This window comes from Streptomyces rishiriensis (genome assembly GCF_030815485.1).
GTDB lineage: Bacteria > Actinomycetota > Actinomycetes > Streptomycetales > Streptomycetaceae > Streptomyces > Streptomyces rishiriensis_A.
In genome coordinates this window covers 7227660-7284514 of sequence record NZ_JAUSWV010000002.1, presented here as the reverse complement: position 1 = coordinate 7284514, position 56855 = coordinate 7227660, and the positions used below count along the sequence as shown (strand labels likewise).

48 protein-coding genes, 1 tRNA gene and 1 riboswitch (2 of these 50 cut by a window edge) are annotated in these 56855 nt (G+C 72.8%); of the genes, 13 read left to right on the top strand and 36 right to left on the bottom strand.

Annotated features, from left to right (window positions below; translation table 11 throughout):
• From QF030_RS34775 to QF030_RS34725, 12 genes are all read right to left on the bottom strand, one after another.
• On the bottom strand, positions 1 to 193 hold the 5' end (the start) of the coding sequence (locus QF030_RS34775) for an LLM class flavin-dependent oxidoreductase (protein ID WP_307166520.1). The gene continues 914 nt to the left of window position 1, outside the view; only the first 193 of its 1107 coding nucleotides appear in the window; its start codon is at positions 191 to 193; the stop codon falls past the left edge of the window.
• Complete coding sequence (locus QF030_RS34770) at positions 190 to 1566, bottom strand: NtaA/DmoA family FMN-dependent monooxygenase (RefSeq protein WP_307166519.1); 1377 nt, start codon at positions 1564 to 1566, stop codon at positions 190 to 192. The genes QF030_RS34775 and QF030_RS34770 overlap by 4 nt, the downstream gene beginning before the upstream one ends.
• A gap of 19 nt (positions 1567 to 1585) precedes the next feature.
• Entirely contained in the window at positions 1586 to 2785 is a 1200-nt protein-coding gene (locus QF030_RS34765) for an LLM class flavin-dependent oxidoreductase (protein WP_307166518.1), read from the bottom strand.
• A 118-nt stretch (positions 2786 to 2903) separates the two neighbouring features.
• Positions 2904 to 2990 carry a putative leader peptide gene (locus QF030_RS40690; RefSeq protein ID WP_373428937.1) on the bottom strand — a complete coding sequence of 29 codons (87 nt, stop codon included), beginning with the start codon at positions 2988 to 2990 and terminating at the stop codon, positions 2904 to 2906.
• A gap of 176 nt (positions 2991 to 3166) precedes the next feature.
• Entirely contained in the window at positions 3167 to 4192 is a 1026-nt protein-coding gene (locus QF030_RS34760; protein ID WP_307166517.1) for an ABC transporter substrate-binding protein, read from the bottom strand.
• Between the two features lie 67 nt (positions 4193 to 4259).
• Entirely contained in the window at positions 4260 to 5063 is an 804-nt protein-coding gene (locus QF030_RS34755) for an amino acid ABC transporter ATP-binding protein (protein ID WP_307166516.1), read from the bottom strand.
• Positions 5060 to 6040, bottom strand: a complete 981-nt coding sequence (locus QF030_RS34750; RefSeq protein ID WP_307166515.1) for an amino acid ABC transporter permease — start codon at positions 6038 to 6040, stop codon at positions 5060 to 5062. Before QF030_RS34750 ends, QF030_RS34755 begins: the two co-directional genes overlap by 4 nt.
• Positions 6041 to 6250: 210 nt before the next feature.
• Positions 6251 to 6400: a hypothetical protein gene (locus tag QF030_RS34745; RefSeq protein ID WP_307166514.1), complete on the bottom strand. Its 150-nt coding sequence runs from the start codon at positions 6398 to 6400 to the stop codon at positions 6251 to 6253.
• Between the two features lie 33 nt (positions 6401 to 6433).
• A riboswitch (SAM riboswitch) is annotated at positions 6434 to 6552 on the bottom strand.
• Positions 6553 to 6619: 67 nt separating this feature from the next.
• A complete protein-coding gene (locus QF030_RS34740; RefSeq protein WP_307166513.1) occupies positions 6620 to 7513 on the bottom strand; it encodes a glutathione S-transferase C-terminal domain-containing protein in 894 nt (297 codons plus the stop codon).
• A 558-nt stretch (positions 7514 to 8071) separates the two neighbouring features.
• Entirely contained in the window at positions 8072 to 8572 is a 501-nt protein-coding gene (locus QF030_RS34735; protein ID WP_307166512.1) for a DoxX family protein, read from the bottom strand.
• Positions 8573 to 8814: 242 nt separating this feature from the next.
• Positions 8815 to 9744, bottom strand: coding sequence for a carbohydrate kinase family protein (locus QF030_RS34730; RefSeq protein ID WP_307166511.1), 930 nt, complete (start codon positions 9742 to 9744; stop codon positions 8815 to 8817).
• A 40-nt stretch (positions 9745 to 9784) separates the two neighbouring features.
• Positions 9785 to 10471, bottom strand: coding sequence for a class II aldolase/adducin family protein (locus tag QF030_RS34725; RefSeq protein WP_307166510.1), 687 nt, complete (start codon positions 10469 to 10471; stop codon positions 9785 to 9787).
• A gap of 58 nt (positions 10472 to 10529) precedes the next feature.
• Here QF030_RS34725 and QF030_RS34720 point away from each other — a divergent pair, with 58 nt between their 5' ends.
• A complete protein-coding gene (locus tag QF030_RS34720) occupies positions 10530 to 11186 on the top strand; it encodes a TetR/AcrR family transcriptional regulator (protein ID WP_307166509.1) in 657 nt (218 codons plus the stop codon).
• 125 nt (positions 11187 to 11311) lie between these two features.
• The gene (locus tag QF030_RS34715) at positions 11312 to 11671 is read left to right on the top strand and encodes a hypothetical protein (protein ID WP_307166508.1); all 360 of its coding nucleotides are present in this window, start codon (positions 11312 to 11314) and stop codon (positions 11669 to 11671) included.
• Between the two features lie 75 nt (positions 11672 to 11746).
• Here QF030_RS34715 and QF030_RS34710 read toward each other — a convergent pair whose 3' ends face one another.
• Together QF030_RS34710 and QF030_RS34705 are read right to left on the bottom strand one after the other, a co-directional pair.
• Positions 11747 to 13342, bottom strand: coding sequence for a GMC oxidoreductase (locus QF030_RS34710; protein ID WP_307166507.1), 1596 nt, complete (start codon positions 13340 to 13342; stop codon positions 11747 to 11749).
• Positions 13343 to 13518: 176 nt separating this feature from the next.
• Positions 13519 to 14451: a cyclase family protein gene (locus QF030_RS34705; RefSeq protein ID WP_307166506.1), complete on the bottom strand. Its 933-nt coding sequence runs from the start codon at positions 14449 to 14451 to the stop codon at positions 13519 to 13521.
• A 210-nt stretch (positions 14452 to 14661) separates the two neighbouring features.
• Between QF030_RS34705 and QF030_RS34700 the strand changes: the two genes are divergently transcribed.
• Positions 14662 to 15096 (top strand): DUF6325 family protein, encoded by a 435-nt coding sequence (locus tag QF030_RS34700; RefSeq protein ID WP_307167798.1) that lies wholly within the window; start codon positions 14662 to 14664, stop codon positions 15094 to 15096.
• Between the two features lie 13 nt (positions 15097 to 15109).
• A complete protein-coding gene (locus QF030_RS34695) occupies positions 15110 to 16858 on the top strand; it encodes a cation:proton antiporter (protein ID WP_307166505.1) in 1749 nt (582 codons plus the stop codon).
• 3 nt (positions 16859 to 16861) lie between these two features.
• Here the strand turns inward: QF030_RS34695 and QF030_RS34690 are convergent, their stop codons facing one another.
• From QF030_RS34690 to QF030_RS34670, 5 genes are all read right to left on the bottom strand, one after another.
• Positions 16862 to 17425, bottom strand: coding sequence for a gluconokinase (locus QF030_RS34690; RefSeq protein WP_307166504.1), 564 nt, complete (start codon positions 17423 to 17425; stop codon positions 16862 to 16864).
• Positions 17422 to 18471: a cytochrome d ubiquinol oxidase subunit II gene (locus QF030_RS34685; protein ID WP_307166503.1), complete on the bottom strand. Its 1050-nt coding sequence runs from the start codon at positions 18469 to 18471 to the stop codon at positions 17422 to 17424. The genes QF030_RS34690 and QF030_RS34685 overlap by 4 nt, the downstream gene beginning before the upstream one ends.
• Positions 18468 to 19922 (bottom strand): cytochrome ubiquinol oxidase subunit I, encoded by a 1455-nt coding sequence (locus QF030_RS34680; protein WP_373428848.1) that lies wholly within the window; start codon positions 19920 to 19922, stop codon positions 18468 to 18470. The genes QF030_RS34685 and QF030_RS34680 overlap by 4 nt, the downstream gene beginning before the upstream one ends.
• Before the next feature lie 46 nt (positions 19923 to 19968).
• Positions 19969 to 20808: an SDR family oxidoreductase gene (locus QF030_RS34675; RefSeq protein ID WP_307166502.1), complete on the bottom strand. Its 840-nt coding sequence runs from the start codon at positions 20806 to 20808 to the stop codon at positions 19969 to 19971.
• Between the two features lie 355 nt (positions 20809 to 21163).
• Complete coding sequence (locus QF030_RS34670; protein ID WP_307166501.1) at positions 21164 to 21595, bottom strand: DUF7144 family membrane protein; 432 nt, start codon at positions 21593 to 21595, stop codon at positions 21164 to 21166.
• Positions 21596 to 21840: 245 nt separating this feature from the next.
• Here QF030_RS34670 and QF030_RS34665 point away from each other — a divergent pair, with 245 nt between their 5' ends.
• Positions 21841 to 22122, top strand: coding sequence for an SHOCT domain-containing protein (locus QF030_RS34665; RefSeq protein WP_307166500.1), 282 nt, complete (start codon positions 21841 to 21843; stop codon positions 22120 to 22122).
• Between the two features lie 61 nt (positions 22123 to 22183).
• Here QF030_RS34665 and QF030_RS34660 read toward each other — a convergent pair.
• Positions 22184 to 22257: transfer RNA gene (locus QF030_RS34660), tRNA-Pro, on the bottom strand.
• 44 nt (positions 22258 to 22301) lie between these two features.
• Positions 22302 to 23732: an MFS transporter gene (locus QF030_RS34655; RefSeq protein ID WP_307166499.1), complete on the bottom strand. Its 1431-nt coding sequence runs from the start codon at positions 23730 to 23732 to the stop codon at positions 22302 to 22304.
• 123 nt (positions 23733 to 23855) lie between these two features.
• Here QF030_RS34655 and QF030_RS34650 point away from each other — a divergent pair, with 123 nt between their 5' ends.
• On the top strand, positions 23856 to 24434 hold the full coding sequence (locus QF030_RS34650) for a TetR/AcrR family transcriptional regulator (RefSeq protein WP_307166498.1): 579 nt from the start codon (positions 23856 to 23858) through the stop codon (positions 24432 to 24434).
• A 9-nt stretch (positions 24435 to 24443) separates the two neighbouring features.
• Here QF030_RS34650 and QF030_RS34645 read toward each other — a convergent pair whose 3' ends face one another.
• Positions 24444 to 25637 carry a serine hydrolase domain-containing protein gene (locus tag QF030_RS34645; RefSeq protein WP_307166497.1) on the bottom strand — a complete coding sequence of 398 codons (1194 nt, stop codon included), beginning with the start codon at positions 25635 to 25637 and terminating at the stop codon, positions 24444 to 24446.
• Positions 25638 to 26304: 667 nt separating this feature from the next.
• On the opposite strand from QF030_RS34645, the gene QF030_RS34640 reads away from it, so the two are divergent.
• Genes QF030_RS34640 through QF030_RS34615 form a run of 6 tightly spaced genes read left to right on the top strand, consistent with a single transcriptional unit; the run spans position 26305 to position 41204 of the window.
• A complete protein-coding gene (locus QF030_RS34640; protein WP_307166496.1) occupies positions 26305 to 33297 on the top strand; it encodes an SDR family oxidoreductase in 6993 nt (2330 codons plus the stop codon).
• Positions 33298 to 33341: 44 nt separating this feature from the next.
• Positions 33342 to 37826 carry a beta-ketoacyl synthase N-terminal-like domain-containing protein gene (locus QF030_RS34635; protein WP_373428936.1) on the top strand — a complete coding sequence of 1495 codons (4485 nt, stop codon included), beginning with the start codon at positions 33342 to 33344 and terminating at the stop codon, positions 37824 to 37826.
• Positions 37823 to 38149 (top strand): acyl carrier protein, encoded by a 327-nt coding sequence (locus QF030_RS34630; protein ID WP_307166494.1) that lies wholly within the window; start codon positions 37823 to 37825, stop codon positions 38147 to 38149. Before QF030_RS34635 ends, QF030_RS34630 begins: the two co-directional genes overlap by 4 nt.
• A gap of 3 nt (positions 38150 to 38152) precedes the next feature.
• Entirely contained in the window at positions 38153 to 38968 is an 816-nt protein-coding gene (locus QF030_RS34625) for an alpha/beta fold hydrolase (RefSeq protein WP_307166493.1), read from the top strand.
• A complete protein-coding gene (locus QF030_RS34620) occupies positions 38965 to 40140 on the top strand; it encodes a glycosyltransferase (protein ID WP_307166492.1) in 1176 nt (391 codons plus the stop codon). Before QF030_RS34625 ends, QF030_RS34620 begins: the two co-directional genes overlap by 4 nt.
• Positions 40137 to 41204, top strand: a complete 1068-nt coding sequence (locus tag QF030_RS34615) for a class I SAM-dependent methyltransferase (RefSeq protein ID WP_307166491.1) — start codon at positions 40137 to 40139, stop codon at positions 41202 to 41204. The genes QF030_RS34620 and QF030_RS34615 overlap by 4 nt, the downstream gene beginning before the upstream one ends.
• Positions 41205 to 41387: 183 nt before the next feature.
• Here the strand turns inward: QF030_RS34615 and QF030_RS34610 are convergent, their stop codons facing one another.
• The 5 genes from QF030_RS34610 to QF030_RS34590 form a co-directional block, all read right to left on the bottom strand.
• Positions 41388 to 42458 carry an Ldh family oxidoreductase gene (locus QF030_RS34610; protein WP_307166490.1) on the bottom strand — a complete coding sequence of 357 codons (1071 nt, stop codon included), beginning with the start codon at positions 42456 to 42458 and terminating at the stop codon, positions 41388 to 41390.
• A 19-nt stretch (positions 42459 to 42477) separates the two neighbouring features.
• Positions 42478 to 44196 (bottom strand): thiamine pyrophosphate-dependent enzyme, encoded by a 1719-nt coding sequence (locus QF030_RS34605; RefSeq protein ID WP_307166489.1) that lies wholly within the window; start codon positions 44194 to 44196, stop codon positions 42478 to 42480.
• A 13-nt stretch (positions 44197 to 44209) separates the two neighbouring features.
• Positions 44210 to 45070: an amidohydrolase family protein gene (locus QF030_RS34600; protein WP_307166488.1), complete on the bottom strand. Its 861-nt coding sequence runs from the start codon at positions 45068 to 45070 to the stop codon at positions 44210 to 44212.
• 571 nt (positions 45071 to 45641) lie between these two features.
• Positions 45642 to 46853: an L-2-hydroxyglutarate oxidase gene (gene lhgO, locus QF030_RS34595; RefSeq protein WP_307166487.1), complete on the bottom strand. Its 1212-nt coding sequence runs from the start codon at positions 46851 to 46853 to the stop codon at positions 45642 to 45644.
• Positions 46854 to 46892: 39 nt separating this feature from the next.
• Positions 46893 to 48341 (bottom strand): aldehyde dehydrogenase family protein, encoded by a 1449-nt coding sequence (locus tag QF030_RS34590; RefSeq protein ID WP_307166486.1) that lies wholly within the window; start codon positions 48339 to 48341, stop codon positions 46893 to 46895.
• Positions 48342 to 48576: 235 nt separating this feature from the next.
• On the opposite strand from QF030_RS34590, the gene QF030_RS34585 reads away from it, so the two are divergent.
• A complete protein-coding gene (locus tag QF030_RS34585) occupies positions 48577 to 48864 on the top strand; it encodes a putative quinol monooxygenase (RefSeq protein WP_307166485.1) in 288 nt (95 codons plus the stop codon).
• 81 nt (positions 48865 to 48945) lie between these two features.
• Here the strand turns inward: QF030_RS34585 and QF030_RS34580 are convergent, their stop codons facing one another.
• The 9 genes from QF030_RS34580 to QF030_RS34540 all read right to left on the bottom strand — a co-directional run.
• Positions 48946 to 49974, bottom strand: a complete 1029-nt coding sequence (locus QF030_RS34580) for a methionine synthase II (cobalamin-independent)-like protein (protein WP_307166484.1) — start codon at positions 49972 to 49974, stop codon at positions 48946 to 48948.
• Positions 49975 to 49977: 3 nt separating this feature from the next.
• Positions 49978 to 50445 (bottom strand): GlcG/HbpS family heme-binding protein, encoded by a 468-nt coding sequence (locus QF030_RS34575; protein WP_307166483.1) that lies wholly within the window; start codon positions 50443 to 50445, stop codon positions 49978 to 49980.
• On the bottom strand, positions 50442 to 51227 hold the full coding sequence (locus tag QF030_RS34570; protein ID WP_307166482.1) for an alpha/beta fold hydrolase: 786 nt from the start codon (positions 51225 to 51227) through the stop codon (positions 50442 to 50444). The genes QF030_RS34575 and QF030_RS34570 overlap by 4 nt, the downstream gene beginning before the upstream one ends.
• A gap of 26 nt (positions 51228 to 51253) precedes the next feature.
• Positions 51254 to 51625 carry a VOC family protein gene (locus tag QF030_RS34565; protein WP_307166481.1) on the bottom strand — a complete coding sequence of 124 codons (372 nt, stop codon included), beginning with the start codon at positions 51623 to 51625 and terminating at the stop codon, positions 51254 to 51256.
• On the bottom strand, positions 51622 to 52413 hold the full coding sequence (locus QF030_RS34560) for a fumarylacetoacetate hydrolase family protein (RefSeq protein WP_307166480.1): 792 nt from the start codon (positions 52411 to 52413) through the stop codon (positions 51622 to 51624). The genes QF030_RS34565 and QF030_RS34560 overlap by 4 nt, the downstream gene beginning before the upstream one ends.
• Positions 52410 to 53858 (bottom strand): NAD-dependent succinate-semialdehyde dehydrogenase, encoded by a 1449-nt coding sequence (locus QF030_RS34555; protein ID WP_307166479.1) that lies wholly within the window; start codon positions 53856 to 53858, stop codon positions 52410 to 52412. Before QF030_RS34555 ends, QF030_RS34560 begins: the two co-directional genes overlap by 4 nt.
• A 46-nt stretch (positions 53859 to 53904) precedes the next feature.
• The gene (locus QF030_RS34550) at positions 53905 to 54825 is read right to left on the bottom strand and encodes a VOC family protein (protein WP_307166478.1); all 921 of its coding nucleotides are present in this window, start codon (positions 54823 to 54825) and stop codon (positions 53905 to 53907) included.
• A 107-nt stretch (positions 54826 to 54932) separates the two neighbouring features.
• A complete protein-coding gene (locus QF030_RS34545) occupies positions 54933 to 55841 on the bottom strand; it encodes a LysR family transcriptional regulator (protein WP_307166477.1) in 909 nt (302 codons plus the stop codon).
• Positions 55842 to 55944: 103 nt separating this feature from the next.
• Positions 55945 to 56855, bottom strand: the 3' portion of a protein-coding gene (locus tag QF030_RS34540) for a sugar ABC transporter substrate-binding protein (protein ID WP_307166476.1). The gene runs 37 nt beyond the window's last position; only the last 911 of its 948 coding nucleotides appear in the window; the start codon falls outside the window, past its right edge; its stop codon occupies positions 55945 to 55947.

Genomic DNA, 56855 nt, shown 5'->3' with positions numbered 1-56855 from the left:
TCAGCACCACCGGCGGGGAGGAGGAGATGAACGGCCGTTCGTGCCGCTCCCCCACGCCGAAGCCGTCGAAGCCGAGCTCCTCGGCGAGCAGGGCGTTGTCGAGCACCTCGCGGAAGCGGTCCTGGGTCGGCTTGCGGACGCCGGTGACCGGGTCCGGACGGTGCACGATCAGGGTGATGGCGAGGAACTTCACGAGGCCACCCGTTCGGTGCGGCCCGCCTCGTCCGGGTGGGCGAGGCCGAGGTGGTCCCTGAGCGTGGTGCCCTCGTACTCGGTGCGGAAGACGCCCTGCTCCTGCAGGAGCGGGACGACCTTGTCGGCGAAGGCGTCGAGGCCGCTCGGGGTGATGTGCGGGACGAGGATGAAGCCGTCGGCGGCGTCGGCCTGCACGTACTCGTTGATCGTCCTGGCGACGGTCTCCGGGGAGCCGACGAAGTTCTGCCGGCTGCCGGTCTCGATGACCAGGTCGCGGATCGACCAGTTGTTGGCCTCCGCGAGCGCACGCCACTCGCGGGCCGTGGCCAGCGGGTCGCGGTACATCCGGACCTGGGCGCGGCCGCGCGCGATGTGGTGCTCCCCGAGGTCCGGGTCGATGTCCGGGAGGGGGCCTTCCGGGTCGTAACCGGACAGGTCCCGGTTCCAGACGAACTCCAGGTGCTTGAGGGCGGTGGCGCCGCTGACCTGCTGGCGGCGCACGTCCTTGGCGATCTCCTCGGCCTCGGCGTCGGTGTCGCCCAGGACGAAGCTCGCGGCGGGCAGGATCAGCAGCTGGTCGGCGCGTCGGCCGTACTTGGCGAGGCGGGACTTGACGTCGGTGTAGAAGGCCTGGCCGGCGTCGAGGGCCGCGTACCGGCTGAAGATCGCGTCGGCGGACGAGGCGGCGAACTCGCGGCCTTCGTCGGAGTCCCCGGCCTGGAAGATCACCGGACGGCCCTGGGGGCTGCGCGGGACGTTGAACCGGCCCTGGATGTCGAACTGCCGGCCCTCGTGGACGAAGGCGCCGGCCTTGGCGTCCCGGAGGAAGATGCCGGTGCTCTGGTCGGCGACGATCTCGTCGCCCTGCCAGGAGTCGAAGAGCTCGCCCGTGGTGGCGAGGAACTCCTTGGCGCGGGCGTAGCGTTCGTCCTGCGGGAGGTAGCCGCCGCGACGGAAGTTCTCGCCGGTGAAGGCGTCCCAGGAGGTGACGACGTTCCACGCGGAGCGGCCGTCGGAGAGGTGGTCGAGGCTGGCGAACTGGCGGGCCACCTCGTAGGGCTCGTTGAAGGTGGAGTTGATGGTGCCGGTCAGGCCGAGGCGCTCGGTGACCGCGGCGAGCGCGGCGAGGATCGTGAAGGTGTCGGGGCGGCCGACCACGTCCAGGTCGTAGATCTTGCCGCCCTGTTCGCGCAGGCGCAGCCCTTCGGCGAGGAAGAGGAAGTCGAACTTGGCGCGTTCGGCGGTCCGCGCGAAGTGGGCGAAGGAGCTGAACTCGATGTGGCTGCCGGCCCGCGGATCGCTCCACACGGTGGTGTTGTTGACGCCGGGGAAGTGCGCGGCGAGATGGATCTGCTTCTGGGGCTTGCTCATGGTGGGGTCTCCCTCCCGCTCAGACGGCGGCGTAGCGGTTGGCGGGGCGGGGCAGGCCCAGCAGCCCGCGCAGGGTGTCGGCCTCGTAGGCGCGCCGGAAGGCGCCGCGGCGCTGGAGTTCGGGGACGAGTCCCCGGGTGATGGCGGGGAGGTCGTGGCCGGCGACGGCGGGGCGCAGCCGGAACCCGGTCAGTCCGGCCGCCTGGAAGTCCTGCAGCAGATCGGCGAGTTGGGCGGGCGAGCCGGCGAATATGCGGGCGTCGCTGCGGTACTCCTCGCCGGCGAGGGTGTCGAGTCGGTCGCGCCGGGCGGCGGCCTCGGCCGGGTCGTCGTCCAGGAACACCACCAGGTCCGCGAAGACGTGCAGCGGCTCGGCCGTCCGCCCGGCCCGCTCCTGTTCGGCGCGGATCTCGGCGATGATCGCCCTGGCCTGGCCGGTGTCGTGCGGGGTGACGTACCCGACGTCGGTGGAGCGGGCCACCAGCCGGTAGGGGACCGTGTCGTGCGCGAGGGCGGTGACCAGGGGCTGGCCCTGTGGCGGGCGGGGGGTGATGGAGGGTCCCTTGACGCTGAAGCGGCGGCCCTCGAAGTCGATGTAGTGCAGTTTGTCGCGGTCGACGAAACGGCCCGTCGCCACGTCCCGGATCTCCGCGTCGTCCTCCCAGCTGTCCCAGAGGCGGCGCAGGACCTCGACGTAGTCGGCGGCCTCGTCGAACAGGTCGGTGACCAGCTCCTGGGTGGCGGGGTCGTCGTAGGCCCCGATCCGGGGGATCGTGCGCCGGCCGAAGTGGGCGGCCTCGGTGGGGCGGGCGGTGATCTGCACGCGCAGGCCGGCCCGGCCGGTGCTGACGTAGTCGAGGGTGGCGATCGCCTTGGAGAGGTGGAACGGCTCGGTGTGCGTGGCCACCACGGTCGGCACGAGGCCTATGTGATGGGTGAGCGGGGCGACGCGGGAGGCGACGAGCACCGCGTCGAGGCGGCCGCGGACCTGGTCGACGCGGTCGTCCGGGTCGAGGAAGTGGGAGGACTGCGGGCCGAGGCCGTCCTCGATCGTCACGAAGTCGAGCAGTCCGCGCTCGGCCTCGGCGACCAGGTCTGCCCAGTATCCGGCGGTGAACAGCTCACGGGGTCGGGCGACGGGCTCGCGCCAGGAGGCGGGGTGCCAGCCGGTGCCGTCCAGAGCGACGGCGAGATGCAGCGAGGAGGGGGTCGAGGACACGAGAGTGCCTTCCTGGAGGTCCGTACGGATGCGCCGGCCCGCGCGCGGGGCCTGCGCGGGTACACGGCGGGGTGCGAGCGCGGCGGAGCGGGGTCCCCTGCCTGAGGCAGACGGAGGGTCAGGAGCGACAGAGCGCGCCGGCCACGCGCTGGAGGTCGATGTGGGGCCGGGAATGGAGGTGGACGGCACGGCGTATGTGGGTCACGTCCGCGTCTCCCTCCTGCCGGGCGCCGAGCGGCGCGCCTCTCACATCTCGTCGTCAAGGGAACGCCTGGAGATCGCCGGATGTTCCCGGGGGCCGGTCCGACACGACGGGGCCGGCGATCTCCACGGCGTCACGGACGCTCGGTCCGCTTGCGCTCAGGGCCTCATGACCGTGCGTCAGGAGTTGTCGAGGGGCAGTCCGGGCGGGTTGATCTCGGACTTGGCGACGGCTTCGTTGGAGAGGTTGTAGGCCGCCAGCCACTTGGCGTACTGCCCGGTCTCGATGAGGTGGTTGATGGCGTCCGCGACCGGCTTGGCGAGGCCGCTGTCCTTCTTGGCGGTGGCGGCGATCAGGCCCTGGAGCGTCTCGCCGGCGCCGGAGAAGGTGCCGGCGTTGCGCGTGGCGCTGGCCGTGCCCGCGGTCTGGGAGACGTTGTAGGCGATGCCGGGGTTGGGGCCGAAGTACGCGTCGATCTTGCCGCCGGCCAGCGCCAGGTAGATGCCGTTGCGGTCCGGGTAGTACTTGACGGTGAGCTTCTTGCCCTCGGACTCCAGCTTCTTCTTCCACTCCAGGAGGATCTTCTCCTGGTTGGTGCCGGAGCTGACCGTGACGGTCAGTCCGGCGAGATTCTCGTAGTCGCCGTCGAAGTTCCACTTGCTGGACTTCTTGACCTCCCAGCCGAGGTTGTCCTGGCGGTAGGAGGCGAACTCGTACTTCTTCTTGCGCTCCTCGGTGTCGGTGATGTTCGAGAAGCCGACGTCGACCTTGCCGCTGTCGATGCCGACGAAGAGGTTCTCCCAGGTGAAGTTCTTCGTCTCGGGCTTCAGGCCGAGGACCGCGGCCACCAGGCGGCCGAGATCGGGCTCGGCGCCGGTGAGGGTCTTCTGGTCGTCGCCCACGTACGCCAGCGGGGCGAAGCCGGAGGGCAGGGCGCCGATGCCGATGTTCAGCTTGCCGCTCTTCTTGATCGCGTCGGGCAGTTCGGCGCTGATGGACTTGACCTCCGAGACCTTCAGGGCGGTCTCCTTCGCGGCGCCGTTGGACACCCGGCCGATGGTCACGCTTCCGGCGGCGGCGCTGTCGGTGGTGGCGGCGGCCTCGCTGTCACCACCGCAGGCGGCGAGCCCGGTGGCGAGGGTGGCGACCGCGGTCGCCGCGGTGATGCCGCGGATCAGGCTGCGTCGGGTGAAGTGGGCAGACATGGCAGTCCTTCGTGACTCGGAGGGTGGTGAGGTGGGGCGTGGGGGGAGGTCGTGGGGCGTGTCGGTGTCAGAGCACCTTGCTGAGGAAGTCGCGCGTCCGCTCGTGCCGCGGCCTGTCGAGGACCTCGCCGGGCGGCCCCTGCTCGACGATCTTCCCTTCGTCGATGAAGACCACCCGGTCGGCGACCTCACGGGCGAAGCCGACCTCGTGGGTGACGATGACGAGCGTGGTGCCGCTGGTCGCCAGGTCCTTGATGACGGCGAGCACCTCGCCGACGAGCTCGGGGTCGAGGGCGGAGGTGGGCTCGTCGAAGAGGATGACGCCGGGGCGCAGCGCGAGGGCGCGGGCGATGGCGACGCGCTGCTGCTGGCCGCCGGACAGCTGCCGGGGGTAGGCGCCGGCCTTGTCGGCGAGGCCCACCCGGTCCAGGAGTTCGCGGGCCAGTTCCAGGGCGGCGGGCTTGGGAAGTCTGCGGGTGGCGACCGGCGCGGCGGCGACGTTGTCCAGCACGGTCAGGTGCGGGAAGAGGTTGAAGTTCTGGAAGACGAAGCCGATCCGGGCGCGTTGGGTCAGGATGGTCCGTTCGCTCAGCTCGCGCAGCCGGTCGCCGTGCCGGCGGACGCCGATCGGCTCGCCGTTGATGCTGACATGGCCGACCTCGGGCTTCTCCAGGTGGTTGATGACCCGCAGCAGGGTGGACTTGCCGGAGCCGGACGGGCCGAGGATCACGGTCACCTCGCCGGGCCGCACGGTCAGACTCACCCCGTCCAGGACCCGGTGGGCGCCGTACCACTTGTGCACGTCGTGCACCTCGACGGCGGCGGGCACGATCCCGGCGGTGTCGGCGCCGAGCACGGTCTTGGCGGTCATACGGCGGCCTCCCGGCGGATGCGGGCCCGCAGGTCGGTGAGAGCGGTCCGCAGTTTTTGCAGTGGCGTCGGCGGCAGGGAACGCGTGGCGCCCCGGGCGTAGTACCGCTCGACGTAGAACTGGATGACCGAGACGACGCTGGTCAGGACCAGGTACCAGACGGTGACGACCAGCAGCAGCGGCACGATGTCACCGGGGTAGGTGGCCCCCATGGTCTGCACGGTGCCGAACAGGTCGAGCAGCGACACGTAGAAGACCAGCGAGGTGGCCTTCACCAGTCCGATCAGCTGGTTGACGTAGTTCGGCGTGATGGACCGCAGGGCCTGCGGGAAGACGATCCTCCAGAACTGGTAGCGCCTGGGCAGGCCCAGCGCGGCGGCCGCCTCGTGCTGGCCCTGGTCGACGGAGAGGATGCCGCCGCGGACCACTTCGGCGGCGTAGGCCGCCTCGTTGAGGCTGAGGCCGACGACGGCGATCACCATGTCGGTGGCCAGCCGGGACTCGTCGAAGCGGAAGAACGCCGGACCGAACGGAACGCCCACGCTGAGGGTTTGGTACAGCGCGCTGAAGTTGTAGAGGAAGAGCAGCACCACGATCAGCGGTATGGAACGCAGCGCCCATACGTAGGTCCAGCTCACCGCGCGCAGCACCGGGCTCTTCGAGAGCCGGGCGAGGGCCAGCAGGATGCCGCCCAGGAGGCCCAGTACCGCGCTCCAGGCGGCGACTTCCAGGGTGATCAGCAGTCCGTCGAGGATCACCGGCCGCAGGAACCAGTAGCCGAAGCGGTCCCACTGGTAGAAGGGGTTGGAGATCAGTCCGTGCGTGAACTGCGCCACCAGGACCAGGGCCACGGCGGTGGCGATCCACCGGCCGGGCTTGCGCAACGGCTGGACGCGCTGGGCGGTGAGCTTCTCGGACGGGACGTCGATGGCGGGCGCGGCCTCGGCGAGGGTCACGGCGCCTGGGGGTTCACTCATGAGGGGCTCCGGCGGAGTCGGACACCCCGAGTCACCGCGGACGTGCGTGGCCGGACGCGCTTTTGCGGGGCGGCGGGAACCGCTCCGCGGGCGCGAACGGGGCATGGCGCACGGATGCGTACAGGAGACCGGGGTGGGGCGGACAACGGCACACCGCTCGGGCGGTGTTCGTCAGGAACGCGGCGGCTGTGCTGCGGGGGAGGGGTTCGTTCAGCCCCGACAGCGGGCGCGGCCCGGTGCGGTACACAGTGCGCTGTTCACACGCAGGAGGTCGACGGCGCGGTTGGCGACGAGGATGTCGAGGTACGGCCGTACGCAGCCCGCGGGGCGGCGGGACGCCGTCCGAAGAGCTGCGTACATGTCCGTCACCGTCACTGTTCCGGCCCCGGGGGGCCCTCGCGCTTACCGATACGTCATTCCGAAACGTCGGTCCGGTCGTCACCTGGGGCACCTCACCGCGGAGCGAGGGTTGCCGGTCAGCCAGCCAGGGCTTGTCGCTGACGCTCTTGACCGTTCTGGGCCGTAAGTAAGGCAGTTGCCCGAACGAATGTCAACGCCTGTCCGGTGGATGGACCGGGGTCAGGGCCGGTTGACCTGCGATCGGGCAGCCGTACCGTCCGCGGCGTGGCTCTCCCAGTCCAGGATCTGGACAGCGGCGCCGGCGGCCTCCAGGCCCTGACAACGGGCGTGGTGGCGACGGGCGATGGCGTCCAGGTCGAGGTGGGCGCCGAAGGCCGGGTGGGCGGCCAGCCGGCGGGCGTAGGCCCACAGGGCGGGGTGACCGGCGATGCGGTGCACGGCGGCCGCGTCCAGGTGATGGCGGTGCACGGTGTCGAGCTGTACGAGGGCGACCCACAACTCGACGTCGGCCGCCGTGATCTGATCACTGATCAGGTGCTCGTGAGCGCCGAGCCCCCGCTCCAGCACGCCGAGCGTGGTGAGCAGCGTGTCGAGGGCGGCGGCGCGCTCCGCCGCCTCGGCGTCGGCCGCTCCGGCGCGCTGGGCCGCCTCCTCGATGCCCTGGGCGCACATCCGCTCGACGGCCTCGATCTCCGACTCCGCGCCGCAGGGGTACAGCGCGGGCCGGCCGCCGCCGAAGTGCCGGGCGAGGTCGCGGGCGATGTCGGGGCCGTGGCTGCTGACGATGCGTCCCGACCAGTCGTCGCTGAGCACCGGCGCGAGGGCGGGCCCGGTGTACCGGTGCGCGCTGGCGTCGTACAGCGGGCGCAGCGCCGAGTGGCCTCCGTCGGGGCAGTCCGGGACGGCGGACAGGAAGGTGACCGGGCAGGCCCTTTCCAGGCCGAGGAGGCTGTGGGTGACGGCGATGCGCAGACAGTCGGGGTCGGCCGTCGCCAGGTGGAGGCGGTAGCGGCGCGGCACAGCGTAGTGGCCGCTGCGCGCGTCCCGCCCGATCCGGCCCCGGAAGGCGGCGGGTCGGGCGGACAGGTGGGCGGCCAGTGGTGTGACGGACATGACTCTCCCCGGAGGCGGGACGCACGGGACGTGCGCGCGGCGGATGCGACGTCGAAGAGGGAGGCGCGGACCACGTCCGCGCGTGCCGGGTGCGTCCGCGGGACGCCGCCGGTGCGGTTCGGCGCGGGGCAGGCCCGGCTCAGTCCTGTGACCTGATGGCGCTGCACACACGCTTCAGGTCGATGTGACGGCGTGAGGTGAGAAGGGGCGACGACCACGCCGTGCGGCTCGCTCGGCCGGTGGTCGGCTCCTGTCGCCCCATCGTTTCCCTACCCGTTCACTAGGATTCCCGGATCGAGTGTCGATCCGCCCCGAGCCTCCGTCAAGGGGGCGTCCACCAGGTGAGTACCGCCGGCTCCCGGGGGCGTGCCGGGTGGGTGTGCGGCTCGGGGGCGCTCGGCCGGCGGCGGGCAGCGCCCCGAGTGCGGCGAAGGGCCGGCGCGGCGGGCCGTCCGGCCCGGTGGAGCGTCTCGGAGCCGTTTCGTGGAGCCGGCGGGCCGAGGGCGTCCCCCGGGCCACCGGCCGCACGGACGGCACCGCCGCGCAGGGGGCGCCTCCTCAGCTCTCCTTCCGGGGGCGCCAGAACACGGCCAGCAGACCGGCCGTCGCGGCGACGCCCACCCCGAGCACCACACCGGCGCCCGTCCATCCGGTCACACCGATGTCCGCGGCCTCGTCCACCGCGTACTCCCCCGGCCCCCACACACCCAGCGCCACCGCGAGGACGCCCAGGACGAGGACGTACTCGTAGCCCTCCTTGAACACGAAGAAGCCGTTGCGGCGGTGGGCGAGCAGACCCGCCACCAGCATCACGGACAGCACCGCCGCGCAGGCCAGTGAGGTGAGGAAGCCGGCCAACAGCAGGACGCCCGCGCCGAGTTCGGTCAGGACGCTGAGCCACGCCTGGAGTCTCGGGCGGGTGAGTCCGAGCCCGCCGAACCAGCCGGCGGTACCGGATATGCCGCCTCCGCCGCGCCAGTGGTTCCAGCCGTGCGCCAGCATCACCACGCCGAGCACGCCCCGTACGAGCAGCAGTGCGGTGTCCGAAGCCTCACTCATCGCCATGTCCCCTTCTCCGTCGGCGGCGCCCCTGCACCCGGGCGCCGCTCAACGAGAAAGGGCGAGCGGCGTGCGGGTGGGGCGAGAGCGGTACGGCGGACGCCGGTGTCGTGCCCCGGGCCCACCTGCTCGTGGCGTACCACCCCTGGGGCCCCGGCGAACATGGTGCGGGCGGGGCCGCCCGGTCGGAAGCCCGGGCGCGGCTCGCACGACTGCGCCGCGCCGGTCCCCCGGGCCTGCGCTCAGGTGCGGGACTTGGCGGTCGCGGCGAAGGCGTCGGCGGCCGCGAGGTCGAAGTCGCCGTGGTCGCTGCCGAGCCCCTGCGCCACGAGGGCGGCGGCGGCGCTGCCGAGCACGGCGGCGTCGCTCGGCGTACGGCCCAGGCTCACGCCCCGCAGATAGCCGGCCGAGAAGGCGTCGCCGCAGCCGGTGGTGTCGACCACGTCGACCACGAAGGCGGGCACCGGTTCCGCGCCGTCCGCGGTCACCACGAGCGCGCCGTCGCCGCCGCGCGTGACGGCGACGACGCCCGCACCGGCGGCCAGGAGCTTGCGCGCACCCGTCAGCAGGTCGCTCTCGCCGGTGAAGCCGAGGACCTGGTCCTCGTTGGGCAGCAGATGGTCGATGTGGGGCAGCGCCGCCTCGATCTGCTCGAAACTGCCGAGGACACCGGGGGCGAGCAGGTCCACGGAGGTGACGACGCCGTGTTCCCTGGCGAACGACAGGATGCGCGTGGCGACCTCGACGCCGATCAACTCCGGTCCGCCCAGGTGCAGATGGTCGGCCTCGGCGAGGGCGTCCCAGGGGACGTCGTCGAGGCCGTAGGTGATGTTGGCGCCGAGCAGGTGCAGCGAGGGACGGTCGCCGTTGGGCCGGATCGGCAGCACGCTCGCCGAGGTGGCGGTGTCCGTGCGGCGGACGAGATGCTCGGTGTCGACGCCGGCCCGGTCCAGCAACCGCACCAGCAGATCGCCGGTCGGGTCCGAGCCGATGGCGCCGGCACCGCGCACCCGCGCGCCCAGTTTGGCGAGGGTGAGCGCGGTGCCGCCGGCGGTCCCGGCGGCGGTCATCCGGATGTCGTCGACCAGGGTCGCGCCCTGGCCCTCGGGTATCTCCCGCACCGGCCGCACCAGTACGTCCAGGACGTGCACGCCCATGGTGAAGACCTTCATCGGCTTTCCCCCTTCGTCGGCCGGGCCTGCCTCGCCGGCTTCATCGGCTCTGTTCCTGCGCGGGTGCTGCGGGGTGGGTGGTGCCGTAGTCGCGGGCGATCGCGGCCTCGATCACCGCGAGTTGCTGCTGTTCGTCGAGGAAGCGGGGCCGGCCCATGGCGGCCGCGCGCTGGTAGACGCCGCAGGCCCATTCGAGGAGCAGGGCGTTCTCGACGGCCTTGTCGAGGGTCGTCCCATGGGTGACCGCGCCGTGGTTCGCGAGCAGGGCGGCACTGCGGCCGTCGAGCGCGGTGAGTACGGACTCGGCGAGTTCGGGGGTGCCGAAGGTGGCGTGGGGCGCGACTCGCACCGTGCCGCCGAGCGCGAGCAACTGATAGTGGATGCACGGCAGTTCGTCGAGCACGCAGGAGACCGCGGTGGCCATCGGAGCGTGCGTGTGGACGACGGCGCCGGTTCCGTAGCGGCGGTAGACCCCGAGGTGCAGCTCCAGCTCCGAGGTCGGGCGCAGGCTTCCGGCCACGATCTCGCCGTCGAGGTCGACCACGGTCACCTGGTCCGGGGTGAGTTCGGCGAGGACCGCTCCGGTCGCGGTGATCGCGACCCGGTCCCCGACGCGTACGCTCACGTTGCCGGCCGTGCCGATGAGGAGGCCTTCGGCCCCCAGACGCCGGCAGGCGTCCGCGACGGCGGCCCGTTCCTGACTCAGCGCCGAGCTTGAGGCGGTCATGGGCGCGAAGGTAGCGTAAACCTGAAACAAAGTCACGTTCATGTTAGGAGGCAGTTCCTTGGTCCAGGCGACCACGGGTCCCGACGGCGGCACTCCCCTGCGCCGCACGCCGCGGCAGGCGCGCAGCAGGGCGCGGCTGGCCCTGATGCTGGAGGCCGCCGAGCGCATCCTGGTCGGCGACGGCGTCGAGGCGCTCACCACGACGCGGGTGGCGGCCGAGGCGAAGGTGTCGGTCGGCTCGCTGTACCAGTACCTCCCCGACCGTGACGCGATCATCGACGCCCTCGCCGCGGGCTACTTCGCCCGCCTCGAAGAGGTCATGGACGATCTGGTCCGCACCGCGGCGCGTGAGCCGTGGGACGATCCCGTGGGCGTGCTCATCGACACGTTCGCCCACGTCTACCGCACCGAACACGGTTTCCGCGCCCTGTGGTTCGGCAGCGGACTGACCGAGCGGACGCGGGCCGCGGACCGTGAGCACAAGCGGCGGATGGCCGACGGGGTCCGCCGGGTGCTGCTCGCGCTGGGAGTCGCCCCCGACGACGAGACGCTCTCGCGGGCCTGCCACGCCGCGATCCTCGCCGCCGACGCCCTCGCCCAGGAGGCCTTCCGTCGCGACCCGGGTGGTGACACGGACCTCCTCGACGAGGCGAAGGCGATGCTGCGCTGCTATCTCACCGAGGTCGTCGCGCGCCCCACGCGGCGGCAGCCGTGACGGACGTCGGCGCGGCGGTGCCGACGGGGGCCCGAAAGTCCGTGGCGGCCGGGACGGACCGGCCGATACCGTCGGGGCCCGCGACCGACCGCACCGGCGGTCGCCCACACCCGGAGAGCGGTTCCATGACCAGCCGGCACCCCCGAGCCACCACGACCCTCTGGCGTCCCACCGGGCCCAGAGAGCTGGAACTGGTGCGCGAGCTCGGCTGGCGGGCCTGGCCGCCCCGGCTGCCCGAGCAGCCGATCTTCTACCCGGTCCTCGACGAGGACTACGCCATCAGGATCGCGCGGGACTGGAACGTCAAGCACGACGGCGCCGGCTATGTCACCCGGTTCCAGGTCGACTCCGCGTTCCTGAGCAGGTATCCGGTACGGCAGGCCGGCGGCCGGACGATCCTGGAACTATGGGTACCCGCCGAGGAGTTGGACGAGTTCAACGCCCATGTCGTGGGCTTGATCGAGGTGGTGCACGTGTTCCCGTGAGACCCGCTGCGAGGTCCGCGTGAAGTCCCGGCGGGCCTTCACCGGTGGCCGTCGGACGGGCCGGCCCGGCGTGCGTCAGGCCAACCGCTCCGCGAGGTGGTCGCCGACGCGCAGGGCGTTGGCGATGACCGTCAACGAGGGGTTGACCGCCCCGATGCTCGGGAAGAAGCTCGTATCGACGACGTAGAGGTTGTCCAGGTCGTGGGCCTTGCAGTGGACGTCGAGAGCGGAACCGGCGGGGTCGTCGCCGAAGCGGACCGTGCCCGCCTGGTGCGCGGTGGCGCCGATGGGCATGCCCTTGTGCAGATAGAGGCTGTGCGACAGGAGATGGTGTTCGTCCATGCCCAGGTGACCGAGCATGCCCTGGAGTCTGTGGCGCAGGCGGTCCAGTCCGGCGGTGTTGTTCTTCTCGTCGAGGGCCAGGTGGATGCCGCCGTCCCGGTCGAGGGTGACGCGGTTTCCGGCGGCGGGCAGATCCTCTCCGCACAGCCAGAAGTCGACCGCGTGGTGGGCGAGCACCTCGAAGGGCATGTCGGGGGCCACCGCCCCGGCCCAGCGGGGCGCTTCGCCGTGGATCTGCTCGGAGTCGGACTTGCCGAGCATCTGGATGCCCCCGAGGGGATAGTCCCAGTCGTCGGATCCCAGGTACCAGTCGTGCAGCGCCAGGGTCTTCTGGAACCTGGTGTCGTTCGGTTCCCTGGAAACGGCCATCAGGGCCAGGTTGTTGTGCCGCATGTAGTGCCGGCCCACCACGTCCGAGCTGTTGGCCAGTCCCCGCGGATGCCGGTCGTCGGCCGAACGCAGCAGCAGCGCCGCCGAGTTGACGGCACCGCAGGCGACCACCACGATGTCGCCGCGGAACTCCACGGTGGAGGCGTCCGGGTCTCCCGGCTCTCCGACTCTGGCGACGACCGAGGTGACGCTGCGGCCGGTCGCGTCCGTTTCCAGCCGCCGCACCTGCGCATGGGTGACCATCTCGACGTTGGGGTGTTCGAGGGCCGGGTCGACGCAGATGACCTGTGCGTCGGACTTCGCGCCGACCAGGCAGGGGAATCCGTCGACCCGGTCGCAGCGGATACAGGCGCTGTCGCGGGTGGCCCGGCCCCCGTCGTCCTGGGTGAGGTTCACCCCGATCGGGAGGTGGAAGGGATGCAGCCCCTGCTTCTCCAGGTCGTCGCTGAGGCGCTGGATGCGCGGCTCGTGCCGGACCGGCGGGTAAGCGTACTGGGCGCCGGCGGGTCCCTCGGTGGGGTCCTCGCCGTGCCGGCCGTGGACGAGGTAGAGATGTTCGGCCTGCGTGTAGTAGGGCTCGAGTTCCTCGTAGCTCAGTGGCCAGGCGGGGGACAGGCCGTCGTGGTGGCGGAGTTCACCGAAGTCCTCGGGGCGCAGCCGGAAGAGCGCGGCGCCGTAGAACTTGGTGTTGCCTCCCACGTAGTAGTTGACCTCGGGCGGGAACTGTCTCCCGTCCTTGTCGTACCAGAACTCCGGGGCACGGTACTTCCCCTTGACGAAGACCGCGGTGGAGTCCCAGTTGTCCCGTTCGCGGGGCAGATAGCCCCCGCGTTCGAGAAGGAGAACCCGTTTGCCGGTGGGGGCCAGCCGATGGGCGAGGGTGCCACCGCCCGCACCCGTCCCGATGATGATGACGTCGTAGTGCTGCGTCTCGGTCATGCCGGCCACCGTCCTCGGAGCATGCGCCGGACCCGCCGGGGAAGGGGCCGTCCGGCCCGGTCACCAAGGTATCTCCGGGCGATGTCCCCGGCGAGTCGGGCCGGTCGGGTGAGCCGGGACGGCGGGACGGCACGCCGCCTCGTGCGTGAACGTGAACGTGAACGGAACGACCGGCGTCACAGGATCGCGAGGGGGTTGACGGGAGAACCGGTGGCCGCGGGCAGCCGGAGCGGGGCGATGACGCAGAGGAACGACCAGCGGCCCTCCCGCGCGCAGAGGGGCGCGAGGTCCTCGAAGCGCAGATAGTCCAGCAGGTGCAGTCCCATGGCGTGGATGCCCAGCACGTGGACCGGGAACGCGACCCCGTGGACCGCGCTGGGCGCGCTGTCGTTGTTGCCGTCGCCGCCGAGCACGGCCGCCTCCCGCTCGGCCAGGAACTCCATGGCCGTCGGATGGAGTCCGGCACGGGCGCCGGCCACGTCCCAGGGGCCGAGCTCCTCGCGGCGCAGGCGGTGTCCTACCCGTACGAGCAGGATGTCGCCGCGGCCGACCCGGACCCCCTGCCGTTCTTCGGCGGCGGCGAGGTCCTCGGCCGCCACCTGCGCTCCTGGCTCGAGCCAGGGGACGCCGTGCAGCCGGGGGATGTCGAGGAGCACCCCGCGTCCGACGATGCCGTCGCGGGCGAGGTCGACGGACAGGGCGCTCGCTCCCTTCGGCGACAGCACGTCCCCCGCCGGCACCCCGCCGTGCAGAGTGCCGTCGTAGACGACGTGGCACAGGGCGTCGAGGTGGCTGTCCACGTCGCCGTGGACGTTCATGGCGAAGCGGTCGCGGGCGAACTCCAGGCCGCTCCCCCGGGGGCGGCCACCCACCGGAGAGGTGAGGCGGTGTTCGGCCGGTTCGGGGTCGTCGGGTGCGGTACGGGTGTTCACGGGAGAGGCGAGCGACACCGTGCGCCCCGACCGCACCTCGCGCACGGCGGCCCGAACGTGTTCCCCGGTGATCGTGTCCAGGGCGCCCCGGCGGGCGGCGCCGCCGGGGGAGGTGTCGCGCAGGCGCCGGTACAGACGCCGGAAGTCCGCCTCGCTCAGCTCGCCGGTCGTCCGCATGTCCTCACCCTCCGGCAGCTTCCGGGTCCCCGCACGCCGGATCGCTCGGGCCCGGCGACCCGGCGCGTCAACGAGTGGGCCGGCGGTGCGGGCGGGCACCGAGGTGCGGCCGCCTCCGTCCGATGCTGCAATGAAGTGCCAGGACAGGGCAACGCCGAACGCCATGACCACCCACCCAGGGGTGAAGCCGTGACCGAAGAACTCGTCGAAATGGGACCGATCGACTACGTCGTGGTCGAGTTCCCCGGAAACCGCATGACCGGTGAGGGCTTTCCGCTGCTGGTCGATCTGGTGGACCGCGGCCTCATCCGGATCCTCGATCTGCTGTTCGTCCGCAAGGACGAGGACGGATCCGTGGTCGGCCTGGAGATCGCCGACCTCACCGGCGACGGCGCTCTGGACCTGGCCGTCTTCGAGGGCGCCTCCTCGGGTCTGCTGGGCCAGGACGACATCGAGGAGGCCGGCGGCGCGCTGAGCCCCGGCAACTCCGCGGCGATCCTGGTGTACGAGAACCTGTGGGCCGCGCCCTTCGCCACCGCCCTGCGACGCGGTGGCGCGCAGCTGGTCGCCTCCGGACGGATCCCGGTACCGGCCGTACTGGCCGCGCTGGACGAGACGGACGACGCCCGGCCGCCGACACCGTAGGACACCGGCCGCGGTGACAGAAGACGAGGTGTTCCTCGGCCTCGGCCTGATCGTCGTGCTGGCCGTCGGCTCCCAGGTGCTGGCGAACCGTCTGCGTGTCCCCGCGCTGATCGTTCTGCTGCCCGTCGGCTTCACCGCGGGCGCGCTGACCGACGACGTCGACCCCGAGCGGCTTCTGGGCAGCACCTTCTCCCCGCTGGTCTCGCTGGCCGTCGCGGTGATCCTCTACGACGCCGGACTCGGCCTGGACCTGGGCGGGTTCAGGGGCCACACCCGCCGGGTCGTGGTGCGGCTGATCTGGTTCGGCGCGCTGGTCACCGGCGCTGCGGCGGCCCTCGTGGCCATGCCGCTGCTCGGGATGTCACAGGGCGCGGCGGTGATGCTCGGAGCGATCCTCGTGGTGTCCGGACCGACGGTCGTCGGCCCGTTGCTCGCCTTCGTCCGCCCCACGGAACGACTGCGGCGGATCCTCGTCTGGGAGGGGTCGCTGATCGATCCCGTGGGCGGCATCCTGGGGGCGCTGGTCTTCCACGCCGTCACGGCCGGCGGCCCCGGCGGCTTCGGCAGCCGGGTCGGTTCCTTCGCCGTCAGCACGGCGGTGGGGGTGGCCGGAGGCATCGTCGGAGCGGCTGTCCTGACGGTGGCGCTGCGCGGGTTCCGGCTCGGGGAGGTACTCGCCACCACGGTGCAGCTCGCCGCGGTGATCGGCGTGGCGGCCGCCTGTGACATCGTCCGGGACGACACAGGGCTCATCGCCGCCGTCCTGATGGGGCTGGCGGTGGCGAATCTGCCCGGCGGGGGCGCCACCGCCCGGCGGCCGTTCTTCGAGACCCTCGTGAATCTGGTCATCGGACTGCTGTTCATCTCCATCTCGGCCACCGTCAGCCCCCAGTCCCTGCGGCACGTGCTGCTGCCGACGCTGGGGCTCGTGGCGGTCCTGGTGTTCGCGGCCCGCCCCCTGGTCGCGGCCGTGTCGGCATGGCGAACCGATCTGACGGCCGGGGAACGGGGTTTCCTCGGGTGGATGGCCCCGCGCGGAATCGTGGCCGCGGCCACCGCCTCGACGTTCTCGGCGACGCTGGTCGACCGGGGCGTCGGTGGCGCCGCGAAGATCCTGCCGGCCACGTTCGTGGTGATCGTCGCCACCGTCACCCTGTACGGGCTGAGCGCGGCGCCGGTGGCCGGGCGGCTGGGTGTGGTGCGCCCGGCGCGTTCGCGGCCGCTGCTCGTGGGCGGCGATCCCTGGGTGGTCGATCTGGGACGGGCCCTGCGGTCGGCCGGGCTGGACGTGGTGATGTGGGCCGGGCGGGAGGCGGAACGGGACAGCATCCGGGGCGCCGGCATCGAACTCGCCCCGGGAGAGCTGTTCGCCGCGGCCACGGGCGAGGGCGCCGAACTCGAGGGCCTCACCGGAGTCCTGCTCCTGACCGGCGAGGACGACTTCAACGCCCTGGCGGCCACGCGCCTCCAGGGCAGCGTCGAGGGGACGGTCCACCGGTTGCGGCCGCCCGCGGAGAACCAGGGTGTCATCACGCCCTACGCGGGCGGCGAGGTGCTCTTCGATCCGGACCTGACCGGACCCGAACTGGCCCGTCGGCACGCCCGCGGTGCCCGGGTCGTGACGCATCGCTTCGACGGCGCCCTTCCGCCCGGACACCGGATGCTGTTCCTGGTGCGGGGTGACGGACGCCTCCTCGCCGTCACCCGTGCCGCCGGTCCGACGCCGCGGCCGGGAGACGTCGCCGTACTCCTGAGCGCCTGACCGTCAGCGGCCCGTGGACCGCCCGAGCGAGGCGACGGCGGCCCCCACCCGGGCGACAGCGGCCGCAAGGGCGGCCGTGGCGTCCACGGTCAGGCCCGGCTCGTCCGGTTCCAGGGGCTCCAGCGCCGCGAACTGCGAGTCGACCAGCCCGGCCGGCATGAAGTGACCGGTGCGCCGGGCCACGCGGTCGCGTGCGGTGTCCCGGTCCAGGGCGAGGTAGAGGCACCAGAGCCGGGCACCCGAGGCCGTCCGGAGTTCGTCCCGGTACGCCCGCTTGAGGGCCGAGCAGGCGACGACCAGCCCCTCCCCCGCCTCGGCGGAGCGCCGGATGCGGTCGGCCAGGGCACGCAGCCAGGGCGCGCGGTCCGCGTCGTCGAGGGCGTGGCCCGCGGTCATCTTGGCGACGCCGGCGGTGCTGTGGAAGTCGTCGCCCTCGACGAACGTCACTCCGAGCCGCTCGGCGACGGCCCGGCCCACGGTGGACTTCCCGGAACCCGACACGCCGACGACCAGGACGACCGGGGGCCCCTGCCCGGCTCCGCGCACCGGCTCGCCGCCGCCGGTCACGGGTTCTCGGGCTCCCGTCCGGCCGCCGTCCGCCGCAGGTCCGCCTCGGTGAGGGGCTGGAGGACCCCGGCGGTGTCCAGCCGGTAGAGCAGGACGAGGGGCGGTCCGACGAGCACCACGGCGACGGCCGTGACCAGCAGCAGCCAGCGCAGCGTCGTCGTCGCGCCGGCCGCCTCGGACACGGTCAGCGAGGTGGGGATGAGATAGGGCCGCTGGGCCAGCCCCCAGGCCACGACGGTGAGGGCCACGCTGCCGACGGCGGTGATCCTCGCCCATCCCGTGGCCGTGCGGTACAGCAGCCCGGCGGTGGCCAGCGCGCCGGCGACCGCGATCAGGACGAGAGCGAGGCCGGTCCCGCTGGTCAGCCCGTCGTGGACGTAGCGCGCGTCGTCGCGGGTCACGACCAGGCCCACGACCGCCAGGACGGCGAGGGCGCCCAGGCTGCACCAGGCCCGCAGCCGGAAGTATCCGACCAGGTCGGCGGCGTCGAAACGGCGGGCGTCGGCGGTGAGGAACACCGCCCCGAGAAAGGCGGTCGCGGCGACGGTCAGCAGGCCGGCGATCACGGACGTGCCGTTGGACCACGCCTCGGCCGACGCCTTCGTGCCGGGCGCGACCCGGCCGGTGGCCAGCCCGCCGACCGCCGCTCCGAGGAAGAACGGCGTCAGCAGCGAGGAGACGGCGAAGGCGGCGCCGTAGACCCTGCGCCCGGCGAGGCGCCGGGTGGGCTTGCGCAGGGCGAACCCGGCGCCGCGCAGGACGAGTCCCACGGCCGCCAGTGCCAGCGGCAGCCACATGGCCGTGAAGACCGTCTGGAACAGGACCGGGAAGCCGGTCCACATGATGACCAGGATGAAGACGAGCCAGACGTTGTTGGTCTCCCACACCGGTTCCATGGCGTGGTCGATGAGCCACCTCGGACGCCTGCCCCGCTCGGCGCCGCCCGCGAGCAGGTCCCAGAATCCGGCGCCGTAGTCCGTGCCGCCGGCGCAGGCGTAGGCGGTGACCGCGGCCAGCAGCACCCAGGCGACGGCGTCCTCGGTCATGCGGGGCCCCCGTCCCCGCCGCCGGTCGGGGACAACGGCCGCGGCCCGTAGGGGGTGTCGCCCTCGACGTCCCCGGTGCCGGCCGCCGCGAGAGCGCCCTCGTCGGCCAGCCGCCACCGTCCGCTCATCCTCCGCAGGACGGTCAGGAAGGCGCCGAACACGAGGACGTACAGCACCACGACGATGCCGAGCATCGTCCACAGGGTCGAGGCGCGCGCGTCCGTCACCGCCTCCGCGACCCTCATGTTCTGGTAGACGATCCAGGGCTGCCGGCCCACCTCGGTGGTGATCCAGCCGCATTCCACGGTCAGCAGACAGGCTCCGCCGGCCAGCGCCGCGCAGCGGAAGAACCACGGTGACCGGGGCAGGTCACGGCGGCGGAGCCAGCACCAGCCGTACCAGAGCGCGAGCAGGAGGAGCAGGCTCGCGACGGTCACCATGATGTCGAACGCCCAGTGCGCGATCGTGGCCTGGGTCGCCGTCGGGCGGTCGCCCGCCGGGACCGAGGACAGGCCCGTCACCTTGGTGTCCGTACTGAAACCGGCCAGGAGCGAGTCCAGTTGGGGGATCCTGATCCCGCCGGCGATCGTTCCGTCGGACCGCAGGCGTCCGAACATGTACTCCGGCACATGGGTGCCGGTCTTCCAGACGATCTCGGTGGCCGCGAACTTCACCGGCTGCTTGTGGAAGACGGAGCGGGCGATCGAGTCCCCGAGCAGGAACTGCACGGGCGTCAGGATCGCGGCGACGGAGAACGGCACGGTGAAGCCGAGCCGGTGGTAGCGGTCCCGGCGGCCCCGCAGCCAGCCGACCGCGTACACCCCGGCGACGACATAGCCGGCGGTCAGCACCACGCCCACCACGAAGTGCCAGTACTCCGGGCCGAACATCGGCGTGAAGATCGCCCGCCGTACGTCGACGTCCACGGGGTTGCCGGCCGCGTCGAGCGTGAAGCCGCGCGGGGTGTTCATCCAGGAGTTCGCGGCCACGATGCCGAACGCACCCATCAGGGCGGCCAGCGGCAGCGGCACGGCGAGCCAGAAGTGCGTCCACGGCTTCAGCCGGCGCCAGCCGTACAGGTAGATGGCGATGAGGATCGCCTCGAGGAAGAACGCCCAGGCCTCGACCCCGAAGCCGAGGCCGAAGACATCGCCCCAACGGCCCATCATCCCCGGCCACAGCAGCCCGAGTTCGAAGGAGAGGACGGTGCCGGTCACGATGCCGATGGCGAACTGGACGGCCATGACCGCCGACCAGCGCCGCGCGAGCAGCAGGGCTACGGCGTCACCCCTGCGCAGACCGCGGTAGTGCATCAGGAGGGTGACGGCGGGCAGGGCCACGCCGAAGGGCACGAGCAGGATGTGGGAGCCCAGGGTGAAGGCCATCAGCTCCCGGGCCGGCAGCAGTTGCGCGGGGCCGTCCGCCAGAACGTGGTCGATCGCGCTGTTCACATGGTCCTCGGTGGCTCGTCCCGGATGGCTGGGGGCGTGGCGGGTCTCAGCCGCCCGTGGCGAATCCGGGGAACAGCGTCATGCCGCCGTCGACGTAGAGCGTGGTCCCGACCACGTAGTCGAAGAGGTCGGAGGCCAGGGCGGCCACCGCGTTCGCGATGTCTTCCGGGTCGCCGACGCGGGCGTAGGGGATGAGCCGGAGAAGATCGGCCTCGGCCTCGGGGGTGTCCCAGGCGTCGCGGTTGATGGGCGTGCGGATCGCTCCGGGAGCGACGGCGTTCACCCGGATCCGGTGCGGCGCGAGCTCCTGCGCGAGGGTCGCCATGAGCATCTGCACCCCGCCCTTGGACGACGCGTAGTTCACATGGCCCGACCAGGGGATGATCTGGTGGACCGAACTCATGCAGATGATCTTCCCGGCGGACCGGGAGACCTCCGGGACGACCCCGCGCCGCATGAATTCCCTGGCCGCTTCGCGGGCGCACAGGAACTGTCCGGTCAGATTGACGTCCAGGACCTTGCCCCACTGGTCCAGGGTCATGTCGGTGACGGGGGCGTCCCGCTGGAGGCCCGCATTGGCGACCATGACGTCGATGGTCCCGAACTCCTCGACCATCCGGGCGACCATGTCGACGACCTGGTCCTCCTGCGACACGTCGGCCTCGTGCGCGTAGGCGCGGACACCGAAGCCCTCGATCTCGCGCACCACTTCCTCCGCGGCGTCCCGCCCCGCCACGTAGTTCACGACCACATCGGCGCCCACCCGCCCCAGGCCGATCGCCGTGGCCTTTCCGATGCCGGAATTCGCGCCCGTCACCAACGCCTTCTGCCCTGTGAGGAGCAGCGGGCCAAGGGGCCGGCGATCGTCGCTGCCGCTGGTTTCCACTCATGTCTCCCTGTGCGTGCCGACGCGGACATCCGGCGGATACGCAGACGAATCCGCCCGACAACGAAAACACGCGCGATCCGGTACGGCACGGTGGCGCCTGTCCCTCTCAGCCACCCGGGGTGGCCGCCCGCGCCGAACGGCCCAACGCCCGCCGCCCGGGTCGCGCGAACCGGGCGAACGGGCTGGCCGGACGGACCGGTCGAACGCGCCGCGCCCCAGGCGGTCGAACGCTCGGCGCGAAGGGGCCGGTCGAGGGCGCCGCGCGCCCGGGCTGGTCGAACGCGCCGCGCGCCCGGGTGGAACGCGCGACCTCGCGAACGAGCCGGTCGAACGCGCGGCGCGAACGGTCCGGCTACTCGGCGCGGGTCTCCCGCCCCGTCCCGATGCACAGCGCCCAGATGACGAAGGCGTCCACGGCGATCAGCACGATGGCCCAGACCGGCTGGTACGGCAGCCACATGAAGTTGGCGATCATCGACAGGCCGGCCACGGCGATGCCGACGACGCGTGCCCACACCGCGCCACGGAACAGAGCGGCGCCCGCGAGCGCGACCAGAACGCCGAGGACGAGATGGATCCAGCCCCAGCTCGTCAGGTTGAAGTTGTACGCGTAGTCGCGGGTGACGACGAAGACGTCGTCCTCGGCGATGGCGGCGATCCCCTGGAATATCGCCATCAGCCCACCGAAGATCATCATGACTCCGGCGAAACCGGTCCAGCCGGCCACCCACGCTCCGCCGCTCCTTGCCGTTCCGTGTCCGTGGTGCACTCCGGTAGCGGTCATCTGGGGCTCCTCCCACATACATCTCGCCACTGACATGTGGCCGTTCGGTTGCCCGGATTTCAGCTTGCCACGGGAAGCGCAAACCCGGCAGAACACCGGTATTCGCGCAGTTCAGCGCCGGGGCCGACATGCGGGGGGAATGCGACGGTGGTCCAATGGAGCTGTCCGGTGCGCTGCGCCGGCCGTCGCGCGTCGGCCGGAGCAGGCGTCTCGTTCACATGTCTCCGGCGAGAAAGGAAACCGCCGTGCCAGGTCTCCTCCGCGGGGTCGCCCGCACAGCCGTAGTGGCCGGCACCGCGACCGCCGTGTCGAACCGTGTGTCACGCCGCCAGCAGGGGCGCTGGGCGCAGCAGGACTACCAGGCGGTCCCGCAGCCGACGCCGGCCGCCGCTCCTCCCCCGGCCGCCCAGCCGGCCGACATGAGCAGCAAGATCGACCAGCTCAAGCAACTCGGTGAGCTCAAGGCCCAGGGCGTCCTCACCGAGGCGGAGTTCGAGGAGCAGAAGCGCAGGATCCTCGAGTCCTGAGACGACGAGAGGCTGTACCGGAACGGTCCGGTACAGCCTCCGCATCGGTGACTTCGTACAGTCGGGACGACAGGATTTGAACCTGCGACCCCTTGACCCCCAGTCAAGTGCGCTACCAAGCTGCGCCACGTCCCGAGGCGTTGCCGCGGCGGTGAGCTGCGGGAACGCGCGGGTAGAGCCTACCGTACCGGGGTGGGTGCGGCGGTCGGCGCCTGTTGGGCGGCCGGTCCGGGCAGTCGGCTCGCGCGGCGGACCGGGACCAGCAGGGCGGCGAGGGCGGCGCCCAGACAGAGCACCGCGAGCAGGGTGAATCCGTGGGTGTAACCGGATTCGTGGGGCAAGCCCGACGCCTGGAGGTGGCCGGTGACCAGGACGCCGGTGACGGCGGCTCCGATGGATCCGCCGATGGTGCGGATGTTGGCGTTCATGCCGGTGGCGGCGCCGGTCTGCCCGGCGGGCACGCTGCCGACGATCAGGTTGGCCATCGACGCGAAGGCCAGGCCTATGCCGAGGCCGAACACGCCCGCCACCAGGGCGACCTGCCACTGCTCGTCGTGCCAGAGGGCGAGGAAGCCCAGGGCGAACGCACCGAGTGCGGCACCGGCCGTGAGCAGCGCCTTGGCACCCACGCGGGGCTCGAGACGGCCGCTGAGCACGCCGGAGACGAACATCGCGAGCAGCATCGGCAGCATGAGGAGCCCGGAGGCGGTGACGCCGGCGCCGAAGCCGTACCCGGCCGTGCTCGGGGTCTGCACGAACCCGGGCAGGAAGGACCAGATCGCGTACATGCCCGCGCCGAACAGCAGGGCGGCGAGGTTGGTGGTCCACACGGCCGGCAGCCGCATGATGCGCAGGTCGATCAGCGGGTTGCGGGAGCGGGCCTCGGTGAACAGCCACAGCGCGAACAGCGCCACGGCCACGGTGAACAGGCCGATCACCCGGGCCGAGCCCCAGCCCCAGCCGCTCGCCTGACTGAGCGGCAGCAGCAGGGCGACCAGCCAGCCGGAGAGCAGCACGGCACCGAGCCAGCTGACCTTTCCCTCCGCCCGGTCGGGCGACTCGGGCACATAGCGCAGGGCGATGAGCGTGGTGGCCGCGACGATGCCGACGGGGATCCAGAACAGCCAGCGGTAGTCGAGCGCGGAGACGATCGGTCCGGCCGCGACCATGCCGACGCCACCGCCGGCGGCGATCACGGCGGACAGGTTGCTGATGCTGCCGGGCACCCGGGAGGGGGCGAACTCGTCCCTGATGATGCCGAAGGAGAGCGGGAACAGGGCGCCGCCGACGCCCTGGACGACCCGGGCGAGGATCAGGACGCCGATGGTCGGCGCGAGCGCGGCGAGCAGACAGCCGGCCAGGACGGCGAGCAGGACCCCGACGAGGGTGCGCTTCTTGCCGATCAGGTCGCCGACCCGGCCGAGGATCGGCGTGAAGACGGACGCGGACAGCAGATACGCGGTCATCACCCAGGTCGCGGTGGACTGCGAGGTGTGCAGCGCGTGCTGCACGGTCGGCAGGGCCGGCGCTATCAGCGACTGGAGCATGGAGAACACGCCGGCACCGGTCGCGAGGACCGCGAAGGTGAGGCGGGTGGACTTGCGGGGCATGACAAGCCTCTCGGAAGAACCCGGAAAGAGGAGAAGAGGCCTCGGACTGCTAAAGTGGAGGCACCCCTCCACTCTAGCGGAGGCATCCCTCCGGTTCAACCGAGTCCCGCCCAGGAGGCAGCAGTGCCGGCTCAGCAGTTCCCCATCAGCGAGATCGTCGCGGCCCAGCGCCCCGCCCGGAAGGACGCGGCCCGCAACTACGACGCGCTGCTGGCCGCCGCGCGCGAGGCGTTCGCCGAGCACGGCTCGGAGGCGTCGCTGGAGGACATCGCCCGGCGCGCGGGCGTCGGCATCGGCACGCTGTACCGGAACTTCCCGACCCGCCGGGCTCTGTTCGAGAGCGTGTACGCGGACGAGGTCAACGCGCTGTGCCGGTCGGCCGTGGAGTTCGCCGATCTGGAGCCGTGGGAGGCGCTCACCGCGTGGCTCGAGCGGTTCGCCGGCTACATGGTCACCAAGCGGGCGGTGCGCGAGGCGCTGGAGGGCGAGTCGGAGATCTTCCAGGCCTGCCGCGAGTCGATGTACGCGGCGGGCGGCCCGCTGTTCGAGCGGACCCAGCGGGCCGGGGCCGCCCGCGCGGACATGGACTTCGGCGATCTGCTGCGGATGGTCGCCGGGATCACCGCGACGGCCTTCGTGGACGACGCCCAGCGCGACCGCGTCCTGGCCATCGCCCTGGACGGGGTGCGCGCCGGGCGCTGACCGGGAGGGTCAGGACAGCGGGTACCGCGGATCCAGCAGGTCCGCGATGCGCTCGGTGATCGTCTGGGCGGTGTTGCCCTCGGGGGCGTCGGGGCCCACCGTCGTGGACACCGCGATGGACAGACGCTTGTGCGGCTCGTACGCCATCACGGCCGCGTAGCCGAAGAAGGACGGGTTCTGCACCACCCAGCCGTTCTTGACGACGACGCCGATGCCGAAGTGGAAGTCCTCGGTCATGGGCACGCAGACCGTGGCGGGGCAGTTCGCGGTGGCGTGTCCGAGGCCGATGGTGCCCGGGTCCAGCTGGGTGCGGAAGGACTGCTTCGAGAGCAGTTCGCCCGAGCCGACGGCCTGCCCGGAGCGGGCCAGGTCACAGATGTCCTGGGTCAGGATCGCGCCCGGGGCGGTGGTCCAGGAGGGGTTCCAGTAGGTGGACTCCTCGTAGGTGCCGCGTTCGTCGTCGTAGGCGTGCAGCACGGGCGGCGGGATGAGCGCGGTGTCGTTGCTGCGGGTGTTGCGCAGCTTGAGGGGCTTCATGACGCGTTCGCGCAGGAGGCGGTCGAGCGGGGTGCGGGAGATCTTCTCCAGGGCGCGGCCGAGCAGGACGAAGTTGGCGTGCGAGTAGCTCCAGTTGGTGCCCGGCCGGTACCACAGGGGGTGGCTGAGGGAGATCCCGACGACCTCCTCGGGGGCCCAGTGCTGCCAGGGGTCGGCATAGAGCTTCCTCAGGAACAACGGGTCGGTGACGTAGTCGTGCAGGCCCGAGGTCGAGTCGCCGAGCATCCGCAGGGTGATCTTGTCGCCGTGCGGCAGGTCGGGCAGCCAGCGGGAGACCGGGTCGTCGAGGCGCGCCTTGTGCTCCTGGACGAGTTGGAGCAGCACCGTGCCCATGAAGGCGATGCCGACCGAGCCGGTCCGGAAGTGCATGGCGGGCGTCGCCGGCACCTGCGTGAGGGACTCGCCGTCCGCGCCGGTGACGAGCTCACGTCCGCCGACCGTGACCTTGACGAGGGCGGCCTTGAGGCCGAGTTCCTTGCGGGCCTCGCGGACGAGCCGGAGGACCTCGCGCGCCTGACCCTGCGGCTTCCGGGTGGCGGCACAGGCCCGGTCGTGGTGATCGGGGGCGGCGGTCGCGGCCGCGGCCTGGAGGGTGGAGGCGAGAAGAGCGGCGGCGCAGAGCAGCGCCGTACGGGTACGCGTCATACGGGCACTATGGGCTGATTGTCACATCGGTCACGGGGGCAACACTCCGTACATCGCCGCCCGGGACCCGTACGGCCCCTCGACCTGTCTCCCCCGACCGGGCCGGTTGGTCCGTCCGGTCGAACTCGGCCTGTCCGCGGGGGCGGTCGGCGACCTCCCGGGGACCGGCTCGACTCCGTGGTCGTTCCCGTCCTGGCGGCGGGTTCGGCCCGCGTCAAGGCCGTCTCACAGGACGACTCGCGCACCGTCGACAGCACAAGCCTTTCCCGGTCACTCCGGGACCGACACACGGAATTTTCCGCGCCACCCGGGCGCCGCCGGGAATGTGCGTGGCGATTCGGACAAGCGGTCCAGAGGAACCCATTTCCTGCGTTCGTCCTTGTTTCCGGGGTGTGAGTGGACGGTGAACGGGGCCGGTCCCGAAAGGAATTCATCCGATTTCCTACGCCCTGGTCCGGAGCTGACGACTGACCGAATCATTGCGGCTGGATACCGGCCGATCGTTCGAACGTTGACCAGTGAGTAACAAGCCCACTACCTTTCAACGCGTTTCGAGCACGCTTGAGAACGGCGTTCCGCGGTGGATCTCTGCCCGCGGGAATCCGGTGAGCCGCCATTGCTGTCCCGAACCCCCCACCGTGCAGTCTCACCCTTGATTCGGAGAATCATGACGTCTGCTGTGCGTTCCGAGGACATGATCATCGGCATAACTCCTTTCGGCGAACCCGATGCCGGGCTCGCCCTGGCGATCGACCGGGCCGGCGGGCTCGGCGTACTCGACCTGGGATCCGGTGACCGAAGAGCCCGCGAAGCCCTGTCCCGCCTGCGCCGCGCCTGTCCGGGCACCTTCGGCGTCCGGGTCGGCGCACACTGCCGGCTCACCCCGGCCGACCTGGAGCCCGACGGCCCGCACACGGTGGTCCTCTCGCCGGAGGCGGCGCGGGCCGCGAAGGCCCCGGGGAGCGACGAGGCGGCCTGGGCGATCGCCGGCCTCGCGGGGCGCCACCGCGTACTGGTCGAGGTCACCGACCTGGCGGGCGCCCGGGAAGCGTTAGGCGCCGGAGCGCACGGCCTGATCGCCCGCGGCGCCGAGAGCGGTGGCCGGATCGGCGAACTGAGCACCTTCGTCCTGCTCCAGCAGCTCCTCGCCGCGCCCGAGGTGACCTCGCCGGTGTGGGCGTGCGGCGGCATCGGCCCGCGCACGGCCGCCGCCGCGGTGGCCGGCGGCGCGGCCGGCGTCGTCCTGGACAGCCAGCTCGCGCTGCTGGCCGAGTCGGCCCTGCCCGAACCGGCCGCGGCGACGCTGCGCACCCTGGACGGCTCCGAGACCGTCGTCCGCGCCGGACACCGGGTCCTGCTGCGGCGCGGACCGGACGCCCCGCGGCTCGCGGAGGACGCGCATCCGCAGGAGGTGGCGGCCCTGCTCGGCGCTCAGGATCCACGCGGACAGCTGCTCCCGGTGGGCCAGGACGGCTTCCTCGCCGCGCGGTTCGCCGAACGCTGGGGCGATGTGCGGCGGACCCTGCGGGCGCTGCGGGAGGCGGTCCTGGACACGGTGCGCGACGACACGGCCGGCCGGGCGCTGCGGTCCGGGTCGCCGATGAGCCGGGCGCTCGGCACCCGCCTCCCCCTCGCCCAGGGGCCGATGACGAGGGTGAGCGACGGGGCCGCGTTCGCCGCGGCGGTGGCGGCCGACGGGGCGCTGCCCTTCCTCGCGCTGGCGTTGGCGGACGGCGAGCGGGCACGGGCGATGCTGGCCGCGACCCGGGACGCGGTGGCCGGCCGGCCCTGGGGCGTGGGCGTGCTCGGCTTCGCGCCGGAGGACGTGCGCGCCGCACAACTGGAGGCCGTGCGGGAGCTGCGTCCGACGCACGCGATCATCGCGGGGGGCCGGCCGTCCCAGGCTCAGGCGCTGGAGCGGGACGGCATCCGGACCTTCCTGCACGTGCCGTCGCCGGGGCTGCTGCGGCAGTTCCTGGAGGCCGGGGCACGCCGGTTCGTGTTCGAGGGCTCGGAGTGCGGCGGGCACGTCGGACCGCGCGGCAGCTTCCCGCTCTGGGAGGCCCAACTGGCCGTCCTCGACGACTGGTCGCAGGGCCGCGGGGTCGAGGACCTCGAGGTGTTCTTCGCGGGCGGGGTCCACGACGAACGGTCGGCGGCGATGGTCGCCGCGCTCGCGGCTCCGCTGACCGCCCGCGGAGCGGCCGTCGGCGTGCTGATGGGCACCGCGTACCTGTTCACCGCGGAGGCCGTGTCCCACGGCGCGATCCGGCCGCTCTTCCAGCGGCAGGTGATGGCCGCCGAGCGCACCACGCTCCTGGAGTCGGCGCCGGGACACGCCACCCGCTGCGTGCCGAGCCCGTTCGCGGCCGGCTACCGCGACGAGGAGACCCGGCTGCGGGCCGGGGGCACGGGGGACCGGCACATCTGGGAGGCCCTGGAACGGCTCAACGTCGGCCGGCTGCGCATCGCGAGCAAGGGCGTCACCCGCGACACCGACGGCTCGCTCACCCCCGTCGACGAGCAACGCCAGCTCGCCGAGGGCATGTTCATGGCCGGGGAGGTGGCCGTGCTGCGCTCGGCGACCACCACGGTCGCCGCGCTGCACGCGTCGGTGACGACCGGCGCCGTCGAGCATCTCACGCGGCGCGCGGCCGAGTCGGGTCACGCGCAGACGCTCGGGGAGCCGGCCGCCCCGGCCCCGCTCGACATCGCCGTCGTCGGCATGGCCTGCATGTTCCCGCAGGCACCCGACCTGCCCACCTTCTGGGCGAACGTGGTCGGGGGCGTGGACGCGGTCGGCGAAGTCCCGGCCGACCGCTGGGATCCGGCCGTCCACCACGGCGAATCGACCCCGTCGAAGTGGGGCGGCTTCCTGCCCCGCATCCCCTTCGACCCCCTGCGGTACGGCATCCCGCCCACCTCGCTCGGCAGCGTCGAGCCGGTCCAGCTGCTGTCCCTGGAGGCGGCCCGGCGCGCCCTGGAGGACGCCGGATACGGGGAAGGGGAGCGGGAGTTCGACCGCTCCCGCACCTCGGTGGTGTTCGGCGCGGAGGCGGGCAGCGACCTGTCCAACGCGGCCACGCTGAGGGCGGTGCTGCCCTCCTACTACGGCAGCGTCCCGGCGGGCCTCGACGACCAGCTCCCGCAGCTCACCGAGGACTCGTTCCCCGGCATGCTCGCCAACGTCATCTCCGGGCGGATCGCCAACCGGCTCGACCTCGGCGGCGCCAACTACACCGTCGACGCCGCCTGCGCCTCCTCGCTGGCCGCGGTGGACGTCGCCTGCAAGGAACTCGTCGGCGGCACCTCCGACGTGGTGCTCTGCGGCGGTGCCGACCTGCACAACGGCATCAACGACTACGTCCTCTTCTCGTCCGTGCACGCCCTGTCCCCGACCGGCCGCTCCCGTGCCTTCGACGGTTCGGCGGACGGCATCGCACTCGGCGAGGGCGTGGCCTGCGTCGTCCTCAAGCGGCTCGCGGACGCGGAACGCGACGGCGACCGGATCTACGGCGTGATCAAGGGGCTCGGTTCCTCAAGCGACGGCCGCTCGCTCGGCCTCACGGCGCCCAGGCCCGAAGGCCAGCGCGCCGCCCTGGAACGCGCCTACCGCAACGCGGGGGTCTCCCCGGCCGACGTCGGGCTCGTCGAGGCGCACGGCACCGGGACCGTGGTCGGCGACCGCACCGAACTGCGCATACTCAGCGAGGTGTTCGAGGAGGCCGGGGCACGACCGGGCGGCTGTGCGATCGGCTCGGTGAAGTCGCAGATCGGGCACACCAAGTGCGCCGCCGGACTCGCCGGCCTGATCAAGACACTGCTGGCCCTGCACACCGGCGTCACACCGCCCACCCTGCACGTCGAAACCCCGAACGCGGCCTGGGACCCGGCCGGCAGCCCCTTCGCCTTCCACGCACGGGCCCGGCCCTGGGCGGCGCCCGCCGGGGAACGCGTCGCCGGGGTCAGCGCGTTCGGCTTCGGTGGCACCAACTTCCATGTGGTGCTGAGCGCCTACGCGGACGGCGTGCCGCCGGTGCGGGGCGCGGACGCCTGGCCGGCCGAACTGTTCGTCTTCCGCGGACGGGACGCCGCCGCGGCCGCCCGCACCGTGGACGAACTCCTCACGGCCGCGGAGACGGAGGGCCGGCCGTGGCGCCTGCGGGACCTGGCGCTCGGCGCCGCGCGACGGTCGGACGCGAGCGGTGAACCGGCGCAGGTCGCGGTCGTGGCGACGGACGTGGACGACCTGGTCGGCAAGTTGCGACGGGTCTGCGCCGATCCGGCCGCCCACGACCCCGCGCGGGGGATCCACCGGGCCGGACCCGAGGACCCCGACGGCCTCGGGGACTCCAAGGTCGCCTTCCTCTTCCCCGGCCAGGGCAGCCAGCGCACCGGCATGCTCGCCGACCTGTTCGTCGCCTTCCCCGAGCTGCGGCCGTACCTGGAGCTCGCCCGCGCACACGCCGACACCCTGTATCCGCCGGCAGCCTTCGACGACGCGGTGCGCGACCGTCAGCAGGCCGCGCTGACCGACACCCGGGTGGCGCAGCCGGCTCTCGGCGTCGCCGGGCTCGCCGCGCACGCCGTGCTCACCGCGGCCGGGGTGCGCCCGGACATGGCCGCCGGGCACAGCTACGGCGAGCTGGTCGCCCTCTGCTCGGCCGGCGCGCTGAGCCCCGAAACCCTGCTGGACCTGAGCGCGGAACGGGCGACGGCCATCCTCCAAGCCGCCGGCGCGGACGGATCCGCAGAGTCCGCCGGGGGCGATCCGGGGGCCATGGCCGCCGTCGCGGCCGGTGCCGAGAAGGTGGCACGGGCACTCGCGGCGGCGCGGGCGCCGGACACAGTGGTCGTCGCCAACCGCAACTCGCCCGAGCAGACGGTGGTCTCGGGCCCCTCGGACGACGTCGCCGAGACCGTGCGGCTGCTGCGCGAGGCCGGTCTCGGGGCCAAGCGGATCCCCGTGGCCTGCGCCTTCCACAGCCCGCTGGTCGCCGGTGCGGCCGAGCGGTTCGCCGAGGCGCTGGCGGCCCGGCCGGTGCACGCGCCCGAGTTCCCGGTGTGGTCCAACCGCACGGCCGCGCCGTACCCCACCGACGCGGACGCGGTACGGGCCGGACTCGCCGCCCAGATCGGAGCGCCGGTCGCCTTCGCCGAACAGATCGAGGGGATGTACGCGGCGGGCGCGCGGATCTTCGTCGAGGCCGGTCCCGGGGCGGTGCTGACCCGGCTGGTGGGGCAGATCCTCGGTGACCGCCCGCACCGCACGGTGGCCTGCGAACCCCGCCCCGGCGGCGGTCTGGGCGGCTGGCTGGACGCCCTGGCCCGGCTCGCCGTCGCGGGCCTGCCGGTACGCGCCGGGTGGCTGCTGCGCGGCCGGGACGCCGTCGACGCGGTACGGACCCCCGTGCCGAAACGGCCCGGCTGGACGGTCGACGGACAGCTGGTCCGCACCGCCGCCGGCGCGCTCCTTCCCGGTGCGCTCGCACCGGCCCGACGAGTCGTGGAACCCCTCGAGAGGACGGTGGCGACTGTGCCGACCAACCCCCCGCACGGCGTCCCGTCCGACCGGGACGCGCTCGTCTCCGAGTTCCTGCGCACCAGCCGGGAGATGATCGCCGCCCAACGGGACGTACTGCTCACCTACTTCGGAGCCGCCCCGGGCGCGCAGCCCGCACCGCCCGTGGCGGCGGCGCCGGAGGTGATCCAGGCGGCGCCCCGGCTCCCCGCGGCGCCCGCGGTGTCGGTTGCCGTCACGGCGGAGCCGACCGAGGCTCCCGAACCGACCCCGGCCACCGGGCCCCTCGACGTCCGGCAGGTCGTCCTGGAGATCATCAGCGAACGCACCGGCTACCCCGTGGACATGATCGAGCCCGACCTCGACCTCGAGGCCGACCTCAGCATCGACTCCATCAAGCGGGCCGAGATCGCGGGCGAACTGGCCAAGCGCCTGGGCGGCGGGGCCGGCGCGGACCTCGCGTCGATGGACGACGACCAGCTGGAGGAGCTGGCGAAGGCGCGGACGGCCGCCGCGGTCACCGACTGGCTGACCGCCAGGCTGGACGGACCGGCCGCGCCCGCGCCCGCCGCCGAGCCCGCAGCGGCGGCGGTGACGGTGACGGCCGCGGACACGCGGTCCGGGACGTCCGTGCGGGCCCCGCGGGAGGTGACCGGCGAGCCGCCCAGGCGGCACGTGCTGCGGCCGGTCCTGCTCGACGCCGGCTCCGGCGCCCCCGCCGTCCCCTCCCCCGCGCTCTCCGGCACCCGCTGGATCCTTCTCGGCCGGGCCCCCGAGGCCGCGGCCCGACTGGTGTCCCACGGCGCCGACGTCGCCGTACGCGCCCGGGATCACGTCCTGACCGAGGCGGACGGGCCGGTGGACGGCGTGCTCTACCTGGGTGCCCTCGACGGCCCCGACGACGGCCCCGACGACAGTCCCGTCCTGCCGGACGCGTTCCCCGTGCTGAAGGCGGCCCTGGCCCGCGGCCCGCGCTGGTTGCTGGCCGTGCGGACCGCCGACGGCGGGACGCCCGACCCCCGGACCGCCGGACTGCGCGGCCTGTTCCGGACCGTGGCGCGCGAGTATCCGGAGCTGGTCGCCCGGGTCGTCGACCTCTGGGACGCCACGCCGTCCGCCGTCGCGGACGCCGTGGTCGCGGAGGCCGTCGCGCCGGACCGCACCCCGGTGGTGTGGCGGACGGCGGCCGGCCGGCACGGTTTCGAACTGGTGGAGGCACCGCTCGGCACGCTGGGCAGCACGGGCGCCGGACCGGCCGGAGACGGGGCCGCCGAGGCGGCGGCGCTCGGACTGGACCGGGACTCGGTGGTCCTGCTCGCGGGCGGGGCGCGGGGCATCACCGCGCAGTTCGCCGTCACGCTCGCCCGTGCCGCCCGCTGCCGTCTGGAGCTGCTCGGCCGGACCCCCGCGCCGGACGGTCCCGAGGACGCGGACACCGCGGCCGCCCGCACCCCGGCGGAGCTGCGCGCCGCGCTCGCCGCGCGCGGCGGCGCCAAGCCGGCGGAGATCAACCGCGCCGCCGAACTCCTGCTGGCGCAGCGGGAGATCACCGCCACGCTCACCGAACTCACGGCGCTCGGCAGCCGGGCCCGCTACCGCTCCGTCGACTTCCGGGAACCCGGCGCGGTGCTCCAGGCGGTGAAGGAGATCCACGCCGAGCACGGCAGGCTGGACGGCGTGGTGCACGCGGCCGGAGTGATCGAGGACCGGCTCGTCGCGGAGAAGTCCGCCGACTCCTTCCAGCGTGTCTACGGCACCAAGGCGACCGGCGCGGCCGCCCTGCTCACCGCGCTGGAGGAGCTGCCCGGCGCACCGGCGTTCACCGTGCTGTTCGGCTCGATCTCGGCCGTGCTCGGCAACCGCGGGCAGGTGGACTACGCGGCCGCCAACGACGCGCTGGAGACCCTCGGCGCGGCCTTCGCCGCCCGCACCGGGCACCGCGCGGTGACCGTGCACTGGGGTCCGTGGGCGCCCGCGGCCGGGCACGCCGGCATGGTGGGGGCGGAGCTGGCGCGGGAGTACGCCCGGCGCGGCATCCGGCTGATCGATCCGGAGGAAGGGACCGCGGCGCTGCTGCGGGAGCTGGCCTGGGGCGATGAGACCGCCACGGCCGTCGTCCACACCGCCTCGGGCTGGTGACGGCGGCCGTGACGGCACGTCACCTGCCCGTCGCCATCGTGGGCATGGCCGTCCTGCTGCCGGGCGCCGGCGACCTGGAGGCGTACTGGCGGAACCTGCGGGACGGCGTGGACGCGATCGGCGAGGTGCCCGCAGGACGCTGGGACGCCGAGTACTACCGGCCCGGCAGCGCGTCGGAACCGGCTGTCGCGGACCGGGTGTACGCGCGGCGGGGCGGGTTCGTGGACGGGCTGGCACAGGTGGAGGTCACCCGGTTCGGGATCATGCCCCACTCGGTGGCCGGAACCGAGCCGGACCAGCTGATCGCGCTGCATGTGGCGTCGGCCGCCCTCGACGACGCGGGCGGCCCGGACCGGCTCCCCGACCCGGGGCGCGTCGGCGTCGTCCTCGGCCGGGGCGGCTACCTCGGTCCCGGCCTGGTCCGGCTCGACCAACGGGTCCGGACGGCTGGCCAACTGGTCCGCACACTCGGAGAGTTGCTGCCCGACCTGACGTCCGACCAACTCGGCCGGGTGCGGGCGGCGTTCACCGAGCGGCTCGGTCCGGACAGTCCGGAGTCGGCGATCGGCCTGGTGCCCAATCTCGCCGCCTCCCGGATCGCCAACCGGCTGGACCTGCGCGGCCCCGCGTACACCGTGGACGCGGCCTGTGCGTCCTCGCTCGTCGCCGTGGACCAGGCGGTGGGCGAACTCGCCTCCGGGCGCTGCGACCTGATGCTCGCGGGAGGCGTCCACCACTGCCACGACATCACGTTGTGGAGTGTCTTCTCCCAGCTGCGCGCCCTCTCCCCCAGCCAGCGCAGCCGCCCCTTCCACCGGGACGCCGACGGCATCCTGATCGGCGAGGGCACGGGCGTCGTCGTCCTCAAGCGGCTGGCCGACGCCGAGCGCGACGGCGACCGGATCTACGCGGTGATCCGGGGCACCGGGGTGGCCAGCGACGGCCGGGCCGCGGGGCTGGTCAACCCCGATCCGGGCGGGCAGGCACAGGCCGTCCGGCAGGCGTGGCGGGCCGCCGGGCTCGACCCGGCCGAGCCCGGGTCGATCGGTCTGCTGGAGGCGCACGGCACCGCGACCCCGGCCGGCGACGAGGCCGAACTGGCCACGCTCGCCGAGGTGTTCGGCTCCGGTGACGGTGAGGCCGTACTGGGGTCCGTCAAGTCGATGATCGGGCACACCATGCCCGCCGCCGGGGTGGCCGGCCTCGTCAAGGCCGCGCTCGCCGTCCACCACGGCATGCTGCTTCCGACGCTGCACTGCGACGACCCGCACCCCGCCCTGGCCCGCACCAGGTTCCGCACCCTGGAGAAGGCCGCCGACTGGGAGAGCACCGGTCGGCAGCCCGTGCGCCGGGCCGCCGTGAACGCGTTCGGGTTCGGTGGGATCAACGCGCACGTGGTGCTGGAAGAGGCCCCGGGGGCACGCGGATCCCGTGCGGCCGCGCCGCCCCGGCCGGTCCTGACGGTCACCGAACCCGAGCGGATCCTGCTGCTCGCCGCCGGCTCCCCCGCGGGTCTCGCCGCCCTCCTGGACGCCGACGACAGCACCGTACGGGCCGCCGGGCTCGCCCCCACGCATCCGCACCCGGACGCCGGACCGGCCCGCCTCGGCATCGTCGACCCGACCGCGAAGCGGCTCGCCCTGGCCCGCCGCACGGTCGGCAAGCAGCGCGCCTGGCACGGCCGCAGTGACGTCTGGTTCCGGCCGAGCCCCCTGCTGGGCACCGGCCGGAGCGGACCGGCGTTCCTGTTCCCCGGTCTGGAGGGCGACTTCACTCCGCAGGTCGACGACGTGGCCGCCCACTTCGGTCTGCCCGCCCCGCCGGTCACCGGGGAGCGCGCCGGTGACGTCGGCCGGCACGGTTTCGGTGTCGTCGCCGTCGGCCGGCTGCTCGACGCCGCGCTGCGCCGCTGCGGGATCGTGCCGGACGCGGTCGCCGGGCACAGCGTCGGCGAGTGGACGGCGATGGCGACGGCCGGACTGTACTCCGGGGACGAGGTCGACGCGTTCATGGCGGACTTCGATCCCGACTCGGTGACGGTCGCGGGACTCGCCTTCGGCGCGATCGGCACGTCCGCCGAACGGGTCCTGGCCGCCCTGCGGGACGGCGGCCGGGCCACGGCGGGCCTGGTGCTCTCCCACGACAACGCGCCGGGTCAGTCGATGGTGTGCGGCCCCGAGGCGGCGGTGGAGCACTTCGTACGGGCCTTCCGTGCCCAGGGCGTGCTCAGCCAGGTGCTGCCGTTCCGGTCGGGTTTCCACACGCCGATGCTGCAACCGCATCTCGGCCCGATCAAGGAGGCCGCCGACCGGTTCCGGCTGTACCCGCCGCACACCCCCGTCTGGTCCGGGACGACCGCCGCCCCCTTCCCCGGCGACGAGGCGGGGATACGGGACCTGTTCGTCCGCCATCTGCTGGAACCCGTCCGTTTCCGGCAGCTGACCGAGGCGCTGTACGCGGCGGGACACCGGGTGTACGTCCAGGTCGGCCCGGGTCGGCTCGGCTCCCTGACCGGGGACACGCTGGCCGGCCGGGACCATCTGGTCGTCGCCGCCAACTCCCCCCACCGCACGGGCCTCGCCCAGCTCCGCCGGGTGGCCACCGCCCTGTGGACGGCGGGTGCGGCGGTGGCGCCGTCCCTCGCGCCCTCACCCGTCGCCTCCCCCGTCTCCTCTCCGGCGACCGGCACGGCCGCGCGGGCACCACGGCCGCCCGTGCGGCTGGACCTGGGCAGCGCCCTGGTGTCCCTCGCGCCGCCGCGGCTGACCGCCCTGCGGGCCGAGCTGCGCGCCCCGGTGCGTGGCGCGGGGCCCGTCGGTCCTTCGCCGCTGGACGCCCTGGCCGCGGGCTCGCCGATGGCCGCCGAACTGTCCGCCCTGCTCCACGAGACGGCGGACACGGCGGCCGCCCTCATGACCGCGAGGGCCGGCGCTCCCGCGGCCGGCCGGCGGACCGGCCCGTGGCACACCAGCGTCCATGTCTCCCCCGACGCCATGCCCTACCTGCTGGACCACTGCTTCTTCCCGCAGCGGCCCGGCTGGCCCGATGTCGCCGACCGGTGGCCGGTCGTCCCGGCCACGACGATCGTGCGGCACATCGTGGACGCGGCGGCGGACGCGGCCCGGGAGCGGGCTCCCGGCACGGTGCCGGTCGCCGTGCACGGCGCGCGGTTCGAGGAGTGGCTCACCGCCACCCCGGCCGTCGACGTGCCGGTGACCGTGACACCCGAAGGCCCCGACCGGCTGGCCGTCTCCTTCGGCCCCCGGGCCCGCGCCACCGTCGAACTGGCCGCCGCCCACCCACCGCCCCCCGCACCCTGGCCCGCCGACCCCGGCGCCGAGCGCGCCCCGGACCACACCGCCGCCCAGCTCTACGACGAGCGCTGGATGTTCCACGGCCCGGCGTTCCAGGGCGTCACCGAACTCACCGCGATCGGCGACCGCCACATCCGCGGGGTGATCACCACCCCGTCCGCACCCGGCGCGCTGCTGGACAACGTCGGCCAGATCCTCGGCTACTGGATCATGGCGACCCGTACCGAGCGGACCGTCGTGTTCCCCGTCGGGATGCGGGAGATGCGCTTCCACGGGCCGCATCCGGCGCCGGGGACCGAGGTGGGGTGCCTGGTGCGGATCACCTCGCTCACCGACGTCTTTCTGGAGGCCGACATCCAGCTGACGGCCGGGGGCACGGTGTGGGCGGAGCTGTACGGCTGGCAGGACCGCCGGTTCGACAACGATCCGAAGACCCGGCCCGTCGAGCGCTTCCCGGAGCGCCACACCCTGTCCGAGACCCGCCCGGGTGGCTGGCAGCTGCTGCACGAGCGCTGGCCGGACCTGGCCTCCCGCGAGTTGATCATGCGCAACTCGCTGGGCGGCGCCGAGCGTTCGCAGTACGCGGAGCACGCGCCGCGCGGCCGCCGGCAGTGGCTGCTGGGCCGCATCGCGGTGAAGGACGCGGTACGGCAGTGGCTCTGGGACCAGGGCGAGGGCCCGGTCTTCCCGGCCGAGCTGCGGGTACGCAACGACGAGGCCGGCCGACCGTACGTCACCGGTGTGCACGGGCGGGTCCTGCCCCCGCTGGACGTCTCGCTGGCGCACAGCGCGGAGGCGGGCGTCGCGATCGTCCGGCCGCACACGCCGGGCCCCGGGCCGGGGATCGACATCGAGGAGGTCACCGACCGTACTGCGGAGACGCTCGCCGCCGCCCTCGGCGAAGGCGAACTGCGGCTGCTGCGCCGCCTGTCGGCCGGACCCGGCGGCTCCGAGGCCCTCTGGTTCACCCGCTTCTGGGCGGCGAAGGAGGCCGTCGCCAAGGCCGAGGGCACCGGATTCGGCGGCCGGCCACGGGACTTCACGGTGCTCGACGCGGCCCCGGCCGGCGACCGGCTGACCGTCGCGGGCCGCCTGGAACGCGCCTACACCGTGCACTGCGCACCGGCCGCCAACCCGCCCAGGCTGCCCGACCGTTCGTACGTGGTGGCCTGGACGACGGGACACCCGACCGCAGAGGAGTACGACGCCCGATGACACCCCCCACCCCCCGCACCCCCGCCACCGCAGAGGAGAGGTCCGTCCTGGCCGACCTCACCGGCATGCTCACCCGGCTCCTGCAGGACGAGTACGGCCTCGACGACATCGGGATCGACATGCAGACCACCTTCAACCGCGACCTGGAGCTGGAGAGCATCGACCTGGTCACCCTGGCCGGCCTGCTCCAGGAGCGGTACGGCGACAGGGTCAACTTCGCCGAGTTCCTGGCGGGCATGGAGTTCGACGAGATCATCGACCTGACCGTCGGACGGCTCGTCGAGTACGTGGTGACGAGTCTGAAGGCCACGGAGGGGAGCTGAGCCATGGCGATGGTCGACACCGGCTCCGTCCGGTTGCACGTACAGCGGATCGGCCCCCGGCAGGACCGGCCGGCCACCGCCACCGTGGTGCTGGTGCACGGTCTGCTCACCGACAGCCTGGCCAGCTACTACTTCACCGTCGCCCCGGCGTTCGCGGCCGCGGGCCTCGACGTCGTCATGTACGACCTGCGGGGCCACGGCCGCAGCGGGCGCCCCGCCGGGGGCTACACGCTGGACGACAACATCGACGACCTCGAGGCGCTGCTGGACCGGCTGGCGGTGACCGGCCCGGTGCATCTGGTCGGCAACTCCTACGGCGGCACCGTCGCGTTCGGCTATGCGGCCCGGCACCCCGAGCGGGCGGCGAGCGTGAGTCTCGTCGAATCCGAACCGGCCACCGCCGCCTGGGCGGTGAAGCTCGGCGGGATCCTGGACCGGGTCGTGAACCAGCTCGCCCACAACGAGTCCGACGCGATCGCCTGGATCACCGCGCACCGCGGCCACAACACCGCCCGCCTGGCCAGGGGCGCGGCCCGGCTCGCGCGGGAGACCTCTCTCGGGCGGGACATCCCGGCCAGCCGGGTGCTGACGGACGAACAGATCGCGGCGGTGCGCTGTCCGGTGCTCGGCCTGTACGGCGCCGACTCCGATCTGGCCGGACTCGCGCCGTGGCTGCGGGCGGTGCTGCCGGACTGCCGGACCGTGGTGATCGCGGGGCACGAGCACTCGGTCCTCGTGGAGGCCTCGGGCACGGTCGGCGGGCACATCCTGTCCCTCGTCGACGAGGCCGGGCGGGTGGCGGCGGAGGCGGCCGGGTGAGCCGGTTCCTGTTCGTCGCGCCGCCGTTGGTGGGGCACCTCAACCCGGCCGTCGGTGTCGCCGCCGAACTCACCGCGCGGGGCCACCAGGTGGCGTGGGCCTGCGCCGATCCGGAGCTGGTCGGCCGGCTGGCGGGCCCCGGGACCGGGGCGGTGTTCGCCTGTGACGGGGCGCCGCGGGGCGAGCGGCCCGCCGATCTGCGCGGTCCCGAGGCGCTGCGGTTCCTGTGGGAGTGGTACCTGCTGCCGCTCGCCGAGGCCATGGCGCCGGGTGTGCGGGCGGCCGTCGAGGCGTTCCGGCCGGACGTCGTCGTCACCGACCAGCAGGCCTTCGCCGGCGCGCTGGTCGCGGAGCGGCTGGGCCTGCCGTGGGCGACCTCGGCGACCACCTCGGCCGAGTTCACTGACCCGCTCGCCGGGCTGCCCAAGGTCAGGGAGTGGCTGGACGGGCGGCTGGCCGCACTGCGGTCCGCGATCGGCGATCCGGCGGGCGACGCCGACCCCCGTTTCTCGCCGCATCTCGTCCTGGCGTTCAGCACACCGGAGCTGGCGGGCGACGCGCACCCGGGCGTCCGCTGGGTGGGCCCGTCGATCACGGCCCGGCCCCCGGCCGCCGGTTTCCCCTGGGAGTGGCTCGACGGCGGCCGCGCCACCGTGCTGGTCACGCTCGGCACCGCGAACACCGATGTCGGCGGACGGTTCCTCGACGTCTGCCGGGAGGTGCTGCGGGAGCGGGCCGACCGGGTCCAGGGCGTGATCGTCGATCCGGGCGGCACGTCGGAGCCGGGCGGCGACGACAAGAACGTGCTGATCGTGCCGTCGGCGCCGCAACTCGCCCTGCTGGAAAGGCTGGAGGCGGCCTCGGGCGCGGTGGTCTGCCACGCCGGGCACAACACCGTGTGCGAGGCCCTGTGGCACGGCGTTCCCCTGGTCGTGGCCCCGATCCGCGACGACCAGCCGGTGGTGGCGGGGCAGGTCACCGAAGCAGGGGCCGGGGTGCGGGTGCGGTTCGGCCGGGTCACCGCGCGGCAGCTGGGCGCGGCGCTCGACGCCGTCCTGGACGAACCCGGACACCGCGCCGCCGCCGGCCGGATCCGTACGGCGTTCCGCGCCGCGGGCGGTCCGTCCGCCGCCGCGGCCCATCTCGAAGACCTGGCAGGGGAGTTCCAATGAGCGAAGAGACCGAGCCCGCCGAGCGGATCGCCCGGGCGCGTCCCGCCTACCGGGCCGACATCGCCGCCGGTCCGGACCGCTTCTTCGAACCCCGCCGCACCACCTGCCCGTGGTGCGGCTCGGCGGCGCTGACCACCCGGCTGCGCACCACCGACCTGCTCCAGCACAAGCCGGGCCGATTCGTCCTGGACCGCTGCGAGGGCTGCGGGCACACCTTCCAGAACCCGCGGCTGAGCGCCGAGGGCCTGGAGTTCTACTACCGGGACTTCTACGACGGGCTGGGCGAGAAGAAACTCGGGGACACCTTCGGGGGGCGGACGAAGATGTACCGGGGGCGGGCGCGGTCGATGCTGGCGCACGACCCCGCGCCGAAGACGTGGCTGGACGTCGGCACCGGACACGGTCACTTCTGCGCGGTCGCCCGGGAGGTGCTGCCCGGGACGGCGTTCGACGGCCTGGACTTCACCGACGGCGTCGAACTCGCCCAGCGGGAGGGCCGGGTGGAGCACGGCTATCGGGGCGCGTTCCCCGAGCTGGCGCCCGACCTGGCCGCCCGTTACGACGTCGTGAGCATGTTCCACTACCTGGAGCACAGCACCGATCCCGACCGCGAACTGCGCGCCGCGCACGAGACGGTACGCCCCGGCGGGCATCTCCTCATCGAGGTGCCGGACCCCGAGAGCCGGTACGCGCGGCTGCTGGGCCGCTGGTGGCTGCCCTGGCTCCAGCCGCAGCATCTGCACTTCGTGCCGGTGGCCAACCTGCGGGAACGGCTCACCCGGCTGGGCTTCACGGTGGTGGCCGAGCAGCACGCCGAGCCGCACGACCCGGTCGACCTGCTGGCCGCCGTATGGCTGGCGCTGGACCACGCGGCGCCGCGCGACGACGCGCCCTGGCTGCCCGAGCCGCCGGGCGCGCTGCGCCGCACGCTGCGCGGGGCGCTGCTGGTCGCCGGGATTCCGGCGCTGATCGTGGGCGCCCTGCTCGACCGGTTCGCGGTGCGCCCGCTGTCGCACCGGCTGGGCGTGTCCAACGCGTACCGGATCGTGGCCCGTCGCGAGTGAGGGACGGGTGCGTCCGCCGGTCGGTACCTCGCCGGTCCCTCTTCGAGGCGAGGAGGGGACCGGGCCAGGGGGCGTCCGCCGCACCGGACGCCACCCGGGTGGCCCGAAGGCGTCGTCCGCCGCACCGGCGTGCCCGCGGCCACCCGCCCCTCCCCGGGTCGTCGCCTTGGAAGCCGCCGTCCCCTATCCGGCGGCTTCCGGCAGGGCGACGCCCAGCTTCCCGGCGCGCTCGGTCAGGTCGCGCCAGACCTTGGGCGCCACCGGGACGCCCTTCTCACCGCGGGCGGCGGCCACGGCGGCACTGCGCTCGCCGGGGTAGAACACGCCCTGCGCACCGTCCGCGGCCGGCAGGCCCTTCAGCGTGCCCAGCGTGGCGTCCACGGACTCGGTGAAGGCGTCCGCGCCCCCGAAGGCGGCCGGGTCGACGGCGATGAGCAGGGCGTTCTGACGGTGCTCACGGCCGGCCGGGTCGTCCGAGTGGAACGACGCGAAGATCGGCGCCCCGACGAGCACGCTCGTCAGCAGTTCGAAGGCGAGGGACATGCCGGAGCCCTTGGCGCCGCCGAGCGGCAGCGGCATGACCGCCTTGTCCGGGTCGGTGGTCGGGGTGCCGTCCTCGGTGGCGGCCGCGCCCTCGGGCAGCGGGGTGCCGTTCGCCCTGGCCTGCCGGATCCTGCCGAGGGCGATGGTGGCGGTGGCCATGTCCAGGAGCAGCGGCGCGTGCGCCGACGAGGCGTCGGTCGGGACGGCGATGGCGAGCGGGCTGGTGGCGACCGCCGCCCCCCTGACGCCGGTGTAGCCCATGTTCGGCATCCCGGCGACGAAGCCGATGCCGACCAGTCCCCGTTCGGCGATCTTCGACACGTAGTAGCCGATCGCGCCGGTGTGCACCGTGCGGCGCACGCCCACCGCGGCGACGCCGGTCGTCCTCGCCCTGGTCACGGCCTCGTCGGCGGCCGCGCCCAGGGCGACCGGGCCGGGGGCGCGGTCGGCGTCCAGGACGGCCGCGGCCGGGGTGCTGGACTCGAGCGTGATCCGGGCGTCCGCGTTGGCGACGCCCTTGTCCAGCAGGTCCAGGTAGGCGGGGATCCGGGCGATGCCGTGCGAGTCGACACCGCGCAGCGCGGCCCAGACGAACGCGTCGGCGGTGGTGCGGGCGTGCGCGGCGCTCAGGCCGCCCTTCTCCAGGAGCGCGGCGGAGAAGGTGCGCAGGTCCTCCGCGGGCACCAGGATCTTCGTGGGTGGGGTGGACATGGTGACGGTGCCTCCTGGTTCAGCGGGTGACGAGAACGTCGACGACGGCGGTGGTGCCCGCCTCCACGGCCCTGAGGGCGCGTTCGAGGGCGGCCCCGAGCGCCTGCGCGGTGTCGACGGTCTCGGTGTGCATGCCGAACGGCTCGGCGAACTGGGCCAGTCGGGGCAGGCGGTGCAGGTCGGTGCCCAGCCATTCGCCGGTCTCGGCGGCCGCTCCGTCGGGGTAGAACCTGCGATGGTTGAGGTTCATCGACTTGTAGACGCGGTTGTTGAACACGACGATGAGCAGCGGTAGTTCGTACGCCCTGCTCGCGTCGTACGAGGCGACGACCGGGTTGTAGGCGAACGCTCCGTCGCCGATGGTGAGGACCACCGGACGTTCCCTCGCGGCGAGTTTGACGCCGAGCGCGACCGCGATGCCCTGGCCGAGCCCGCCCTGCACGTAGAAGTACGAGTCGGCTTCGGCCGTGTGCAGGTGCCGCCTGACGACGCGGCTGTGGGTGATGGTCTCGTCGACGACGATCCCGTGCGCGCCGTCCAGCAGCTCGCGCAGCGTGGCCGCGACCAGTACCGGGTCGACGCCCTCGGTCTGCCGCCGCGCCTCGGCCTGCTTCTCGGCCTCGGCGACGGCGGCCTGCTCGGCGGCGTGCCGCTCGTCCTGCGCGGCACGCCGTACGGCGACGGCGGCCTCGTCGAGATCCTTCGCCCGCTTGGTGAGCTGGCGCAGGGAGTTGGCGACGTTGCCCTCCAGGTACGCGTCGGCGAAGAGGACCTGGTAGACGATGTGCGGGCGCTGCGGCACCTCGTCGATGACGACCACCCGCGCCTTCGAGGGGCGGCGCGACGGCGGGTAGAACGGGGCACGGCAGTTGACGAGGAGGAGGAGGTCCGCCTCGTCCATCCACGGGCCGATGTCGCTTCCCGCGTGCAGCGGATGGGTGCGCGGGAAGTTGCCGCACACCGCCGAGTCCGGCTCGACGACCGGGATGTCCCAGGCCTCGGCGAACGCGAGGAGGGCCTCGAAGCCGTCCGTCTCCCGGCCGGCGGTCTCGGTGACCACGACCGGGTTCCTGGCATCGCGGATCATCCGGGCGACCGGGTCGACCTCCTCGGGCGAGCTGTGCGTGGAGCCCGGCGGCACGACGGGCTTGGCCTCGCGGCCGTCCCATTCCTCCAGCAGGATCTCCAGCGGGACGTTCAGGTAGGCCGGGCCCGCCGGGGACCGCCAGGCCAGTTCGGCCGCCCGCGTGACCATGGTGGGCAGGGTGTGGACACTGGCGGCCTCGGTGGACCACTTGGTGAACGGACCCGCGACGCCGTGCGGGCCGCCCACGACGGACAGGTTCCGGTACCACTGGCCGCCCGGATCCTGCCCGGGGCCGTCGCCGTAGGTGGTCGACTCCGAGGAGCTGACCACCATCGGGACGCCGGCCAGCAGCGCCCCGTGCACGGCCATCGAGCCCTGGAGCAGGCCGGGGGCCGCGTGCAGCAGCACACCCTGCGGCCGGCGGCTGACCAGGCCGTAGCCGGTGGCCATGCCCACGGCGACGGTCTCGTGGGTCAGGTCCAGGTACCGCGGGCAGGGCAGTCCGTCGCGGTGGCGCCGGGCGAGGGACTCCCATACCGGGGCCCACTCGGATCCGGACGAGCAGAAGAGGTAGTCGGCGCCGACGGCGTTGAAGGCGGTGACGAGAGCGTCTCCGCCGTCGACGCCCGGTGAGGTGCTGGTGTCGGTCATCTCTCGTGGTTCCTCAGCCCTCGATCGGCCAGTTCAGGACCTCGGAGATACCGCGACCCATGATCCACTCCAGCTCCTCGGGCGTGAAGTCCCAGTGCTTGGTGAACTGTTCGACGGTGTCCGTGTAGGTGATGCCGTGGCCCAGCAGGCGGGTGATGTCGGTGCCGTAGAAGCAGCGCTGCGGGCCCATCCTGTCGACCATCTCGCGCACGTACTTCTGGATGTTGTTGTTCGGGAACGGCTGCGTCGAGTAGCCGGGCAGCGCCGACACCTTGACGTAGATGTTCGGGTGGGCGGCGAGGTCCGCGGTCTCCGAGACCCAGTAGCCGATCGCGTCGTCGACGCAGCGGGCCATGATGCCCATGTGGTCGATGATGATCTTCAGCTCGGGGTGCCTGGCGGCGATCTCGCCGAGCTCACGCTTCCAGATCGGCGCGTGCACCATGGTGGGGATGCCCAGCTCGGCGGCGACGGGCCAGTACCAGTCGTTGGTGCCGTCGATCATCCAGTTGCGGTCCTGCGGCCGGTGGAAGGTCAGTCGCGTGCCCTTGATGTGCGGGTTCTGCGCGAAGTCCGTCAGCATCGCCTTGCCCTCTTCGGGCTTGTTCTGCGGGATGCGGGCCATGATGCCGAAGCGGTCCGGGTGCGCCTCACAGGCTTCCAGGGCGTAGTCGATGCGGTCGCCCTCCCAGGACGGCGGCAGGATCAGCGCGCGGTTCACGCCGGCCTCGTCCATCAGCTCGAGCGCCTCCTCGTAGGAGAAGGGGTCCTCGCGGTGGCCGTTGAGGCGGATCCGCTCCCGGGCGCCCGGCACCCAGGGGCGGTCCGGGGTCTCTTCCAGCCAGATGTGGATCTGCGTGTCGACGACGAACATGTCCCGTGCTTCTTTCTCTCGGTAGGGCACGTGGTGAGGCGTTGCGGAGGGAACGCTAGGGGGCCGGAAAGGCCTTGCGGAGCCCCTGGGAGCGCAAGCTGTTGTTGCGTGGAAGTGCGCTGTTCGCAGGGCACTTACCGTTTGCGCGAGCGGTCGCCGGAAACGGTTTCCGGCCTGCATCGGCCGTTCAGGCAACGCGTTTCGGCAACTCGTTTCGGCGAGATGCTCCGGCAACCTGTTTCGACAACCCGTTTCGGCATGACGTTTCCGCAACCCGTTTCGACGACCCGTTTCGGCAACGCCTTCCGGCAACCCGTTTCGACGACCCGTTTCGGCAACGCCTTCCGGCAACCCGTTCCGGCGAGACGCTCCGGCAACCTGTTTCGGCGACTCGTTTCGGCGACCCCTTCGGCATGACGCTTCCGCAACCCGTTCCGGCAAGTCGCTCCCGTTCCGGCAACCCGTTTCGGCAAGACGCTCCCGCAACCGTTCCAGCGCCCCGTGCCAACGCCCCGTTCCGGCAACCCGTTTCGGCGCAACGTTCCGGCAACCCGTTTCCCGCCGTGTTCGCTCAGCCGCCGCCGGAAGCGCCGTCGAAAACGGCTTCGACGATGTGCTCGGCGATCGCCATGGAGGCCGTGGCGGCCGGCGAGGGCGCGTTGCGGACGGCGGTGACCCGGCCCACCCGATGGATGCGGAAGTCGTCCACGAGGGTGCCGTCGCGGTCCAGGGCCTGGGCGCGCACACCCGCCCCGCCGCGTACGACGTCCCGGACGCCGACCGCCGGGACGTACAGCCCCGCGTCCTTCATGAAGGCCGCCGCCGAGAAGGACCCGCGGTACTCCTTGATGCCCGTGCGCCAGTGCCGGGCCGCCATCTTCCAGGCACCGGGGTAGGCGGCGAGGCCCAGCACGTCCTTCGGGGAGATCCGGGTGCGGGTGTACCCCTCCCTGGCCAGGGCCAGGACCGCGTTGGGGCCGACCTCCACCGAGCCGTCGACGCGGGGCGTGAAGTGGACGCCGAGGAACGGATAGCGGGGGTCAGGCACCGGGTAGATCAGGCCCCGCACCAGGTCCCTCTTCTCCGGTCGGAGCAGCATGTACTCGCCCCGGAACGGGACGATCCGCGGTTCCCGCCGGTCCTGCGCGAGGCCGGCCACGGTGTCGGAGTGCAGGCCCGCGCACAGGATCAGCCGGTCCACCCGCGTCCGCTGCTGCCCGCAGGCCACCTCGACGCCGCCGGGCACCTCGGTGATGCCGGTGACCGGGCAATCCGTCCGCACCTCTCCCCCGGAGCCGACCACGTCGTCGGCGAAGGCACGGGCGATCGCCGGGTAGTCGGTGATCGCGGTGCGCGGGGAGTACAGGGCCGCGACGCCCCCGGCGTTCGGCTCGATCTCCCGGATCTCCTCGCGCGAGACCTTCCGCAGGTCGGGCACGTGGTTGTTCCTGGCCCGGTCGTAGAGGGCCTCCATCCTGCCGAGTTCGTCCTCGCGGACCGCCACGACCAGCTTGCCGATCTCGAGGTACGGCAGCTCGCGGTCCTGGCAGTACGCGCGCAGCAGGGCCACGCCCCGTACCGTCAGCTCGGCCTTGAGGCTGCCGGGCGGATAGTAGATGCCGGCGTGCACGACGCCCGAGTTGTGGCCGGTCTGGTGGAGCGAGACCTCCCGCTCCTTCTCGAAGACCACGACCCGGGTGCCGGGCCTGCTCAGGGCGATCTCCCGGGCCGTCGCCAGCCCCACGATGCCGGCGCCGGCGATGCCGATCGTCTCGTCAGCCATCGAACGCTCCTCTCTTCGTCTCGTCGCTGCTCCTGATCCTCAGCCGCCGAAGTGCACGGCGACAGTCTTGACGCGCGTCGAGAAACGCAGGACTTCCTCGCCCTGCTCCTTGTAGGCCGTGCCGGAATCGTGGAATCCGCCGAAGGGCAGGTGGACGTCCCAGCCGGTGGTGGTGGAATTCACCGCGACCTGTCCGCACTCGGCCTCGTCGGCGAAGCGGTGGGCGTGGGCCAGGTCGCGGGTGAAGACGGCGGCGGCGAGGCCGTATCCCGAGTCGTTGACCGCCTCGACGGCCGCGTCGAAGCCGTCGACCGTGCGCAGGACGAGCACCGGCCCGAAGACCTCCTCCCGCCAGATCGCCATCCCGGGGGTGACGTCCCCGAGCACGGTCGGCTGCACATAGCACCCGAAGACGCGCCCGCCCTCGGAGTCGGCGTGGCCGCCGGTGAGGACCGTGGCGCCCTCTTCGACCGCCCCGGCCAGGGCGGCGAGCACTCCGTCGCGCTGCTTCACGCCGGCCAGCGGGCACAGCGTGGTCGCCGGGTCGCTGCCCGGGCCGACCTTCAGTCCCTCGACCCCGGCGACCAGCAGCCGGGTGAACTCCTCGTACACCGGCTGCTCGACGACGACCCTGCTGGTGGCGGTGCAGCGCTGGCCGGCCTGTCCGAACGACGCCGCGACGACGGCCTTCGCGGCGGCCCGGAGATCGGCGTCCTTGAGTACCACCGAGGCGTTCTTTCCGCCCAACTCGCCCTGGAAGCGGACGTTGCGGTCGGCGATACGGCGTCGAATGCGGTTGCCGACGGCGTTCGAGCCGGTGAAGGTGATCCCGGCGATCCGCGAGTCGTCGAGGAGTGCCTCCTCGATCTCGGCGGTCCGGCCGGTCACCACGTTCAGCACGCCCGCGGGAAGTCCGGCGTCGTGCAGGGCGCGGGCGAAGTGCAGGCCGGAGACCGGGGTGTCGGTGGCCGGCTTGAACACGGCCGCGTTGCCGGTAGCGAGCAGCGGGGCGAGTTTGCGGGCGGGCGTGATCAGCGGGTCGTTCCACGGGCTGATCACCAGGATCACGCCGATCGGCTCGCGCTGGGTGTGGGTGCGGTGGTGGGGCCGGACGTCGTGCAGGAGGGTGCCGTAGCCCTGGCGGGCGAGACCGGCGTAGTACTCCAGGAAGTCGGCCGCCTTGAGGGTCTCGCCGGTCGCCTCGGTCAGGGTCTTGCCGTTCTCCGCCGTCACGTCGGCGGCGATCTCCTCGACCCGTTCGCGGATCAGCCGGGCCGCGTCGGTGAAGACCCGGGACCGCTCGAAGGGGCTGGTGCGCTTCCAGAGCGTGAACCCCCGCTCGGCGTGGTCGAAGGCACGGGTGACGTCCTCGGCCGTGAGGGCCGGAACGCGGGCGACGGGGGTGCGGACGTCGGCGGGGTCGAGGACGTCGATCCAGTCGGCGCTCGCCACCCACTCCCCGCCCACGAGGGTTTCCAGGGTACGCATGTCGGGTCACTTCCTTTGTCGGCCAGGGTGCGGACTGTGACGACACACCACGTCAGGGCGGTGCCGCCAGCTCTGTGACAGCAGGCATTGGTTGCGCCGCGCGCGGGTGGGGGCGGGCCTCATCCATGCTGGAATCGGCAGGCCGAAGGCCTGACGGGCCTCCGCCGACCCGCCGACCCGTCAACCGCCGACCCGCCGAACCGCCGAACCGCCGAACCGCCGAGGAGAACCGGACATGTCCTATGCCGTCGTCGCCCACTACCGCTGCGCCCCCGCCGACGAGGACGCCGTCCGCGCCGCGCTGCTCCGGGTGCGCGAACGCACCCGTGCCGAGCCGGCCAACGAGGGGTACGAGGTGCACGCGGTCGAGGGGCGGCCCGGTGGCTTCCTGCTGTACGAGCGGTACGCGGACCGGGCCGGGTTCGAGGCGCACAAGGCGGCCGAGCACTTCCAGGAGCTGATCGTGGCGACCGTGTGGCCGCTGCTGACGGACCGGACGGTCACCTTCGCCGAGACGCTGTAGGGGCGAGGCGTCCCAGGACGCGTGCGGTAAAGCGTGGGCCGGGCAACTCCCCCGGGGGCGCCCGGCCCTTGTCCGCCGCGATCAGAACTCGTTGCCCCACACGTAGCGGGCGACCGTCTCCACCAGCACGATCTTCCCGCGCTGCTGCTCCGCCGTCAGCAGCGGCCGGCTCGCCACGTCGGCGAAGCCCCGGGACGGCGACACGGCCGCGTCCTCGAGATCCTTGAACGCGCCGACGGCGTCGATCCGGGCCATCACCGTGTCGACGTCCTCGAGTTCGGGGACCGTCGCGTCGACCACGCCCAGGCAGACGTCCCGGTCCTCGGGCAGCGCCCGGACGAGGTCCAGCTCGGCGTCGGTGCCCTGGTCGAAGGGCAGGATCCAGCGGTCGGCCGGTATCGCGCCGTACAGTCGCTCGGCACGCGCCCGGTCCACGGCGGCGGGGGCGGCGTGGCCGGGGGCGACCCCGATCCGTACGCCTTCCGGACGCGTCGCCAGGCGTACGGCGAGGGCGTCGACGGCGAGGGCGTCCTCGAAGGACAGCGCGCCCGGGTCGGCCGGTTCGGTCGACAACTGGCCCAGCAGCAAAGGGTTGTTGAGCTGGAGCAGACGTACCCCCTTCGACACCAGCAGTTCTGTCTCCGCCTGGATGATCTCCGCGAGGGCCTCGCCCAGTTCGCGTGCGGAGGCCACTCCGAGGCCGGGACGGTAGGTGGTCGCGGCGAGGTACGCCGGGGAGGGCAGGGAGACCTTGGGCGCGATCACCGTCAGCGCGGTGAGCAGCTCGGCCCGGTCGGCGAGCAGCGGGCCGTCCGCCTTGGGCAGGGACTCGGCGACCCAGCCGGCCAGACCGTCCGCACCGACCTCGCCGGTGCGGCGGAATCCCGTCACGGCGTCGAGGACGGCGCCGCGGAAGTCCTCGCGGGGGAAGTCGCCGTCGGTGACCACGGTCGAGCGGAGCCGGCGCTGCAGGACGACCGCTTCCTCGACGGCCTTGCGTTCGGCGGCCGCCAGCGCCTCGGGGTCGCCGGCCGCGCGGGCGGCGACCAGCTCGGCGGGGCGGACCAGACTGCCGTGGTGGTCGATGCGGTAGTTGAACGTGTCCGCCATGGGTCACGCGTCCTTTCCGGGCCCGGCCGGGCCGCCCCAGGCGGCGAACTCCAGCTCGTAGCCGAGGGAGGCGAGCACCTCGTCGGCGATGGTCTGGTCCTCGTCCGCGGTGCCGCCGGCGATGCCGAGGCCGCCGACGATCTCGCCGTCCTTCTTGATGGTGACGCTGCCCTCGGCGGCCATGATCGGCAGCGCCGCGCCCGGCAGCTGGGAGAGCTGGGCGAAGAAGACGGGCTGGCTCTCCTGCCACTTCTTCAGCATGGTGCCGGGCCGCTGCATGACGGCCGCGGTGTACGCCTTGGCGCGGGCGATGTCCGGGGTGAGGGGGCGGGCCCCGTCGGAGCGGCGGATGGCGACGGGGAAGCCGCCGGCGTCCACGACGGCGACGCTCACCGCCTTGCCCACGGCCCGGGCGCGCTCGGTGGCGGCCTCGACGATCTCCTCGGCGGCGGCCAGGGTCAGGCTGCTCATACGGCTTCCTCCGGTGCGGTGAGGGTGCGGCGCAGACGGGCGACGGCCTCGTTGTAGGCCTGGGGCGTCTCCCAGTACATGGAGTGCGGGGCGCCCGGGACGATCTCCAGGTGCGAGCCGACCAGCAGCTCGTGGGCGCGGGTCACCGTCCTGACGCTCAGTACGGCGTCCCGCTCGCCCGCGAGGAAGGCGACCTTGACCCCCGAGGCCTCGATCTCCTCCAGGGAGGGGCCGTTGGTGTCGAGGTTGCGCAGGTCCTGCATCCTGGCCACGTTGAAGGTGCCCATCTGCTGGAAGAGGAAGGTGAGGTCGGCGCGCTCCCGCTGGAACGTCTTGGTCAGCAGCCGGTCGAGGACCGGGAGTTTCACGGCCTCGGCCCGGTCGGCGGCGGCCAGCTCCCTCAGTTCCGGGTGGCTGATGCCGCCCAGCGAGTGGCCGAGGACGACGGAGGAGACGCGCTCAGGGCGCAGCAGGCCGGCTCGCAGGGCGGCGACGGAGCCGATGGACTGTCCGACCAGCATGACGTCGGTCAGGTCCTCCTGGTCGAGGACGGCGACGACGTCACCGGGGAAGTCCTGGCCGTCGAACTCCGCCATGGACGAGTCGGATCCGCCGAAGCCGCGCAGATCGACGGTGACCACGGTGAACGCGTCGCGCAGGGCGGCGACCTGCTGCCACCAGGCGGCGTGGTGGCCGCCGCTGCCGTGCACGAACAGGATCGCCGGACCGCTGCCGTGGCGCTCGTAGTAGAGGGAGGTGCCGTCGGAGTCGGCGAGGGGCATGGGAGGGAACTCCTCTACGGGGGCGATCAGTTGGGGCGCTTGGCGTGGTGCACGAGCTCGATCATGGTGTGGTCGGGGTCGTGGATGTAGCAGAACTTCGACTGGTTCTCGGGGCGTTGGACGGGCCGGGTGTGCCGGACGCCGAGCTCGGCGAGGTGTGCCAGGAAGTCGTCCCAGTCGTCGACCTCGACGGCGAAGTGATAGGGCGCCATGCGCTCCATCTCCTCGACCGGGGTGAAGTGCAGGTCGAAGTTGCCGCGGGTCATCAGCACGACGCGGGTGTTGGACTTCGGCATGATCCGCTTCATGCCGAAGACCTTCGTGTACCACTCCGCGGTCCGGTCGGGGTCGGTGGTGGGGAAGTTGACGTGGTGGATGTAGCGGGGTTCCGCGCTCATGACTGATGGTTCCCTTCGAGGTGAACGGGGTTGGACAGCACACCGATGCCGCTGATCTCGATCTCCACGGTGTCCCCGGGTTCGATCCGGCAGGCCGACTCGGCGCCCATCCACAGCACGTCCCCGGGCCGCATGGTGATGTGTTCGGTGATCTCGACGATGAAGTCGAAGGGGTCGAAGACCATGTCGCCGGTGCGGAACGAGGTCTGCTCCGCGCCGTTGACCCGCACGGTGGTCGTCTGCGCCAGGGCGTCGACGTCGGTCTCGATCCACGGCCCCATCGGCTTGAAGGTGTCGCTGTTCTTGCTGCGCCACAGGGTGCGGTCCCGGTGCTGCCAGGTGCGGGCGCTGACGTCGTTGCCGATGGTCCAGCCGAAGACCGACGCGCGTGCCTCCTCGTAGGAGGCGTGCCGGACGGTGCGGCCGATGACGGCGACGAGTTCGGGCTCGGCCTCGAACCGCCCGTCGGCCCCGGCCGGCTTCACGATCGGCGAACGGTGGCCGGTGAGCGCGTTGTTGGCGCGGTATCCGACCTCCGGGCGGCCCGGCAGGACGGCGGCCGGGTTGCCGAGCCGGGCCGCGTGCTCGATGTGGCGGGCGTAGTTCAGGCCGGCCGCGTAGAACACGGGCGGGACGACCGGCGGCAGCCAGTCGGCCGCGTCGCGCCGGACCGTCCCGACGGTGTCGGGCTCGCCCTCCAGCGGGGAGCCGGACAGCAGCTCCACCTCGGTCTCCCCCACCCTGCCCCACCGCGCCCGGCCGTCGACCGCGAGCCGTGCGTACCTCATGGCGCCAGCTGGTGGGAGACGCGCTTGGTGACCAGGTAGGCGTCCAGCGCCTCCGGCCCGCCCTCCCGGCCGTAGCCGCTGTCCTTGACGCCGCCGGAGGGCGCCTCGTGGACGGAGCCGCCGCAGTGGTTGAGCGAGAGGATCCCGGCCTCCAGCTCGGCGGAGAGCTTCTCGGCGGTCGCGGCGGAGCCGGTGAAGCCGTAGGCGGCGAGGCCGAACGGCAGCGCGTTCGCGGCTTCGAGGGCCGCGTCGAGGTCGCTGAACGGCAGGATCGGCGCGATCGGCCCGAACGGCTCCTCGTGCAGCAGTTCCGCGTCCTCGGGCACGTCGGTCAGGACGGTCGGCGCGAAGAAGTATCCGGGCCGGTCGGGCCGTTCGCCGCCGGTGAGGACCTCGGCGCCGCGCGCGACGGCGTCGGCGGTGAGCCGCTCCAGGGACTTCAGCCGGCGTTCGTTGGCGAGCGGGCCCATGGTGGTGCCCGGCTCGAGGCCGTCACCGACGACCACCGCCTCGGCCACCTTCACGAACTCGGCGGTGAACTCCGCCACGAGGCTCTCGTGGACGAGGAAGCGGCTCGGCGAGGTGCAGACCTGGCCGGCGTTGGCGAACTTGGCCCGGGCGGCCTTGCGCGCGGCCCGCACCGGGTCGGCGTCGGCGCAGACGATCACCGGGGCGTGGCCGCCGAGTTCCATCAGCGACGGCTTCATGACCTGGCCCGCCTGCGCGGCCAGCAGCTTTCCGACCGGCACCGAGCCGGTGAAGGCGACCATGCGTACCACGGGGGAGGCGATCAGGTGGGCGGAGACCTCGGCGGGTTCACCGAAGACGAGGTTCAGCACTCCGGCCGGGAGCCCCGCGTCGGTGAAGCAGCGCACCAGTTCCACGGCGGTGGCCGGGGTCTCCTCGGAGGCCTTGACGACGATCGAGCAGCCGGCCGCGAGCGCGGCGGAGATCTTGCGCATCGGGCCGCCCGCCGGGAAGTTCCACGGCACGAAGGCGGCGACCGGGCCGATCGGCTCACGGCGGACGGTCAGGAGCGTGCCGGGTTCGGCGGGGATGATCCGGCCGTAGGCGCGGCGGGCGTCGTCGGCGTGCCAGCGCAGGGTGCCGGCCACCCGGCGGGCCTCGCCGGTGGCCTCCGCGAGCGGCTTGCCCTGCTCGAGGGTCATGATCCGGCCGGCCTCGGCGGCGCGCTCGGTCAGCAGGTCGGCGGCGGTGTGCAGGACGGCCGTGCGCTCGGCCACCGGCGTCGCGCGCCACGCCTTGAAGCCCGCCGCGGCGGCTTCGAGCGCGCGGTCCAGGTCGGCGGGGGCGCCCAGGGGTACTTCGCCGATCACCTCCTCGGTGGCCGGGTTCACGATCGGGGCGGTACGTCCGGTGCCGCCCTGGCACCACTCGCCCGCGATGTGGAGGCGGACGGCGGGGTAGCCGTGGTCGGTGGTCATGGGTGGGTGCCCTCTCAGGGTGGAGAGTCGGTGAGGCTGCGACGGCTCAGGAGGCGGTGGTGGCGTCCTGGTCGCGGTGGGTGCGCAGCGCCCAGATGTGGTGCGGCGGGGTGGTCGCGTGGACGCGGGTCCCGTAGGCGTCGTCGACGCGGTCCATGTCGGCGGCGTACTCGACGCGGCCTCCGCAGGGGGCGTGCAGGAAGCGGAAGACGTTCGAGCCGACGGTGTGGCGGCCGAGCCGGCGGGCCTCCCGCCAGCCCTTGTCGATCATGTGGTTGCCGCCTTCGACGACATCGTCGAAGCCGGGCACCTCGTAGGCGATGTGGTTGACGCCCACCCGGTCCGGGCGGTGGCAGAGCAGCATGGTGTGCTGGTCGTCGTCGCCGGGGGCCTGCAGGAAGACGCCCATCGGCTCGACGATGTCGGTCGGGCGGAAGCCGAGGACGTCGGTGTAGAAGGCGACCGCCTCGTCCCTGCCCGACTTGGCGATGTTGAGCGCCACGTGGCACATGCGCAGCGGGTGGGCGCGGGTGAGCGGCTCCAGGGCGGTGTTCCACCGGTTGACGTCGCCCGTCGTGTTGGCGGGACGGACGGCGACGGCGACCTGCTTCGGCCGGGCGAGGGTGAGGCCCACGCCGAAGCCGCTGAGGTCGGCGGTGTGGAGGACGCCGTCGGCGCTCTCGCGCACCGCGCGGCGCCGGCCGGCGGCCGCGGCCAGCCGGGTCAGCTCCGCCCGGGTGTCGACGCCCCAGACGACCTCGCGCAGGGTGGGCCCGTCCTCCACCGGCGGGGGCAGCAGCGGGTCGGGCGCGGTGTCGAGGTGGAGTGTCTGCCCGGCGAGGGTCTCGAACACGGCGTGTTCTTCGGTCCGCTCCACCAGGAACAGACCGAAGTCCTCGAAGAACCGGACGCATTCGTCCAGGTCGTCGATGCCGTAGGTGACCGATTCGATTCTCTGGATTCCCATGGATTCCTCGTTTCCGGGTCGCCTGGTGAGCGTAGGTTCGGGGCGGCCGGGGCCTCAATGGCTCCGGCTCCGCCCGATGCGCAACTCTTGTTTGCGCCTGCCGTCGGCTACCGGATCGTGGGGATCGGGTTCTGCGAGAACCATGCGGAGAGAAAGTCCAGGAACACGCTGATCTTGCGCGGGGTGTCCTGTCCGGGGCCGTAGATGGCGTACAGCGGTCGGTCGGGTACGGCCAGTTCCGGCAGCAGTGCCCGCAGGGCGCCGGAGACCAGGTCGTCGTAGGCCGGGCGCTGCGGGAGCAGGGCGATGCCCCGGCCGTGCACGGCGGCCTTCTGGAGGGCCAGATAGGAGTTGGACGAGAAGGCGATGTTGCGGATCTTGTGCAGGGTGCTCGCGTGGCCGTGGCCGATGCGCCAGACCGGGTCGTTGACGTGCACCAGGCAGTCGTGGCCCGCGATGTCGTTGGGATGCGCGAGGCCGCCCCGGCGTTCGATGTACTCCGCCGATCCGCACAGCACGAAGGGCAGGGAGGAGATCTTCTTCAATCGGACGCTGGAATCCCGGAGGTCGCGGGTGTGGAAAGCGACGTCGAATCCACTGTCCAGGAAATCGTAGGTGCGGTCGGACATTCCGCCGAGTTCGAAACGGACCTGGATCTTCGGATGGGCCGCGGAAAAGGCGGCGATCGCGTCGCCCAGGTCCAGGCTGCCTATCCATTTCGGGCAGATGATGCTGAGGGTGCCCTCGGCCCGGTCGTGCGAGCCGGCGAGCGCCGCGTCCTGCGCGTCGATCTCGTCGAGGATGCGGGAGGCGAACTCCGCGTACCTCAGCCCCGGCTCGGTGAGGCTCACCGAACGGGCGGTGCGGTTGACCAGGCGGACCCCCACCTGTCGTTCCAGCTCGGCCACGTGCCGTGAGACCAGCGACCCGGAGGAGCCCAGTTTCTTGGCGGCTCCGTTGAAGCTTCCGGCCTGGGCGACAGTGACGAAACTGTGCATCAGCAGCAAGCGGTCCATGTTTCCTCCGATTGCGGCTCCCGCCCGCGGCGTCGAGAACGGGAGCATTCCTGCGGCTCGGAACAACCGGGGCGCCGGCAGGCACCGCTTCCCGGTGGGGCCCTCACTTCGGGCAGTACTGGGGCGCCTCGCTCAGGTTGTCCTCGGTGACCAACAGAAGAGGAATGTTGGCAATCTTGTCAACCTTTTCCTTGGCAAGCAGTCCGACGGCGTTCTTCACGGCCGTCTCGCCGATCGTCTTCGCCGAGTTCGCGACGGTGGCCGAGAACTCGCCGCTCCTGACGGCGGCCAGGCCCTCGTCGGTCCCGTTCACGGTGACGATCCTGACGTCCTCGGCGCCGGCGGCGTCGAACGCCTTGCGCACGGCGAAGGCCATCTCCTCGTTGGCGACGAACGCGTAGTCCAGGTCGGGATCGGCCTGGATCATGTTCTCCGCGACGTCCTGGGCCTTCGCGGGATTGAACATGCCCGGCTGCTCGGCGACGACTTCGGCGGTGGCCGGGAGGGCGCCCTTGAAGCCGCCCACCAGCAGGTCCGAGGCCGCGCCCGGAGCCCCCGCCACGATGCCGACCTGGACCGGCTTCGTGCCCGCGTCCTGGGCGATCCAGCCCGCGTCGAGGCTGCCGACCTTCTTGAGGTCGACGACGGCCGCACCGAGGATGTCGGCGGCGTCACTGGTGGACACGGAGGTCAGATAGATCGGTATGTCCGAGGCCTTCGCCTTGGCGATGTCGCCCTTGAGCGCGTCGACGTTGACCGTCTGCACGATCAGCGCGCTCACGTCGCGGGAGATCATGTCCTCGATGTTGGACAGCTCGGTCCCGGCGTTCTGGTGCGAGTTGGCCGTGTAGACCTTCGCTCCGGCGGTCTTCGCCCGGCCCTCGACGGCTTTCTGCAGACAGCTGTGGAAGTTGGTGTCGCCACCGTTGACGAAGCCGAGGGAGACGCTGTCGGCGCTGCCGCTGTCGCCGTTGCCGCAGCCGGTCAGCACCAGGGCAGAGCCGGTGACGGTGG

What these genes read in the sequence shown, in the direction of transcription:
- QF030_RS34770 (WP_307166519.1), bottom strand. Translation starts at nt 1,566, where the DNA reads ATGAGCAAGCCCCAGAAGCAGATCCATCTCGCCGCGCACTTCCCCGGC.
- QF030_RS34760 (WP_307166517.1), bottom strand. Translation starts at nt 4,192, where the DNA reads ATGTCTGCCCACTTCACCCGACGCAGCCTGATCCGCGGCATCACCGCG.
- QF030_RS34755 (WP_307166516.1), bottom strand. Translation starts at nt 5,063, where the DNA reads ATGACCGCCAAGACCGTGCTCGGCGCCGACACCGCCGGGATCGTGCCC.
- QF030_RS34750 (WP_307166515.1), bottom strand. Translation starts at nt 6,040, where the DNA reads ATGAGTGAACCCCCAGGCGCCGTGACCCTCGCCGAGGCCGCGCCCGCC.
- QF030_RS34745 (WP_307166514.1), bottom strand. Translation starts at nt 6,400, where the DNA reads ATGTACGCAGCTCTTCGGACGGCGTCCCGCCGCCCCGCGGGCTGCGTA.
- QF030_RS34740 (WP_307166513.1), bottom strand. Translation starts at nt 7,513, where the DNA reads ATGTCCGTCACACCACTGGCCGCCCACCTGTCCGCCCGACCCGCCGCC.
- QF030_RS34735 (WP_307166512.1), bottom strand. Translation starts at nt 8,572, where the DNA reads ATGAGTGAGGCTTCGGACACCGCACTGCTGCTCGTACGGGGCGTGCTC.
- QF030_RS34730 (WP_307166511.1), bottom strand. Translation starts at nt 9,744, where the DNA reads ATGAAGGTCTTCACCATGGGCGTGCACGTCCTGGACGTACTGGTGCGG.
- QF030_RS34725 (WP_307166510.1), bottom strand. Translation starts at nt 10,471, where the DNA reads ATGACCGCCTCAAGCTCGGCGCTGAGTCAGGAACGGGCCGCCGTCGCG.
- QF030_RS34715 (WP_307166508.1), top strand. Translation starts at nt 11,312, where the DNA reads ATGACCAGCCGGCACCCCCGAGCCACCACGACCCTCTGGCGTCCCACC.
- QF030_RS34710 (WP_307166507.1), bottom strand. Translation starts at nt 13,342, where the DNA reads ATGACCGAGACGCAGCACTACGACGTCATCATCATCGGGACGGGTGCG.
- QF030_RS34705 (WP_307166506.1), bottom strand. Translation starts at nt 14,451, where the DNA reads ATGCGGACGACCGGCGAGCTGAGCGAGGCGGACTTCCGGCGTCTGTAC.
- QF030_RS34700 (WP_307167798.1), top strand. Translation starts at nt 14,662, where the DNA reads ATGGGACCGATCGACTACGTCGTGGTCGAGTTCCCCGGAAACCGCATG.
- QF030_RS34685 (WP_307166503.1), bottom strand. Translation starts at nt 18,471, where the DNA reads ATGACCGAGGACGCCGTCGCCTGGGTGCTGCTGGCCGCGGTCACCGCC.
- QF030_RS34670 (WP_307166501.1), bottom strand. Translation starts at nt 21,595, where the DNA reads ATGACCGCTACCGGAGTGCACCACGGACACGGAACGGCAAGGAGCGGC.
- QF030_RS34655 (WP_307166499.1), bottom strand. Translation starts at nt 23,732, where the DNA reads ATGCCCCGCAAGTCCACCCGCCTCACCTTCGCGGTCCTCGCGACCGGT.
- QF030_RS34645 (WP_307166497.1), bottom strand. Translation starts at nt 25,637, where the DNA reads ATGACGCGTACCCGTACGGCGCTGCTCTGCGCCGCCGCTCTTCTCGCC.
- QF030_RS34640 (WP_307166496.1), top strand. Translation starts at nt 26,305, where the DNA reads ATGACGTCTGCTGTGCGTTCCGAGGACATGATCATCGGCATAACTCCT.
- QF030_RS34635 (WP_373428936.1), top strand. Translation starts at nt 33,342, where the DNA reads ATGGCCGTCCTGCTGCCGGGCGCCGGCGACCTGGAGGCGTACTGGCGG.
- QF030_RS34630 (WP_307166494.1), top strand. Translation starts at nt 37,823, where the DNA reads ATGACACCCCCCACCCCCCGCACCCCCGCCACCGCAGAGGAGAGGTCC.
- QF030_RS34625 (WP_307166493.1), top strand. Translation starts at nt 38,153, where the DNA reads ATGGCGATGGTCGACACCGGCTCCGTCCGGTTGCACGTACAGCGGATC.
- QF030_RS34615 (WP_307166491.1), top strand. Translation starts at nt 40,137, where the DNA reads ATGAGCGAAGAGACCGAGCCCGCCGAGCGGATCGCCCGGGCGCGTCCC.
- QF030_RS34610 (WP_307166490.1), bottom strand. Translation starts at nt 42,458, where the DNA reads ATGTCCACCCCACCCACGAAGATCCTGGTGCCCGCGGAGGACCTGCGC.
- QF030_RS34605 (WP_307166489.1), bottom strand. Translation starts at nt 44,196, where the DNA reads ATGACCGACACCAGCACCTCACCGGGCGTCGACGGCGGAGACGCTCTC.
- QF030_RS34600 (WP_307166488.1), bottom strand. Translation starts at nt 45,070, where the DNA reads ATGTTCGTCGTCGACACGCAGATCCACATCTGGCTGGAAGAGACCCCG.
- lhgO (WP_307166487.1), bottom strand. Translation starts at nt 46,853, where the DNA reads ATGGCTGACGAGACGATCGGCATCGCCGGCGCCGGCATCGTGGGGCTG.
- QF030_RS34590 (WP_307166486.1), bottom strand. Translation starts at nt 48,341, where the DNA reads ATGCGTACCCTGGAAACCCTCGTGGGCGGGGAGTGGGTGGCGAGCGCC.
- QF030_RS34585 (WP_307166485.1), top strand. Translation starts at nt 48,577, where the DNA reads ATGTCCTATGCCGTCGTCGCCCACTACCGCTGCGCCCCCGCCGACGAG.
- QF030_RS34580 (WP_307166484.1), bottom strand. Translation starts at nt 49,974, where the DNA reads ATGGCGGACACGTTCAACTACCGCATCGACCACCACGGCAGTCTGGTC.
- QF030_RS34575 (WP_307166483.1), bottom strand. Translation starts at nt 50,445, where the DNA reads ATGAGCAGCCTGACCCTGGCCGCCGCCGAGGAGATCGTCGAGGCCGCC.
- QF030_RS34570 (WP_307166482.1), bottom strand. Translation starts at nt 51,227, where the DNA reads ATGCCCCTCGCCGACTCCGACGGCACCTCCCTCTACTACGAGCGCCAC.
- QF030_RS34565 (WP_307166481.1), bottom strand. Translation starts at nt 51,625, where the DNA reads ATGAGCGCGGAACCCCGCTACATCCACCACGTCAACTTCCCCACCACC.
- QF030_RS34560 (WP_307166480.1), bottom strand. Translation starts at nt 52,413, where the DNA reads ATGAGGTACGCACGGCTCGCGGTCGACGGCCGGGCGCGGTGGGGCAGG.
- QF030_RS34555 (WP_307166479.1), bottom strand. Translation starts at nt 53,858, where the DNA reads ATGACCACCGACCACGGCTACCCCGCCGTCCGCCTCCACATCGCGGGC.
- QF030_RS34550 (WP_307166478.1), bottom strand. Translation starts at nt 54,825, where the DNA reads ATGGGAATCCAGAGAATCGAATCGGTCACCTACGGCATCGACGACCTG.
- QF030_RS34545 (WP_307166477.1), bottom strand. Translation starts at nt 55,841, where the DNA reads ATGGACCGCTTGCTGCTGATGCACAGTTTCGTCACTGTCGCCCAGGCC.